The 57,243-nt window shown below is 67.3% G+C and carries 53 protein-coding genes, 2 tRNA genes and 1 pseudogene (1 of these 56 only partly in view); 26 read left to right on the forward strand and 30 right to left on the reverse strand.

The window, feature by feature from the left end; genetic code table 11:
- Positions 1 to 377 (reverse strand): hypothetical protein (locus GOHSU_RS09505; protein ID WP_155821111.1); only part of this gene is annotated, 377 nt, incomplete at its 3' end.
- Positions 378 to 468: 91 nt separating this feature from the next.
- Between GOHSU_RS09505 and pknB the strand changes: the two genes are divergently transcribed.
- Entirely contained in the window at positions 469 to 2,364 is a 1,896-nt protein-coding gene (pknB, locus tag GOHSU_RS09510) for a Stk1 family PASTA domain-containing Ser/Thr kinase (protein WP_005940407.1), read from the forward strand.
- 7 nt (positions 2,365 to 2,371) lie between these two features.
- Here pknB and GOHSU_RS09515 read toward each other — a convergent pair whose 3' ends face one another.
- Positions 2,372 to 3,022: an aminodeoxychorismate/anthranilate synthase component II gene (locus GOHSU_RS09515; RefSeq protein WP_005940410.1), complete on the reverse strand. Its 651-nt coding sequence runs from the start codon at positions 3,020 to 3,022 to the stop codon at positions 2,372 to 2,374.
- A gap of 54 nt (positions 3,023 to 3,076) precedes the next feature.
- On the opposite strand from GOHSU_RS09515, the gene crgA reads away from it, so the two are divergent.
- Both crgA and GOHSU_RS09525 read left to right on the forward strand, forming a co-directional pair.
- Positions 3,077 to 3,373: a cell division protein CrgA gene (gene crgA / locus GOHSU_RS09520; RefSeq protein WP_005940412.1), complete on the forward strand. Its 297-nt coding sequence runs from the start codon at positions 3,077 to 3,079 to the stop codon at positions 3,371 to 3,373.
- A 112-nt stretch (positions 3,374 to 3,485) separates the two neighbouring features.
- Complete coding sequence (locus tag GOHSU_RS09525; RefSeq protein WP_005940414.1) at positions 3,486 to 3,938, forward strand: PH domain-containing protein; 453 nt, start codon at positions 3,486 to 3,488, stop codon at positions 3,936 to 3,938.
- A 36-nt stretch (positions 3,939 to 3,974) separates the two neighbouring features.
- Here GOHSU_RS09525 and GOHSU_RS09530 read toward each other — a convergent pair whose 3' ends face one another.
- Positions 3,975 to 4,709, reverse strand: a complete 735-nt coding sequence (locus GOHSU_RS09530) for a rhomboid family intramembrane serine protease (RefSeq protein ID WP_005940416.1) — start codon at positions 4,707 to 4,709, stop codon at positions 3,975 to 3,977.
- A 125-nt stretch (positions 4,710 to 4,834) separates the two neighbouring features.
- Entirely contained in the window at positions 4,835 to 5,362 is a 528-nt protein-coding gene (locus GOHSU_RS09535; protein WP_024332898.1) for a peptidylprolyl isomerase, read from the reverse strand.
- 49 nt (positions 5,363 to 5,411) lie between these two features.
- Here GOHSU_RS09535 and GOHSU_RS17025 point away from each other — a divergent pair, with 49 nt between their 5' ends.
- From GOHSU_RS17025 to GOHSU_RS09560, 6 genes are all read left to right on the forward strand, one after another.
- Entirely contained in the window at positions 5,412 to 5,552 is a 141-nt protein-coding gene (locus GOHSU_RS17025) for a hypothetical protein (protein WP_169317527.1), read from the forward strand.
- A gap of 1,065 nt (positions 5,553 to 6,617) precedes the next feature.
- Entirely contained in the window at positions 6,618 to 6,911 is a 294-nt protein-coding gene (locus tag GOHSU_RS16290; RefSeq protein WP_155821113.1) for a DUF4190 domain-containing protein, read from the forward strand.
- Entirely contained in the window at positions 6,908 to 7,627 is a 720-nt protein-coding gene (locus GOHSU_RS09545) for a cutinase family protein (RefSeq protein WP_005940423.1), read from the forward strand. Before GOHSU_RS16290 ends, GOHSU_RS09545 begins: the two co-directional genes overlap by 4 nt.
- A gap of 27 nt (positions 7,628 to 7,654) precedes the next feature.
- Positions 7,655 to 8,881 (forward strand): alpha/beta hydrolase, encoded by a 1,227-nt coding sequence (locus GOHSU_RS09550; RefSeq protein WP_024332900.1) that lies wholly within the window; start codon positions 7,655 to 7,657, stop codon positions 8,879 to 8,881.
- On the forward strand, positions 8,878 to 9,582 hold the full coding sequence (locus GOHSU_RS09555; protein WP_005940427.1) for a cutinase family protein: 705 nt from the start codon (positions 8,878 to 8,880) through the stop codon (positions 9,580 to 9,582). The genes GOHSU_RS09550 and GOHSU_RS09555 overlap by 4 nt, the downstream gene beginning before the upstream one ends.
- 128 nt (positions 9,583 to 9,710) lie before the next feature.
- On the forward strand, positions 9,711 to 10,796 hold the full coding sequence (locus GOHSU_RS09560) for a DUF6670 family protein (protein WP_005940429.1): 1,086 nt from the start codon (positions 9,711 to 9,713) through the stop codon (positions 10,794 to 10,796).
- Positions 10,797 to 10,818: 22 nt separating this feature from the next.
- Here the strand turns inward: GOHSU_RS09560 and GOHSU_RS09565 are convergent, their stop codons facing one another.
- From GOHSU_RS09565 to dnaA, 12 genes are all read right to left on the reverse strand, one after another.
- Positions 10,819 to 11,136 carry a hypothetical protein gene (locus GOHSU_RS09565; RefSeq protein ID WP_155821115.1) on the reverse strand — a complete coding sequence of 106 codons (318 nt, stop codon included), beginning with the start codon at positions 11,134 to 11,136 and terminating at the stop codon, positions 10,819 to 10,821.
- 65 nt (positions 11,137 to 11,201) lie between these two features.
- Positions 11,202 to 11,591, reverse strand: a complete 390-nt coding sequence (locus tag GOHSU_RS09570; RefSeq protein ID WP_024332902.1) for a transposase — start codon at positions 11,589 to 11,591, stop codon at positions 11,202 to 11,204.
- Between the two features lie 280 nt (positions 11,592 to 11,871).
- Positions 11,872 to 11,944, reverse strand: a tRNA-Ala gene (locus GOHSU_RS09575).
- Positions 11,945 to 11,970: 26 nt separating this feature from the next.
- Positions 11,971 to 12,047: transfer RNA gene (locus GOHSU_RS09580), tRNA-Ile, on the reverse strand.
- Between the two features lie 68 nt (positions 12,048 to 12,115).
- Positions 12,116 to 12,643, reverse strand: coding sequence for a DUF3566 domain-containing protein (locus GOHSU_RS09585; RefSeq protein WP_005940436.1), 528 nt, complete (start codon positions 12,641 to 12,643; stop codon positions 12,116 to 12,118).
- Positions 12,644 to 13,146: 503 nt separating this feature from the next.
- On the reverse strand, positions 13,147 to 15,678 hold the full coding sequence (gene gyrA, locus GOHSU_RS09590; protein ID WP_005940441.1) for a DNA gyrase subunit A: 2,532 nt from the start codon (positions 15,676 to 15,678) through the stop codon (positions 13,147 to 13,149).
- Between the two features lie 77 nt (positions 15,679 to 15,755).
- On the reverse strand, positions 15,756 to 17,816 hold the full coding sequence (gyrB, locus tag GOHSU_RS09595; RefSeq protein ID WP_005940443.1) for a DNA topoisomerase (ATP-hydrolyzing) subunit B: 2,061 nt from the start codon (positions 17,814 to 17,816) through the stop codon (positions 15,756 to 15,758).
- Between the two features lie 181 nt (positions 17,817 to 17,997).
- Positions 17,998 to 18,537 (reverse strand): DUF721 family protein, encoded by a 540-nt coding sequence (locus GOHSU_RS09600; protein ID WP_005940445.1) that lies wholly within the window; start codon positions 18,535 to 18,537, stop codon positions 17,998 to 18,000.
- Positions 18,534 to 19,751, reverse strand: coding sequence for a DNA replication/repair protein RecF (gene recF, locus GOHSU_RS09605; protein WP_005940448.1), 1,218 nt, complete (start codon positions 19,749 to 19,751; stop codon positions 18,534 to 18,536). The genes GOHSU_RS09600 and recF overlap by 4 nt, the downstream gene beginning before the upstream one ends.
- The gene (gnd, locus tag GOHSU_RS09610; RefSeq protein ID WP_281169725.1) at positions 19,751 to 20,680 is read right to left on the reverse strand and encodes a phosphogluconate dehydrogenase (NAD(+)-dependent, decarboxylating); all 930 of its coding nucleotides are present in this window, start codon (positions 20,678 to 20,680) and stop codon (positions 19,751 to 19,753) included. Before gnd ends, recF begins: the two co-directional genes overlap by 1 nt.
- A 37-nt stretch (positions 20,681 to 20,717) precedes the next feature.
- Entirely contained in the window at positions 20,718 to 21,920 is a 1,203-nt protein-coding gene (gene dnaN, locus GOHSU_RS09615) for a DNA polymerase III subunit beta (protein ID WP_005940454.1), read from the reverse strand.
- A 498-nt stretch (positions 21,921 to 22,418) separates the two neighbouring features.
- Positions 22,419 to 23,891, reverse strand: a complete 1,473-nt coding sequence (dnaA, locus tag GOHSU_RS09620) for a chromosomal replication initiator protein DnaA (protein ID WP_005940456.1) — start codon at positions 23,889 to 23,891, stop codon at positions 22,419 to 22,421.
- 339 nt (positions 23,892 to 24,230) lie between these two features.
- Here dnaA and rpmH point away from each other — a divergent pair, with 339 nt between their 5' ends.
- The 9 genes and pseudogenes from rpmH (at position 24,231) to GOHSU_RS09655 (ending at position 32,387) form a co-directional block, all read left to right on the forward strand.
- The gene (rpmH, locus tag GOHSU_RS16575) at positions 24,231 to 24,374 is read left to right on the forward strand and encodes a 50S ribosomal protein L34 (RefSeq protein WP_005940460.1); all 144 of its coding nucleotides are present in this window, start codon (positions 24,231 to 24,233) and stop codon (positions 24,372 to 24,374) included.
- 25 nt (positions 24,375 to 24,399) lie between these two features.
- A complete protein-coding gene (rnpA, locus tag GOHSU_RS09625; RefSeq protein ID WP_005940462.1) occupies positions 24,400 to 24,822 on the forward strand; it encodes a ribonuclease P protein component in 423 nt (140 codons plus the stop codon).
- Positions 24,823 to 24,896: 74 nt separating this feature from the next.
- The gene (yidD, locus tag GOHSU_RS16580) at positions 24,897 to 25,106 is read left to right on the forward strand and encodes a membrane protein insertion efficiency factor YidD (RefSeq protein WP_245551715.1); all 210 of its coding nucleotides are present in this window, start codon (positions 24,897 to 24,899) and stop codon (positions 25,104 to 25,106) included.
- A gap of 6 nt (positions 25,107 to 25,112) precedes the next feature.
- A pseudogene (gene yidC / locus GOHSU_RS09630) lies at positions 25,113 to 26,045 on the forward strand (membrane protein insertase YidC); the annotation flags it as partial.
- A gap of 1,106 nt (positions 26,046 to 27,151) precedes the next feature.
- The gene (locus GOHSU_RS09635) at positions 27,152 to 27,655 is read left to right on the forward strand and encodes a Jag family protein (RefSeq protein WP_024332903.1); all 504 of its coding nucleotides are present in this window, start codon (positions 27,152 to 27,154) and stop codon (positions 27,653 to 27,655) included.
- Positions 27,656 to 28,805: 1,150 nt separating this feature from the next.
- The gene (rsmG, locus tag GOHSU_RS09640; protein WP_005940470.1) at positions 28,806 to 29,540 is read left to right on the forward strand and encodes a 16S rRNA (guanine(527)-N(7))-methyltransferase RsmG; all 735 of its coding nucleotides are present in this window, start codon (positions 28,806 to 28,808) and stop codon (positions 29,538 to 29,540) included.
- 32 nt (positions 29,541 to 29,572) lie between these two features.
- A complete protein-coding gene (locus GOHSU_RS09645) occupies positions 29,573 to 30,544 on the forward strand; it encodes a ParA family protein (protein ID WP_005940472.1) in 972 nt (323 codons plus the stop codon).
- Positions 30,541 to 31,554 carry a ParB/RepB/Spo0J family partition protein gene (locus GOHSU_RS09650; RefSeq protein WP_005940474.1) on the forward strand — a complete coding sequence of 338 codons (1,014 nt, stop codon included), beginning with the start codon at positions 30,541 to 30,543 and terminating at the stop codon, positions 31,552 to 31,554. Before GOHSU_RS09645 ends, GOHSU_RS09650 begins: the two co-directional genes overlap by 4 nt.
- 134 nt (positions 31,555 to 31,688) lie before the next feature.
- Complete coding sequence (locus GOHSU_RS09655; RefSeq protein WP_005940476.1) at positions 31,689 to 32,387, forward strand: hypothetical protein; 699 nt, start codon at positions 31,689 to 31,691, stop codon at positions 32,385 to 32,387.
- A 146-nt stretch (positions 32,388 to 32,533) separates the two neighbouring features.
- Here the strand turns inward: GOHSU_RS09655 and GOHSU_RS09660 are convergent, their stop codons facing one another.
- From GOHSU_RS09660 to GOHSU_RS09675, 4 genes are all read right to left on the reverse strand, one after another.
- Positions 32,534 to 33,673, reverse strand: a complete 1,140-nt coding sequence (locus GOHSU_RS09660; protein ID WP_024332905.1) for an N-acetylmuramoyl-L-alanine amidase — start codon at positions 33,671 to 33,673, stop codon at positions 32,534 to 32,536.
- Positions 33,674 to 33,764: 91 nt separating this feature from the next.
- A complete protein-coding gene (trxA, locus tag GOHSU_RS09665; protein WP_005940494.1) occupies positions 33,765 to 34,103 on the reverse strand; it encodes a thioredoxin in 339 nt (112 codons plus the stop codon).
- Between the two features lie 64 nt (positions 34,104 to 34,167).
- Positions 34,168 to 35,109 (reverse strand): thioredoxin-disulfide reductase, encoded by a 942-nt coding sequence (gene trxB / locus GOHSU_RS09670; protein WP_005940496.1) that lies wholly within the window; start codon positions 35,107 to 35,109, stop codon positions 34,168 to 34,170.
- Between the two features lie 38 nt (positions 35,110 to 35,147).
- Complete coding sequence (locus GOHSU_RS09675) at positions 35,148 to 35,402, reverse strand: RsmA family anti-sigma factor (RefSeq protein WP_005940498.1); 255 nt, start codon at positions 35,400 to 35,402, stop codon at positions 35,148 to 35,150.
- Between the two features lie 84 nt (positions 35,403 to 35,486).
- On the opposite strand from GOHSU_RS09675, the gene GOHSU_RS09680 reads away from it, so the two are divergent.
- Positions 35,487 to 35,810, forward strand: coding sequence for a hypothetical protein (locus GOHSU_RS09680; RefSeq protein ID WP_024332906.1), 324 nt, complete (start codon positions 35,487 to 35,489; stop codon positions 35,808 to 35,810).
- Positions 35,811 to 35,835: 25 nt separating this feature from the next.
- On the opposite strand, the gene GOHSU_RS09685 is transcribed toward GOHSU_RS09680, so the two are convergent.
- Positions 35,836 to 36,534 (reverse strand): TetR/AcrR family transcriptional regulator, encoded by a 699-nt coding sequence (locus GOHSU_RS09685; protein ID WP_005940502.1) that lies wholly within the window; start codon positions 36,532 to 36,534, stop codon positions 35,836 to 35,838.
- Between the two features lie 67 nt (positions 36,535 to 36,601).
- On the opposite strand from GOHSU_RS09685, the gene GOHSU_RS09690 reads away from it, so the two are divergent.
- On the forward strand, positions 36,602 to 37,510 hold the full coding sequence (locus GOHSU_RS09690; RefSeq protein WP_005940504.1) for a sterol desaturase family protein: 909 nt from the start codon (positions 36,602 to 36,604) through the stop codon (positions 37,508 to 37,510).
- Positions 37,511 to 37,544: 34 nt separating this feature from the next.
- Here the strand turns inward: GOHSU_RS09690 and murJ are convergent, their stop codons facing one another.
- From murJ to GOHSU_RS09705, 3 genes are read right to left on the reverse strand one after another with little or no spacing between them, the layout of a single operon-like run.
- The gene (murJ, locus tag GOHSU_RS09695) at positions 37,545 to 41,267 is read right to left on the reverse strand and encodes a murein biosynthesis integral membrane protein MurJ (RefSeq protein WP_005940506.1); all 3,723 of its coding nucleotides are present in this window, start codon (positions 41,265 to 41,267) and stop codon (positions 37,545 to 37,547) included.
- On the reverse strand, positions 41,264 to 43,735 hold the full coding sequence (locus GOHSU_RS09700; protein WP_005940509.1) for a DUF6049 family protein: 2,472 nt from the start codon (positions 43,733 to 43,735) through the stop codon (positions 41,264 to 41,266). Before GOHSU_RS09700 ends, murJ begins: the two co-directional genes overlap by 4 nt.
- Positions 43,725 to 44,702, reverse strand: a complete 978-nt coding sequence (locus GOHSU_RS09705) for an NUDIX hydrolase (RefSeq protein WP_005940511.1) — start codon at positions 44,700 to 44,702, stop codon at positions 43,725 to 43,727. Before GOHSU_RS09705 ends, GOHSU_RS09700 begins: the two co-directional genes overlap by 11 nt.
- Positions 44,703 to 44,751: 49 nt before the next feature.
- Here GOHSU_RS09705 and GOHSU_RS09710 point away from each other — a divergent pair, with 49 nt between their 5' ends.
- The 3 genes from GOHSU_RS09710 (at position 44,752) to GOHSU_RS09720 (ending at position 47,747) form a co-directional block, all read left to right on the forward strand.
- Positions 44,752 to 46,215, forward strand: a complete 1,464-nt coding sequence (locus GOHSU_RS09710; protein ID WP_005940514.1) for a CCA tRNA nucleotidyltransferase — start codon at positions 44,752 to 44,754, stop codon at positions 46,213 to 46,215.
- Positions 46,216 to 46,224: 9 nt separating this feature from the next.
- Complete coding sequence (locus tag GOHSU_RS09715; protein WP_005940516.1) at positions 46,225 to 47,316, forward strand: aminotransferase class V-fold PLP-dependent enzyme; 1,092 nt, start codon at positions 46,225 to 46,227, stop codon at positions 47,314 to 47,316.
- Positions 47,317 to 47,381: 65 nt separating this feature from the next.
- On the forward strand, positions 47,382 to 47,747 hold the full coding sequence (locus GOHSU_RS09720; RefSeq protein WP_024332908.1) for a hypothetical protein: 366 nt from the start codon (positions 47,382 to 47,384) through the stop codon (positions 47,745 to 47,747).
- On the opposite strand, the gene GOHSU_RS09725 is transcribed toward GOHSU_RS09720, so the two are convergent.
- Complete coding sequence (locus GOHSU_RS09725; RefSeq protein WP_005940522.1) at positions 47,684 to 49,030, reverse strand: MFS transporter; 1,347 nt, start codon at positions 49,028 to 49,030, stop codon at positions 47,684 to 47,686. The two genes, GOHSU_RS09720 and GOHSU_RS09725, sit on opposite strands and share 64 nt — an antisense overlap.
- Before the next feature lie 9 nt (positions 49,031 to 49,039).
- Here GOHSU_RS09725 and GOHSU_RS09730 point away from each other — a divergent pair, with 9 nt between their 5' ends.
- Complete coding sequence (locus GOHSU_RS09730; protein WP_005940525.1) at positions 49,040 to 49,627, forward strand: YqgE/AlgH family protein; 588 nt, start codon at positions 49,040 to 49,042, stop codon at positions 49,625 to 49,627.
- Between the two features lies 1 nt (position 49,628).
- On the forward strand, positions 49,629 to 50,288 hold the full coding sequence (locus tag GOHSU_RS09735; RefSeq protein ID WP_005940528.1) for a DedA family protein: 660 nt from the start codon (positions 49,629 to 49,631) through the stop codon (positions 50,286 to 50,288).
- 37 nt (positions 50,289 to 50,325) lie between these two features.
- Here the strand turns inward: GOHSU_RS09735 and GOHSU_RS09740 are convergent, their stop codons facing one another.
- From GOHSU_RS09740 to GOHSU_RS09750, 3 genes are all read right to left on the reverse strand, one after another.
- Positions 50,326 to 51,150, reverse strand: a complete 825-nt coding sequence (locus GOHSU_RS09740; protein ID WP_005940531.1) for an SDR family oxidoreductase — start codon at positions 51,148 to 51,150, stop codon at positions 50,326 to 50,328.
- Positions 51,151 to 51,221: 71 nt separating this feature from the next.
- Complete coding sequence (locus tag GOHSU_RS09745) at positions 51,222 to 52,220, reverse strand: bile acid:sodium symporter family protein (protein ID WP_005940533.1); 999 nt, start codon at positions 52,218 to 52,220, stop codon at positions 51,222 to 51,224.
- A 15-nt stretch (positions 52,221 to 52,235) separates the two neighbouring features.
- Entirely contained in the window at positions 52,236 to 52,763 is a 528-nt protein-coding gene (locus GOHSU_RS09750) for an SdpI family protein (protein ID WP_024332909.1), read from the reverse strand.
- 62 nt (positions 52,764 to 52,825) lie between these two features.
- Here GOHSU_RS09750 and GOHSU_RS09755 point away from each other — a divergent pair, with 62 nt between their 5' ends.
- On the forward strand, positions 52,826 to 55,720 hold the full coding sequence (locus GOHSU_RS09755; RefSeq protein WP_005940539.1) for a leucine--tRNA ligase: 2,895 nt from the start codon (positions 52,826 to 52,828) through the stop codon (positions 55,718 to 55,720).
- Between the two features lie 39 nt (positions 55,721 to 55,759).
- Here GOHSU_RS09755 and GOHSU_RS09760 read toward each other — a convergent pair whose 3' ends face one another.
- Together GOHSU_RS09760 and GOHSU_RS16295 are read right to left on the reverse strand one after the other, a co-directional pair.
- Complete coding sequence (locus GOHSU_RS09760; protein ID WP_005940542.1) at positions 55,760 to 56,860, reverse strand: DUF2804 family protein; 1,101 nt, start codon at positions 56,858 to 56,860, stop codon at positions 55,760 to 55,762.
- 30 nt (positions 56,861 to 56,890) lie between these two features.
- On the reverse strand, positions 56,891 to 57,243 hold part of the coding region annotated (locus GOHSU_RS16295) for an FUSC family protein (protein WP_005940545.1) (this coding region is incomplete at its 5' end). Its footprint extends 794 nt past the window's final position; 353 of 1,147 annotated nt are visible.

Genomic DNA, 57,243 nt, shown 5'->3' on the forward strand with positions numbered 1-57,243 from the left:
CGGCCGCCCACCCGGGTCTCGACCGCCGCGACCTCGGCACCGGTCAGCCGGCCGCCCACGGCTCCGCAGCGTCGTCCGGCCGCACCCGTGGCCGACGACAGCTGGAGCACCGGCCACAAGGTGCTGGCCACCATTGCGGCACTGCTGCTGCTGGCCGCGATCGCGTTGATCGCCTTCTGGCTGCTGGACCCGTCGACGTCGGCGAACCGGCAGAACACCACACCGTCGATGTCGACCGAGACCACCACGACCACGCCCGACCGCGTCACCATCTCGGTGACCCGGCCGCCCGCGGAGGACAGTCCCTCACCGAGCCGGCCGTCGTCGGAGCCGAGCACGCCGTCCTCGGCGGAGCCCGAACCGACTTCCGAACCCACCGAATCGCCCGAGCCGCCGGAACCGCCGGGCCCCACACGTCCGGAGTGGCTGCCGCAGCTGCCCCAGCTTCCCGGGATCGGCGGGTAGGCCATGGCGCACGACGAACTGCTCGCCGACCGCTACGAGCTCGGTGAGGTGCTGGGTTTCGGCGGGATGTCCGAGGTGCAGTTCGCTCGGGACCTGCTGTTGCACCGGGACGTGGCGATCAAGATCCTGCGGCCCGATCTGGCCCGGGATCCGATGTTCTATCTGCGCTTCCGGCGGGAAGCCCAGAATGCGGCGAAGCTGAACCATCCCACGATCGTGCAGGTCTTCGACACCGGCGAGGCCGACACCGACGAGGGCCCGCTGCCGTTCATCGTGATGGAGTACGTCGACGGGGAGACCCTGCGCGATGTACTGCGGGCCAACGGTCCGATCGCGCCGCGTCAGGCGATGGCGTGGATGGCCGATGTGGCCGCAGCCATGGACTTCTCCCACCGCGCCGGGATCGTGCACCGCGATATGAAGCCGGCCAACGTGATGATCGACCACACCGGTGCGGTCAAGGTGATGGACTTCGGCATCGCCCGCGCGATGGACGACACCTCGGCGACGATGACCCAGACCTCGGCGGTGATGGGCACCGCCCAGTACCTCTCGCCGGAGCAGGCCCGCGGCATCAAGGTCGATCCGCGCAGCGACATCTATTCGATGGGCTGTGTGCTGTTCGAGCTGATCACCGGTGAGCCCCCGTTCACCGGTGACTCGCCCATCGCCGTCGCCCATCAGCATGTGCACGAGGATCCGCGCCGCCCCTCTCAGGTGAATCCGGACATCTCCCCGGAGCTGGACTCGGTCGTCATGAAGGCGATGAGCAAGAATCCGGCGAACCGCTACCAGACCTCGGCGGAGTTCCGTTCGGACCTGATCAAGGTAATCGCCGGCGGGAAGCCGTCGGCGCCGATGCTGCTCGACGACGACGATGAGGACCTGCTCGAGCTGCCCACCCGCGGCCTGGCCCCCACTACCGGGCGGCGCCGCGAAAGCCGGCACGGTCTGCCCGAGGAGGCCGGCGCCGGCCGCCACTCCCGCCGCCGGCGCGCGGCGGTGGCCACCATCGCCCTGGTCTCGATCCTGGCGATGACGCTGGCGCTGCTGGCCTGGTCGCCGTGGAGTGACGGCCAGCGGATCGCCATCCCCGAGGTGACCGGTCTGACCGGCAAGGCCGCCAAGGACAACCTGGAACAGTCCGGCTTCCGGGTCAAACAGCTGGCCGAATCCAGTCTCGATGTGGCCGAGGGTCTGGCCGTGCGTACTGCCCCCGGCAGTGGTGTCCCCACCCCGAAGGACTCCGAGGTCACGCTGTACGTGTCCTCCGGCCCGGAGCGACGACCCCTGCCCAACCTGCGCGGTAAGTCCGCCAAGGACGCCGAGGGGCAGCTGCGCAAACTCGGTTTCACCGAGATCAAGACCGAGAAGACCGAGTCGACCGCCGCCCTGAAGGACAAGGTGGTGCGCACCACCCCGGCGGCCGGCAGCGAGACCGCCGTCAACACGACCGTCGTGATGTTCCTGGGCACCGGCCCGCGCGAGGTGACCGTACCGAACCTGACCGGCCAGACCGAGGCGCAGGCGCGCACCGCCCTGGAACAGCTGGGCCTGGAGATGGCCATGGTGGAGGGCGATTCCGAGCGACCCGCCGGCCGAGTGGTCTCCTCGTCTCCGTCGACCGGTCAGACCGTGCTGGCGGGCAGCGTGGTGCAGGTGACCATCTCCCGCGGCAACATGTTCGTGGTCCCCGACCTGCGCGGTAAGACTCTGCCGCAGGCCCGGGCCGCCCTGACCGCGGCCGGGTGGACCGAGAGCACCATCACCACCACCCAGCGTCCGGTGGGGCTGGCGTCCCCCAACGCCGGGAGGGTGCTCAGTCAGACACCGTCGGCCGGCTCACAGATGCGCAAGGACGGGTCGGTGACCCTGGTGATCGGCCGCGCCGGCCTCTGACCGCGGTTCAGACGGAGCCGGTCAGCGCACCGGCCACCTCGGCCTCCAGGGCGGCGATCCGCGGTTCGGGTGTCTGCCGGCCGCACACGGCCAGCCAGTTCGCCAGCATCCGGTGCCCGCCCTGGGTCAGCACACTTTCGGGATGGAACTGCACGCTGTGGATCGGCAGGTCCCGGTGCCGCATCGCCATCACGATGCCGGACTCCGTGCGCCCGGTCACCTCGAGCTGCTCTGGCACGGTCTCGGGCAGTACCGTCAGGGAGTGGTAGCGCGTGGCCACGAAAGGATCGGGTAGCTCCGCCAGCACCCCGGTGCCGTCGTGGTGCACCAGCGAGGTCTTGCCGTGCAGCAGTTCCGGTGCCCGATCGACGGTGGCTCCGAAGGCCGCTCCGATCGCCTGGTGCCCCAGGCACACGCCCAGCAGCGGGGTGCCCGCGGCGGCGGCGACCGGAATGATCGGCATCGTCGCCCCGGCCCGCTCCGGCACACCCGGTCCCGGGGACAGCAGGATTCCGTCGTACTGTCCGACCACCGCCGGCAGATCCTCCAGCCGCGCATCGTCGTTACGCCAGACCTCGGCGCGCACCCCGAGCTGACCCAGGTACTGGACCAGGTTGTAGACGAAGCTGTCGTAGTTGTCGATGACGAGAATGCGCACGCAGCCAGGTTATCGGTTTGCCGCCGGTGACCGCCGCTGGGTTACCGTAGACACATGCCTAAGTCAAAGGTGCGTAAGAAGACCGACTACACGATCAACCCGGCCTCGCGGACACCGGTGAAGGTCAAGGCCGGCCCGTCCGGTGTCGTGTACCAATCGGTCATGTTCGGTTTCATGCTCGTGGGTCTGGCGTGGCTGCTGGTCTTCTATCTGGCCGCGTCCAACGACAGCCGGCCCGTCGCCCAGGAGGGTGGCTGGCTGCACTGGATGTACAACCTGGGTCAGTGGAACATGCTGATCGGCTTCGGTCTGGGCGTCATCGGTCTGCTGATGACCATGGGCTGGCGCTGACCTGCAGGAAGTCACCGCATCCAGTGTGAATTACATGTGTGTAAGTAATCCACACTGTGGAAACTACATGTGTGTAACTCATCCAGATGTGGACAACTTCTGTGGATAACTTGTGAACAGTTCCGCCTCCGCACCGCAGCGCTGGGCCACACCCGTCCCGGCAGCCCTGGCCCTGCTGGGTTTGGGCGTCGCGCTGGCCGTCGCCTCGGCCGCGTCGTACACCGATCTTCTGGCGGTGGTCTTTCTGGGGATCGCCGCTTTCGGCGTGGTGGTCGCCGGGGTGATCGCACTCGTGCGCCGCCCCCGGCTGATGCTCGGTCCCGGTGCCCAGTTGCGGGTGGGCACCATCCGCGGCCCGCTCACCCTGACTCCGGCCGATGTCGTCTCTATCGAGTTGCTGGGCACCCGGCGCCTGGCCTTCCGGAGCCAGCAATTGCTGATCGAGGACGCCGGCGGCCGCCTGCTGGTCTTCGGCCGATGGGATCTGGGCGAGGATCCTCGGCGCGTGGCCGAGGAACTGGCTGCGGCGGGCTTTCCGCTGCGCGACCGGCTGCCCGGCGGCTGAAGCACCGCCGGGCCGGAACCGGTCAGCTGTCGCCGGTCACAGGCTCAGCGTGGTCATCACGCCGGCGCCGATCGCGACGGAGAGCACCAGCAGCACGATCAGCCCGGCCCAGCCGGTGCGGGAGACGCGGGCGGCCGTCCGCTGATCCGGCGGCAGCACCACGATCGGTAGCCACAACACCGCCAAGGCGCCGAGCGCACCGAAGGCCAGCCCGCCCAGGTGCGCCCACAGAGAGATGCCCGGGATACTGATCGACATCACGATGTTCAGTCCGATCACCACCAGGACCGAGGTCGCCGGCAGTTTCAGGCGCAGCACCACCACCAGGAGCGCACCCATCAGTCCGTAAATGGCACCCGAGGCACCGACGGTGGGGGCCGGCCCCTGCTGGAACAGCAAGACCGCGGCGCTGCCGCCGAATAGGCTCATCAGGTAGATCGTCAGATAGCGCGCCGGGCCGAACAGCCGCTCCAGCTCCCGGCCGACGATGTACAGCGAGATCATGTTGAGCGCGAGGTGCGGCACGCTCGAGTGCAGGAAACCCGAGGTGAGCAGCCGCCAGTATTCGAACACAAGATGACGATTTGAGTAGAGCGCACCGTCGTTCATGATCGACGACGCCTTCGCGTTGCCGACGCTCTGTGCCATCGCGGCAGCGAAGAGCACCAGGTTGACCGCGATCAGCCCGTAGGTGACCACCGGGGCCCGATTGGTGTGCTCGGCGACCTGCGGGGCGGTCCCGACCCGCGCGCCGGCGCTCTCGCGAGCCACGCAATCCCGGCAGTGCTGGCCGACCGGGGCCGGCGTAAGGCAGTCCGGACACGCCGACCGCCCGCACCGCGAACAAGAGAGCGCGGTGGGGCGGTCGGGATGCCAGGAGCAGGTGTTCTGCACCGTCAGTTGATCTCGATGCTCTCGATCACAACGTCGTCGACCGGACGGTCGCCACGGTCGGTGGCCACGGTGCCGATGGCGTCGACCACGGCACGCGAATCGGCGTCGGTCACCTCACCGAAGATGGTGTGCTTGCGGTTCAGGTGCGGGGTCTTGACGGTCGTGATGAAGAACTGCGAGCCGTTGGTGCCCGGTCCGGCATTGGCCATGGCCAGCAGGTACGGGCGATCGAACTGCAGATCCGGGTGGAACTCGTCGTCGAAGCGGTAACCCGGGCCGCCGCGGCCGGTGCCGGTCGGGTCGCCGCCCTGAATCATGAAGTTGTCGATGATGCGGTGGAAGATACTGCCGTCGTAGAACGGTCCGCTGTCGCCGCCTTTCGCGTTCTGGGTCGAGTATTCGCGAGAGCCGTCGGCCAGGCCGACGAAGTTCGCGACGGTCTTGGGCGCCTGGTCTTCGAAGAGATCGATGACGATGTCGCCTCGGTTTGTGTGCAGGGTTGCGGTCTTCTTTTCACTCACGCCGTCCATACAACCACGTCGGCGCGCATGCGATCGGTGGACCTGGCACGCTGTAGACATGTCGAAGAACGCCGCCGCTGTCGCCGCCGTTTCCCTTCTGGCCGTTTTCGCCGCTGCGATCAGTGTGGTGCTGCGCCGGGCCCGGACCGAGCATCCCCCGGTCTCACCGACCGTTCCGCGCCTGGAAGACCTCAGCTGACCTGCACCCACCCGGACACGGACGTCCCCGTATCGGCCCGGCTTGAACTCGCCGCCGGCGGTGAACGGGTAGTTTAGTTCTGTGGCATCCGAAGAATCACGTGCTCCCGCAACGCCTCCGGTCCCGGAGTCTGAGCGTCCGGACACTCCGCCGGACGACGGCGCCGGTGAGGGCAGCGGCCTGATCTCGCCGCCGTGGGAACGAACGTCCAGCGGGCCGCTACCACCGATCACGATTCGCGATCCGCAGACGGCGACGGCACAGACCCCCGCGTCTCCGCTGCAAGGATCGTCGGCTCCGCGGGAATCGTCGCCGAGTCGACCCCAGCCCGGGGCCCCGACGCCGACACCTCCGCAGACCCAGCCGTCCGCACAACCCCGCGGCCGACACAGCGGCCCGATCCCGACCCAGCCGGCCGCAACCGCGGGTCCACAGACACCGGGCGACGCTTCCGGTCCGTCGTCGGGTCCGCAGCCGACCGCTCCGCAGAACCAGCCGGCAGCGCCCTCGGGGCCACCACCCCAAGCGCGAGCGCCGCAGAGCCCGGCCCCGCAGCAACAGGCGCAGCCGCACTCGGCTCCCCCGAACCAGGCCCGACAGAACCAGGCTCCCCAGAACCAGCCGCAGCCCAACCAGCCCAAGCCGAACCAGCCGCAGCCCAACCAGGCGCCCGGTGCCTCGGGAATGCCACCGTCACCGGCCTCCGGGCCGCAGCCGGCGGCCCGTTCGCCCCATGCCGGAACTGCGCCGCAGAACTCGCCCTCGCAGACGGCCCCGCCGCGTCCGCACCAGGGTGCGCCGGAGCAACAGGCGTCCCGGCAACCAGCGGCCCAGCAACAGACCGTGCCGCGTCAGCAGGCCGATGCGGGGCGGGCACCAGCGGACGCCCCTGCCGCCCCGACGCAGGCCCTGCCGAAGACCGGTGAGGGTCCGGCGGTGACTCCGCCGCGGGCGTACTCGCAAATGCCCTCCAGCCCGGAATCCGAGGGCGCACGAACCACCGCCTATTCCGCCGAGCGGCCGGCGCCGGCCGCTGCCCCGACAGCGAAGGGAACCGCAACCACCGTGGCCTCAGGTACCCAGAGCAGACCGCGCTCCGGCCCGATCAAGACCCCAGCCAACGGCACACCGAACAAGCCGTTCAGCCGTACCGCGATCGCCGGCTTCGTCCTATCGGGTCTGGGTTTTCTGCTCCTCACCGCACCCGTTGGGCTGTGGCTGGGCTATCGCGGTTGTGAGGAGACCGCCGACGGCCGAGTCGACGGTCGCCCCTTCGCCAAATGGGCGGTCTACCTGGGCTGGCTCTGGGTCGCCTTCTGGATCCTCGCCCTGATCACCTACCTGTGGATTCTGTTATGAAAATCGTTCGTCTTCCGGCGATCCTGCTGACCGCGCTGCTGGCCGTCACCGGTGTGCTGACCATCGGCGCGGGTCCGTCCTCGGCAGCCCCGGGTTGTCCCGATGTGCAGGTCGTCTTCGCCCGCGGCACCCTGGAAGGCGGTGCTCCGGTGGGCTTCACCGGCCAGTCCTTCGCAGCCGCCCTGGACAACCGGTTGGCTGGAAAGTCGGTTCGCACCAGCGCCGTGCGCTACCCCGCCAGCGGTAACTTCAACAACCGCGTCGCCTTTGTACAGAACGTCGTCACCGGTATCCGGAACGCCCAGGCCCAGATCCTGTCGACCATCCGCCGCTGTCCCGGAACCGACATCGTGCTCGGCGGCTACTCGCAGGGTGCGGCCGTCGTGGCGTACGCGGTCGCCGATCGCTTCGACATCCCCGCCAAGTATGAGCGCTACCGCTCGCAGGCCCCCGATCCGTTGCCGTCCGAGGTCGCCCGGCACATCTCCGCGGTGGTCCTGTTCGGGCCGCCCTCGGCACGCTGGCTGCGCGATATCGGCGCTCCGCCGATCCGGACCGGCGGCGCCTACCGCGGAAAGACGGCGCGGTACTGCAACGGCGGTGACAACGTGTGCGACGGCGCACCGGTGGGTCAGCCGACAGCGGTCCACGTCCTGTATTCCGTCGACGGCACCACCGTGCGGGCGGCGGACTTCTCTGCTCGTCGCATCCGCTGACCTCCCGCTCGGGCTATCGTGAGTGCCATGGTGATGGCAGATCGTCCGGGTGTCGCTACGGCGAGCGGCCCGATTACAGCCCTGGCGATGGTGGGACTCGCCGACAATATGCTCAACGGATTGGCGCGGGTCCCCTTCCAGCGACCGCTGTCCGGCCCCGGAGGCATCCTGGACAACATCGGTCAGTCGGTGACCCGCCAGGCGATCCGCTCGTTCCTGGGCTATTCGGTGAGTCTGCCGATCGACGAGTTCCGGTCGATGGAGAAGATCCTCGACAGACTCAGCGGCGCGGTACTCACCCCGGTCGTCAGCACCTTCGGCGGGGTGGAGATCGTCCCCGACGTGGTCGGCGGTCAGGAAGGCGTGTGGTGCCGGGTCAAACCCGAGGTGGCCTCCCGGGACGACGAGACCCACCACCTCGACCGTTCACGCACCATCCTGTACCTGCACGGCGGCGGCTACTTCGGCACCACGCCGAAGATGTACACCATGTTCGCCGCTGCCCTGGCCCGCCTGACCGGCTGCGAGGCCTTCATCCCCGACTACCGCATGTCGCCGGAGTTTCCGTTCCCGGCGGGCATGCTCGACGCCGCCGATGTCTACCAGGGCCTGCTCGATCGCGGCATCGACGCCGAGAACCTGATCGTGGCCGGCGACTCCGGCGGCGGCGGCCTGGCGACCTCGCTGATGGTGCACCTGCACGAGCAGAACATGCCCAAACCGCACGCGCTGGTGCTGTTCTCCCCGGAAGTGGACCTGGACTTCTCGCAGGAGTCGGTGATGAAGAACGCGCCCTACGATGTGCTGCCGTGGAACATCCCGGTCACCTCGTACCTGCGCGGCATCCAGCCTAACGACCGTCGGGTTTCGGCGGTGTTCAGCAATCCGCAGTCGGAATGGTTCCCGGCGACCTTCGTCTGCTGGGGTGAGGACGAGATGTTCCGTGATTCCATCGAGGAATTCGTGCAGGCGCTGCGCGACGGCGGCGTCGCGGTGCGGGCGATGGAAGAGCCGGGCATGTTCCACGTCTTCCCGATCCTGATGCCCTGGAGTGAGGCCGCCAAACGCGTCCTGCGGGAGATCGCCCGGCTGGCCGCCTCGGACACCCAGGATGCGGCCGACGAAGCGGAGAACGAACGCCGTGCCCAGGCGGCAGCGGCCGAAGATGCTAGCGAGAGCGCTGATACAGCCCGCGGCGTCAACGGCACTGATCTGAACCTGGCCGACATCGAGCTGGAGACCTCAGCCGAATGAGCCGCCGACTTCTCCTGGTGGTGGCCACAGTGCTGCTGACCGCCGGCCTGGCCGCCCCGATGAGCGCCGGTCAGGCCCATGCTGCTCGCTGCGCCGATGTGCACCTGCTGTTCGCCCGCGGCACCGAAGAGGCGGGCGGAAAGATCGGGAACACCGGGCAAGCGATGTACCGGTCCCTGGTCGCACGCTTCCCGAACAAGGACGTCCGCGTGTCCCCGATCCGGTACCGGGCCAGCGGGGACTTCGCCGCGGGCACCCAATTCCTGCGCACCGTCTCGGCCGGAGTACGTAATGCGCAGAATCAGCTGCAGCGGCTGGCTACCAGTTGCCGCAAGACCAAGATCGTTCTGGGCGGCTTCTCCCAGGGCGGTGTGATCGTGACCTATGCGGCCAGCGACCAGATTCTGGGTCCCCAGCTGATCGTCGGCGAGATGCCCAGCATGCTGTCGGCAGACGTGTCCCGGCGCGTGGCCGGCGTCGTCACCTTCGGCGCTCCGGGTGACCGGTGGTTCCGGGAGGTGGGTGTCCCGCCGATGCGGACCGGCGCGGCCTACCGGCACAAGACACGCAAGTACTGCATCCGCGGGGACAACATCTGCGACGGCGGTCCGGTGAACCGGCCAAACACCGTACACGGCAACTACTCGCGCAACGGGATGACCGGCGCGGCCGCCGATTTCGTCGCCCGCTACGTGCGCTGAGTCATCGATCTGCGGGCCGGAGCGGTTGTGATCCAGCCCGCAGACGGACTAAGCGTGCCCACTTGCCGGGACATCCTGTCCACAGGGCGTCGTTGCGTTTATCTGTAACGTCTAGTTACGGTTACGGCATGGCTCAGATCTTCTCGTCAGCGTTGGCTCGGCTGCTCATCGACGGCGCCCTGCCGCTTCTCGATTCGCGGCTGGCCGCATCGACGACGCCCTACACCGGATCCCCCGCCATGATCCCGCACGTCGAGTCACGTGCCCGGTCGATGGTGCATTACGGAATCTTTGTGCCGAAGCTGCCCGAGCCCTACCGGTACCTCAACACCATGACCCTCATCGGCTCGACCGGTACGGAGATCTTCGACAACGACGCCCTGGTGGCCCCCGATGCACGCAATACGACGACGGTCCTGAGCACCACAGCGGCCGACGATCAGTACTTCTATCGTGCCTACGATGCGGCGACCGACTGTGACTTCGCCGCCGACGGCAGCCATCTGCGCTGGGGCGGCGAACTCACCATCGACGTGGCCGAGTCGCGGGCGCACATCCTAGGCCGCTACCCGGATTTCTCTGTGGAACTCACCTCGACGATCACCGATCAGGTGTCGTATTTCATCCGCACACCGATCTACGACCATCTCAGCCTGCTGGCGCCCTTCGAGGGGACCATCACCGACGCCGACGGAACGACCCCCGTTTCCGGGCTCGGCACCTTCGAATACGCCCACGCGATCACGCCTCAAGCGCTGACGGGCCGCCCGTTTCCGGGGCCGCTGAAACTGCCGGCCGACTTCTTCACCTACCAGATCATCGAGCTCGATGAGCGCACCCAGCTGTTGCTGACCTGCGTCAGTGTCCGGGGTGCCGTCGCTTGCCTGCTGGTGCATATCCGCGTCCTCGGCGAGTCGACACGGGTGCTCGATGAGGTGACCTTCGAGGTCGGCGAATACGCCGACGACCTGGTCGACGAATGGGGCCGCCCGATGCGGATGCCGGCACACATGCGCTGGATCGCTCGCCAGGACGGCCGCGAGGTGCTGCGGCTGGATGCGGTCCCGGACAGCACCTGGCGGTTCGGCCACGGCCGGGGCTATGTCGGCGCCTACAGCTATGCCGGCCGGTTCCTCGACGACGACGTCACCGGTAGCGGATACATCGAATGGGTCGACACCCAGCGGAATCCGCGCCGATCTTGGGGCCGGTGAGGGCCAGAAACGAGGAAGGTCGCTACCACCGAAATGGGTAATAGCGATCTTCTCCGGCAAGCTGTAGGTCCCGGATCTCCGGCCGCGGCGCCACACCGGATCGGCAGACGCTGCACCTGACCGACAGCACCTCCGCACCCGGCTCAGAACACACGTAGGTGCCCTCGTCGGGGAGCTGGGCGTAGATCTCCAGCGGCGCCTGGTCGACGAACCGGTCGCAGTTGAGCAGGGTGAGCACGTACTGGCGTTCGGCCACGGTAAGCCTGTTCACCGGCGCCTTGGCCACCACCGGGATCGGTGTCGAGCGTTTCTTGTCCCGGGCAGCGGTCGACCGCGTCACCGACGTCAAAGTCGTTGCGTCCCTGGTGCTCACACCGGCCGCGGTCAGATCGTGATGGGCGCCCTTCAACGCTTCTTGCGCGGCTCGTCGGTGTCCGCGCTCTCGGAGAGTGACTCCAAGAGCGCGTGCGCTTTTCCCATGATGTCCAGGGCGGTCTCGGTCGTCTCGAGTCGCTTGTTCGCGCGGGCGAGCTCGCGTTTGAGGCGGGCGATCTCGGCCTGCTCGGCGGTGAGCTTGCCGATCTTCGCGCCGGCGGGCTTGCCGTCGAGCACCCCGGCATCGCGTTGCTTGCGCCACTCGCTGATCAGCGACGAGTACAAGCCCTCGCGACGCAAGTACGCACCGCCCTCGTTGCTCTTGCAGGCCTGCTCGTACGCGGCCAGATGGGCGAGTTTGGCCGCCGGGGTGAACGTGCGCCGGCGAGGGCCGTCGGCACGAGGATGCAAGGACTCCATGCGGTCATTGTCCCCGGCCGAAGCCAGGCTGGAAATCGTCATCGTCAGGTTGATCGATATCTCGCCCTGCAGGCGTGGTTGCTGTGAACCGTTGGACTCAACTCCCCCTGACACGCAGGGATCGACGAACTGCAGTCCAACAGCTCTCTGGACAACAGCAGTCAGACGCACACGGCAACAACCGGTCGGGATCCGATCTGGGCCTAACTCCAGCGAGGTCACGGCAACCGAAAGGGCATATCCAAACTCATCACTGGGACTTGTCCAAATATGCCTCTTGTGGAGCCTAGGAGATTCGAACTCCTGACATCCGCCTTGCAAAGGCGGCGCTCTACCAACTGAGCTAAGGCCCCTGACCGGTGTGAACCGGAAGGATTCTTGGTGGGCCTAGGAGGACTTGAACCTCCGACCTCTTCGTTATCAGCGAAGCGCTCTAACCGCCTGAGCTATAGGCCCGTGAACCGAGATGGAACATTACCCGACAGTGCAGCAGCAGACAAAACCGCTGGTCAGACGGAACAGGATCAGTCCAGGTCTGCCAGGGTTACTTCGAAGCCACCGACCACATCGGCGCACACGTTGTAGATGTACGCCATGATCGTTGCGAGCGCGGTGAGGATCACCGCAGCGAAGATTCCGAACAGCGCCGAGAAACCGAAGACCTGGCCGGCGGTGAGCAGGTCGCCGCCCTCACTGGTGCCGTCAGCGCTGACGATGGTCGCGAACGAGGAGTTGATCTGATCCCAGACGCCCATTCCGGCCAGGACACCGTAGAGGACCGCGATCGCGATCATCCAGATCAGGAACCCTGCGACGGCCAGCACACCGGTCACCTTGAAGATCGACCAAGGATCGACGCGACGCACCTGAACGGCCGCGCGCAAGGGAGTGCCGATGGTCGACGACGCCGGAATCCTGCGCACAGCCGCCCGTCCGGCCGGATCGGTGCCGGCGCCTACCCGGTGGATGGTGTCCAGATCAGGACGCTCGGTCCCGGCGAGTGCGTCACCGGCACCCGCGGGACCGGTCGGCTCAGCAGAGCGCGACGGCACAGGTCCCCGAACTCCTGGCACTGCGGCCGGCATGGCCGTGGTCGGGGCCGCGGAGGGCGTCTGCTGCTGGGGCTGCGCAGGCTGTTGGGGCTGCTGCGGTGCCGCCGGACGGTTCTGCGGTGCCGCGGGACCCTGCTGCGAGCCGGTCGGCGCCGCGGGAGCACTCGCTGCCTGGGGGGGGCTTCGACCCCGGACCCTTAGCCGGTCCGCCCGGCGCCTCGGGGGCTGCCGGTCGGGTCCGCTTGTTCTGTCCCCCGGCGTCGGCCGGGCCTGTCGGGCCGGCCGACGGCGGTCCGACCGGCGGGAATTCCGCGCCGGCGGCGGCCGCCTTCGCCATCTGACCGGCGGTCATCGCCGTGGTGGGCGTGGCCGAGGTGGTCTCCCCACGCTTCCACGGCGGCGTGACCTTACCGGCTCGGGGCGAGTCGGCCGGCTCGTTCGCTTTGCTCACTGAAGAGTCCTCACTGACGGGTTCCTCACAACCCTAATCGCTGCTCCAGGGTTTACGTGGTTTCCGCGTCGGCCTCGTCATCGACCTCGTCGGCGTTGCGGGCGATCGCCAGCAGACTGTCACCCTCACCCAGATTCATCAGGCGCACGCCCTTGGTCTGCCGACCGGCCTTGCGTACCTGCTTGGCCAGGGTCCGGATCACGCCTCCGCCGGAGGTGATGGCGTAGATCTCGCTGTCCAGATCCACGATGAGGGCACCGACCAGTTCACCACGCTTGGGGTCGTACTGGATCGTCAGCACGCCCTTACCGCCGCGGCCCTGTGCGGTGTATTCGTCGATATCGGTGCGCTTGGCGTAGCCGCCGGAGGTCGCCACCAGCAGGAACGTGTCCGGCTGGACGACGTTGAGCGACAGCAGCTCGTCGTCGGTGTTGAAACGCATCCCCTGCACACCGGAAGTCTGCCGGCCCATCGGCCGCAGGGTCTCGTCGTCGGCATGGAAACGGATCGACTGGCCCTTCTTGGAGACCAGCAGCAGATCGTCGTCGGCGCTGCACAGCTGCGCACCCACCAGCTCGTCGTCGCCCCGCAGATTGATCGCGGCGATGCCGCCGGACCGGTTGGAGTCGAACGCCTCGAGCGCCGACTTCTTGACCAAGCCGTTGCGCGTGGCCAGCACCAGGTACGGCGCGTCCTCGTAACCGCTGATGCGGATGACCTGGGCGATGCGTTCCTCGGGCTGGAAGGCCAGCAGGTTCGCCACGTGCTGGCCGCGCGCGGTCCGGTTGGCCTCGGGCAGCTCGTACGCCTTGGCGCGATAGACCCGGCCCTTGGTGGTGAAGAACAGCAGCCAGTCGTGGGTACTGGTGACAAAGAAGTGGGCGACGATGTCATCCTGCTTGAGGCCGGCACCCTGCACACCCTTCCCGCCGCGCTTCTGGCTGCGGTACAGATCGGTCTTGGTGCGTTTGGCGTATCCGGTCTCGGTGATGGTGACCACCACGTCTTCGCGCGCGATCAGATCCTCGTCGGCTACATCGCCTTCGGCGGCGATGATCTGCGTGCGACGGTCGTCGCCGTACTTGTCGACGACCTCCTGCAGTTCGTCGCGCACGATGGCGCGCTGCCGCTCCGGCCGGGCCAGGATGTCCTTCAGGTCGGCGATCTCGCGCTCGATCTCGGCGAGCTCGTCGATGATCTTCTGCCGCTCCAGAGCCGAGAGGCGGCGCAGCTGCATCGCCAGGATCGCATCGGCCTGGATCTCGTCGATGTCGAGCAGACCCATCAGCCCGGTGCGGGCCTCCTCGGTATTCGCCGAGGCGCGGATCAGGGCGATCACCTCGTCGAGGGCATCGAGTGCCTTGACCAGACCGCGCAGAATGTGGGCGCGCTCCTCGGCCTTGCGCAACCGGTACCGGGTGCGCCGGACGATGACGTCGATCTGGTGGGAGACGTAGAAACGGATCATCTGATCCAGCCGCAGGGTGCGCGGCACACCCTCGACGATGGAGAGCATGTTGGCGCCGAAGTTCGTCTGCAGCTGTGTGTGCTTGTACAGGTTGTTGAGCACCACGCGGGCGACCGCGTCGCGGCGCAGGGTGATCGCGATCTTCAGCCCGGCACGGTCCGAGGACAGGTCGTCGATCTTGCTGATGCCCTTGAGGCGGCCGTCGTTGATCTGCTCACCGATGTTGTGGATCAGGTTGTCGATGTTCACCTGATACGGCAGCTCGGTGACGATGAGTTGGGTGGTGCCCTTGTTCTCTTCGATCTCCACGACGCTGCGCATGCGGATGCTGCCGCGACCGGTGGTGTAGGCATCCCGGATGCCCTGGCTGCCCACGATCAGGCCGGCCGTCGGGAAGTCGGGGCCCTTGACCGCGTCCATGCAGGCGGCCAGGGTGGCTTCCTCGTCGGCTTCCGGGTTCTCGAGCGCCCAGAACACCGCCGCCGCCACTTCCCGCAGGTTGTGCGGCGGGATGTTGGTGGCCATGCCGACGGCGATACCGCCGGAACCGTTGATCAGCAGGTTCGGGATGCGCGACGGCAGGACCGTCGGTTCTTCGGTCTTACCGTCGTAGTTCGGGACGAAGTCGACGGTCTCCTCGGTGATGTCGCGGAGCATCTCCATCGCCAGCGGAGTCAACCGGGCCTCGGTGTACCGCATGGCGGCGGCACCGTCGTTGCCGCGCGAACCGAAGTTGCCCTGGCCGTCGATCAGCGGGTAGCGCAGCGACCACGGCTGGGCCAGTCGCACCAGCGCGTCGTAGATCGAGCTGTCGCCGTGCGGATGGTAGTTACCCATCGTCTCCGAGACCGGGCGCGCCGACTTCACGTGGGCGCGGTCGGGCCGGAAGCCGGCGTCGAAGGAGGCGTACAGGAGACGACGATGCACCGGCTTGAGCCCGTCGCGGACCTCCGGCAGCGCACGACCGACGATCACACTCATCGCGTAGTCGATGTAGCTGTTCTGCATCTCCTGCCCGAGATCGACGGGCAGGATCCGGTCGTGGGTCACGCCGGCATCGTTATGGGTTTCGTCCGCGTCGCCGTCGGCGCCGGGCACGTTGGTTTCATCGCTCATGAGAACACTTTCTGGTTTCGACGGGGCTCAGCCGTTCGGCGGTGAGCTCCGGCGGCGGTGTGGCTTCGCTTCGACGATCAGACGTCGAGGAAGCGGACGTCCTTGGCATTGCGTGCGATGAAGCCACGCCGGGCCGCGACGTCCTCGCCCATCAGGATGGAGAACAGTTCGTCGGCGGCGGCGGCATCGTCGAGGGTGACCTGCTTGAGCACCCGGGTGGCCGGATCCATGGTGGTCTCCCACAGCTCGCTGGCGTTCATCTCGCCCAGACCCTTGTACCGCTGGATGCCGTCGTCGGTGTTGATCTTCTTGCCGGCTGCGCGTCCGGCCTCGAGCAGTACGTCGCGCTCGCGATCGCTGTAGGCGAACTCGGGGGCCGCACCCTTCTGCCACTTGAGCTTGTACAGCGGCGGCTGCGCCAGATACACGTGGCCGTGCTCGATGAGCGGGCGCATGAAGCGGAACAGCAGCGTCAGCAGCAGCGTCGCGATGTGCTGACCGTCGACGTCGGCGTCGGCCATCAGCACGATCTTGTGGTAGCGCAGCTTGGCCAGGTCGAACTCGTCGTGGATGCCGGTGCCGAAGGCGGTGATGATCGACTGGACTTCGACGTTCTTCAGGACGCGGTCGATGCGCGCTTTCTCGACATTGATGATCTTGCCGCGGATCGGCAGGATCGCCTGGTGCATCGAGTCGCGGCCCGATTTGGCGCTGCCGCCGGCCGAGTCGCCCTCCACGATGTAGACCTCGCACTTGCTGGGGTCGTTGCTGCGGCAGTCGGCGAGCTTGCCCGGCAGACCGCCGATGTCGGTGGCGGTCTTACGGCGCACCAGTTCGCGGGCGCGGCGCGCGGCCAGGCGGGCCTGCGCCGAATCGACGGCCTTGCGCACGATGATCTTGGCTTCGGCCGGATTGGCCTCGAACCAGTGGCCCAGATGCTCGTTGCAGGCCTTCTGCACAAAGCTCTTGACCTCGGTGTTGCCGAGCTTGGTCTTGGTCTGGCCCTCGAACTGCGGATCGGCGACCTTGACCGAGATCACCGCGGCCAGACCCTCGCGGATATCGTCACCGGAGAGTTTGCCGTCCTTCTCTTTGACCAGTTTCTTGTCCAGGGCGTACTTGTTGACGGTGCTGGTCAGCGCCGCACGGAAACCCTCTTCGTGGGTGCCGCCTTCGTGGGTGTTGATGGTGTTGGCAAAGGTGTGCACCGATTCGGAATAGCCCGAATTCCATTGCATCGCGATCTCGACCTCGTGGCCGGTGCCCTTGACGTCGAACCCGACCACCGTCTGGTGGATCGGCGTCTTGGTCCGGTTCAGGTGCTTGATGTAGTCGACCAGACCGTCGGGGTAGTGATAGGTCCGGGTGCGGACGGTGACGACCTGCTCGGCCTTCTCCTCCTCGGACTTGATGGTCTCGGCCTGCTCCGGACCGTCCACATCCATCGTCGCTTCGACCACGGCGTCCTCGACGGAAATCCGGTCGTCGGTCAGCGTCATGGTCAGGCCCTTGTTGAGGAAGGCCATCTCCTGCAGGCGCCGGGCAACGGTTTCGGCGTTGAACTCGGTGGTCTCGAAGATCGTCGGGTCTGGCCAGAAACGCACGGTGGTTCCGGTGCCGGTGGTCTCGCCGACCTTGATCAGCGGACCGGGCGTGGCGTCGGTGTACTCCTGGGTCCAGATGTGACCGTCGCGTTTGATCTCCAGCTGCACCTTGGTCGACAGCGCGTTGACCACCGAGATACCGACCCCGTGCAGACCACCGGAGACGGCATAGGAATCGGAGTCGAACTTTCCGCCGGCGTGCAGCTGGGTCATGATGACCTCCACCGCCGGGACGCCGGTGGCGTGCATCCCGACGGGCATACCGCGACCGTCATCGACCACTTCCAGTCCCCCGTCGGCCATCAGGGTGACGTCGACGCGACTGGCATAGCCGGCCATCGCCTCGTCCACCGAGTTGTCGACGACCTCCCAGATCAGATGATGCAGACCGCGCTCACCGGTGGAACCGATGTACATACCGGGACGCTTGCGGACGGCTTCGAGTCCCTCGAGGATGCTGATGGATTCGGCACCGTATTCGGCGGGCTTGGACTTGCTGGGCTTCTTCGACTCGGACTTGCTGGTGTCGGCCACGGGACGCGTCCACTCCTTCTTGTGCAGGACAGTTACCGACAGTGTACTTCGAACTCGTCCGCAACCGTGCTTCGCCACGGCCTAACTGCGCCAGAGGGCGCCGAATCTGCCGAGAACGCCTCCGGATGTATCTGACGCCGGTTCAGGCGCTCATCGGGCCTCCAGGGGTTCTTGCGGGAGATCAACCGTAGGTGTCCCGCGGACCGCGGCCGGAAACGTGCAGGGGACCTTTCCGCCACGACGGTGCTGCCGGACCGGTGATCCGCAGGCTGGTGACCACCCCGTGGCCGACGGCCGCGGCGATCTTGGCCAGGATCTGGGACTGCATATAACGCAGCTGAGTGGCCCACGCCGTCGATTCGGCGCGCACGTGCAGCACACCGTCGGTCAGCGACGTCGGTTCGGCGTGGGCGGCGATATCGGGACCGACGATCGGCTCCCAGGAACCGAAGACGGTGCCCTCACTGATCTTCGACGACCAGCCGCGCGATTTGGCCATCGCGCCCACCAACCGGCCCAGCGGCTGCGGATCCCGGCTGTCGGGACCGGACCCCGACCAGCGGCGTCGTCGACGATCCCGGGACGGCGACCGGTCGCCGACGGGACCGCTGCGTCCCCGGCCGACCGCCTTGCCGCGGGCCTTGGCCTCGGTGCGGGCCTGCTCCAATGCCTTGCGGGCCATCTCGTATCCGGGGGAATGATCGGTGCCTTCGCTGCTCACGATTCCTCCTGCGGTCTGCTCTGCGACGGTTCGGCGACGGTGTGATCATCGAGGATCACCGACCGTCGGACACCATCGTGCTCCTGCACTCCGACAGAGATGCGCCGACCGGCCAGCACCTGCGGGATGTCCTCCCCCACTGCAGCGGTGATGAGCAGCTGCTCGGCCGAAGCGGTGAACTCGGCGAGCTTCTGCCGCCGCGCGGTATCCAGCTCGGCGAAGACGTCGTCGAGCATGATCACCGGTTCCACCCCGTCGGTGCGCAGCAGATCCACGCAGGCCAGGCGCAGGGCCAGCGCGAACGACCACGATTCTCCGTGGCTGGCGAAACCCTTGGCCGGTTCGGTGCCCAGCCCCAGGAACAGATCGTCGCGGTGCGGCCCGATCAGGCACAATCCGCGGTCGATCTCCTTGGACCGGACCTCATGCAGACGCTGCGCCAGGATCTGCCGGATCTCCTCGACCGCCGCCGGACCCCCCGGGCTCGCATCCACCTCGGGACCGGCCGCCGAGCGGTAGGCGATGTGCGCAGGCCGCGAATGCGGGGCGATCGACGCATAGGCCTGCGTCACCAGCGGATCGAGCTGGGCGATGACGGCCAGGCGGTCGGCGGTCACCTCCGCACCGAACTGCGCCAGCTGCTCATCCCAGACGTCCAGGGTGCTCATCACCGAATCGGCGTCGGCCGAGGATCGGCGCATCGCCGCCCCGGCGGTTTTGAGCAGTGCCGACCGCTGCCGCAGCACCCGTTCGTAGTCGGCCCGTGATCCCGCCGCCAGCGGCCGCAGCTGTACGACGATCTCGTCGAGGAACCGGCGCCGCTCCCCCGGGTCCCCGCGCACCAGTGCCAGATCCTCCGGAGCGAACAGCACGGTGCGCAGAATTCCCAGAATCTCCCGGGTGCGGCGGACCGGCGCGGTGTTGATCTGCGCCTTATTGGCGCCCTGCGCGGCGATCGTCAGATCGACCGACAGCTCGCGGCCCTCGTTGTGCACGGTGGTGAACACCCGGGCCGCGGTCGCACCGGTGCGCACCAGGGGGCCGTCCCCGGAGACCCGATGCGAACGCAGGGTCGCCACATAGAACAGGGACTCGAGCAGGTTCGTCTTACCGAAGCCGTTGCGTCCGACGAAGATCGTCGGCCCGGGCTCCAGTTCCAGCTCGACGCGGTCCCACGAGCGAAAATCTGTCAGCGCGAGTTCCCGGACGAACACTATTTGTCATGCGTAGAGGTCTCGCCGACGCTGCGCCCCTGCTGGTCGACCATCGCGTGTCCGCCGAACTGGTTCCGCAGCGCCGAGACCGCCTTGAGCGCCGGCGAACTCTCCTGACGGGAGGAGAAGCGGGCGAACAGTGCCGCCGAGATCACGTGCAGCGGCACCGCGTGGCGGACGCCTTCTTCGACGGTCCACCGGCCCTCGCCGGAGTCGGTCGTGTAATCGGAGATCTGGGCCAGACCCGGATCCTCTTCGAGTGCGCGCACCAGCAGGTCCAGCAGCCAGGACCGCACGACGGTACCTTCGGTCCACGCCTTGAGGGTGCCGGTGACGTCCTCGATGAGCGGCTCGGCCTGCAGCAGTTCGTACCCCTCGGCATAGGCCTGCATCAGGCCGTATTCGATGCCGTTGTGCACCATCTTGGCGTAGTGACCGGCACCGACCGGACCGACATGGACGAAACCGTTCTCCCGTGGGCCGGCCGGCCGCAGCGCATCGAAGATCGGCATCACCTTGGCGACGTCCTCGTCGCTGCCGCCGACCATCAACGCGTAACCGTTCTCCAGACCCCAGACACCGCCGGAGACTCCGCAGTCCAGATAGCCGATGCCACCCTGGGCCAGCAGATCGGCGTGCGGCTGATCATCGGTGAACCGCGAGTTACCGCCGTCGATCACCACATCTCCGGGTGAGAGCAGACCGGCCAGGGCCTCGACGTTCTGATCGGTGATCTCCCCGTGGGGCACCATCAGCCACACCACGCGGGGTGCCTCCAGGCGCTCGACCAGCTCGGCCAGGCTGGCCACATCGCTGACCTCGGGGCGAGGGTCGTAGCCGATCACCTCGTGGCCGGCCGCCTTGATGCGGGTGCGCATATTGGCACCCATCTTTCCCAGACCCACAAGTCCCAGTTGCATTCGATGGATTCCTCTCGGGAGACGGCCGCTGCAGGATCGGTGATCGTCAGCCGGGCAGCCGGACCGGCATCAGCAGATAACTGAACTCGCTGTCGGGCGCCAGATAGGCACCGGACTCGTCGGCGACCGGCTCGTCTTCGGTGGCCGGCCGCAGCACCGCCGGCCGGATGGCCGCCCGGCGTTCACCCGAACCGTCCGGCTCGGGATTGGTGAAACCGAACTGGACCGTCGGCGCACCGATCGCAGCCAGTCCGTCGAGCAGGTACGTGGGATTGAACGCGATCAGGATCGGATCACCGTAGAACGCGGCGTCGAGGGTCTCCTCGGCCTTACCGGCCTCGTCCCCGCCGGCGGTCAGAACGACGGCATCGCCGGTGAAATCCATCCGGATCTGCGCACCGCGCTCGGCGACCAGCGAGACACGCTTAATCGCCTCGATCAGGGCTGCGCTCTCGACTGCGGCCACCGAGGTGTGGCTGGCCGGGAAGAGCTGCCGGAACTTGGGGAACTCCGCGTCGAGCAGACGGGTGGTGGTCTTCTTGGCACCGGAGGTGATGCCGAGGATGCCGTCGGCACCGATGGCTTGACCGGAGCCGAAGGCCAACTCGACCGTGCCGGTGTGATCAGCACCGGCGGACTTGGCCGCGTCCGAGAGCGTCTTGGCCGGCACCAGAGCCGCACCGATGGCGCCGGCGTCGTTGGGCGACCAGGCCAGCTCGCGCACAGCCAGGCGGAAGCGGTCGGTGGCGGCCAGCACGATGCGGTCGCCGTCGATCTCCACCCGCACACCGGTCAGCATCGGCAGCGTGTCATCGCGCCCGGCAGCCACCGCCACCTGCGAAACCGCCTCGGCGAACAGCTCACCGGGGATGCTGCCGGTGTTCTCCGGGACGTCCGGGAGTTCGGGGTAGTCCTCGACCGGCATGGTGGGCAGCGAGAACTTGGACGAGCCGCAGGCGATCGCCACGCGGGCGCCGTCGATGCTCACATCGACCGGCTTGTTGGGCAGCGCCTTGGTGATGTCGGCCAGCAGACGGCCCGAGACCAGGACCTTGCCGGTTTCTACGACCTCGGCGGAGATGGTCTCGGTGGCCGAGACCTCGTAGTCGAAACCGGCGACCATCAGGCCGTCGTCGTTGGCGGTGAGGACCACGCAACCCAGGACCGGCACCGGTGGCCGTGTCGGAAGGCTTCGAGCGACCCAGGCGACGGCATCGGCGAACTCGTCGCGCACGACACGAAACTTCATCTGCTGTGATTGCCCTTCTTCGCGTATCGGCCGGAAACGGAACCGGCCAGGCGACCGCTCGTCGCCGAGTCCACTGTAGTTCGCCGCGATCCGATGATGTGACTCAAGTCCGCAAAGCACCGACCGGACCGGAGCGGCACGGCGACGGGCCGTGCATCCCCAGCCCTGTTTTAGAAGAAAGATCTTCTAGAGAAAAATCTTAGTAGTAATAAGTCCTGTGAATTCTGGGGACAACCCTCGTCGGCGCTGGTCGGCACTTGCCCGAGGGTGTGGAAACTGCCGGGACCGCTCCTGTGGATAGAGATGACCGATTGTGGATAACCCTGTGTATCCACAATCGTCCAACGGCTGTCCACACCGTTACCGGCAGTTGTCCGCAGGTAGTCCACAACGATTCGGAGTCCAGTGACCTGGGGTTTTACCTTGCCGCTGGGAAGGCGATCGTTGGCCGAACAGAGGAACACCTGCTGGGGAAAACTCTTGGGTACGGGTTGAGGGTCAACCGCGAGCGCGCTGTTTGATGCGGGCGGTGAGCTGCTGGACATCGTTGTAGACGTCAGGATTCTTCGGCAGCGCCTCGCGGATCTTGCGTTCGGCGTGCATCACGGTGGTGTGATCGCGGTTGAACGCCTCTCCGATCTGCGGAAGCGACTGGTCGGTGAGTTCGCGGCACAGGTACATCGCGATCTGGCGGTAGCCCACCAGCGGCTGCTTGCGTCCGGGTCCGCGCAGATCGTCGACGGAGATGCTGTAGTAGTCCGCGGCGATATCCATGATTCCGGTGGCTCCGATATCGGCGACGCCGGCGGCCGGTGACAGTGATTTGAGCACCTCTTCGGCCAGCGCCAGATCCAGTTCCTTGTTCTGCAGCGAGGCGAACGCGGTCACCCGGATCAGCGCACCCTCGAGTTCGCGGATGTTGCGCTCGATCCGCGAGGCGATCGATTCCAGGACGTTGTCGGGGACGTCGAGCTGCTCCTGTTGCGCCTTCTTACGGAGGATCGCGATGCGAGTCTCCAGATCCGGCGGCTGCACATCGGTGATCAGGCCCCACTCGAAGCGAGTGCGCAGCCGGTCCTCCAGGGTGGTGAGTTTGCTGGGCGGACGGTCCGAGGAGATGATGATCTGCTTGTTGGCGTTGTGCAGGGTGTTGAAGGTGTGGAAGAACTCCTCCTGGATACCCTCGCGGCCCTCGAGGAACTGGATGTCGTCGACCAGCAGCATGTCGACGCCGCGGTAGCGGTTCTTGAACGCCATCTGACGGTCGTCGCGCAGCGAGTTGATGAAGTCGTTGGTGAATTCTTCGGTCGAGACGTACTTGACACGCATCCCGGGAAACAGCCGCTGAGCGTAGTGACCGGCGGCGTGCAGCAGGTGGGTCTTCCCCAATCCGGACTCCCCCCAGATGAACAGTGGGTTGTAGGCGCGGGCCGGCGCCTCGGCGACGGCCACGGCCGACGCATGGGCGAACCGGTTGGACGTTCCAATCACAAAAGTGTCGAACGTGTATTTCGGATGCAGGGTGGTGGTGCTGTCTTCGGGTGCGGTCACCGTGGTCCGGTCGTCGAAGTAAGCGGCCCAGTCGCGCGTGCCACCGGTGCGCGGTGCACCCGGACGGTCGACCGGGACCGGCTGCTCGGGGCGCGGCGGCGCCGCCGGCGCAGCGGGTTCGGCGACGGGCGGTTCCTCATCGTGCTCGGCGATCCGCACTGCCACCTCGACCGGCTGGCCCAGGTGCCGGCTGAGTGCTTCACCGATGGTGTCGCGCAGATTCCTCTCGATCTGTTCTTGGACCAGGGCGTTGGGTGCGGTGAGCAGCGCGAATCCGGCAGTGATGGTGAGCGGGCGCGCCAGAGACAGCCAGGCCTTCTGTTGCTGGGTCAGCGGTGGGGCGTCTTCGGTGACCGAGTTCTTGAGTTCGTCGACGACGAGGTTCCAGACCTGGCTGAACGACTCATGATCGTCGGTCACGACACACTCCTCTTCCCCGCCCGGTGCGGCTTCTCCACAGCAGACATCCACAATGCTCGCGGCTCCAGGGTGTCACAAACCGCAACGTCCGCGGACCTGTCCACAATGTTATCCACACTTGTGGAGAGAATGGCGCGGGTAAATTCACAGCCCCCGGCGGATGGTGCAGGGTAGTAGAACCGCATCCCTCGTTTGATTTGGACACGCGTGCTGAGTAGTCTCGACAAGTCGCCCGAGCATGGCTTTTGCCGAATGCGGTGGATCCGTATTCAGACCGGTCACCCACGACCGGAACCATGCGGGCCGTAGACCTGCCAGCAAGTATTGAGGAGTGTTCCCATGGCCAAGGGGAAGCGTACTTTCCAACCCAATAACCGTCGTCGCGCCCGCGTGCACGGTTTCCGTCTGCGTATGCGGACCCGCGCCGGCCGTTCGATTGTGACCAGCCGTCGTCGCAAGGGCCGCGCCAAGCTCACTGCCTGACGTGTGAGTCCGGTCGGCCACCGGCGTGTCCGCTGACTCCACGCGCCTGCAGCGCAGTTCCGATTTCACCCGCACGCTCGATCAGGGCGTGCGGGTTTCGGCGCATGATCTGCTGATCAACGTCGCACCGCTTCCGTCCTGCTGGCCCGATCCCAGTGGGATGCGCGGTGACGTCGCTGTCTTCGGCGGTCCGCGGCTGGGATTGATCGTGTCCAAGAAGGTCGGCAATGCGGTGGTTCGCCACGCCGTTGCGCGCCGTCTTCGGCATGCTTTCGTCGCCGCACGGTCCAGCCTCCCCTCCCCCGAGGTCTATGTGGTCGTCCGGGCCCGACCGAGTGCGGCTGGGCGGTCGTCGACCGAACTGGCCGATCAACTCATCCGGGCGTTCACCGGTGCCAAGGTCGAGCGGGCCTGCACGGCCGCTGCCGTCACCCCGGTGCCGGCATGAAAGCGTGGCTGTATCTGTTCCCCCGGCGGGCATTGATCTTTGTGATCGAGCTGTATCGGACATGGATCTCTCCCATGCGCCTGCCCACCTGCCGCTTCGAGCCGACCTGCAGTAGCTATGCGGTCGAAGCGCTCGACAAACGAGGCTTCGTCGTCGGATCGCTTTTATCGATCTGGCGGCTCCTGAAATGTGGACCGTGGCACAAGCCCGGTTACGACCCGGTCCCCGAGCGGCGCGAGCGTCGTTCTGAGACCCCAACCCGATCAGAATCAGATAGGGGTTAGTCAGCAGTGCTGAACGTCATCTACTACCCGGTGTCCTGGATCATGTGGGTCTGGCACTGGCTGTTCGACAAGATCATGCCGAACACGCCCGGCTGGAACGGCCTCGCCTGGGCGCTGTCGGTGGTGTTCCTGGTCTTCACCCTGCGCGCGATCCTGTACAAACCCTTCGTCAAGCAGATCCGCACGACGAAGAAGATGCAGGAAATCAACCCGCAGATGCAGGCGATCCGTAAGAAGTACAAGAACGATCGCGTGAAGATGACCGAGGAGATGCAGAAGCTGCAGAAGGAGCACAGCTTCAATCCCCTCCTGGGCTGTCTGCCGATGCTGCTGCAGATTCCGGTCTTCATCGGTCTGTTCCATGTGCTGCGCTCGTTCAACCGCATGGGTCGCGGTACCGCGATGCCGGTCGGCGGGACCGCCGAACCGATGACTGCCGAGATGACCCGGTCCACGGGCAACTACGCCTTCAGCCCGGAACTGGTCGAGAACTTCCTGGATGCCCGCCTGTTCGGCGTACCGCTGTCGTCCTACATCACCGAGCCCACCGAGCAGTTCAAGGCCTTCGTTCAGCCTGGTGCAGCTATCGACTTCACCCGCTGGCAGATCGCGGCGGTGGTGATTCCGCTGATGATCGTGGCGTCCTTCGCCACCCACATGAACTCGCGTGCGGCGGTCGCCCGCCAGAGCGCGGATGCGGCAAACAATCCGCAGACCCGCATCATGAACCGCCTGTCGCTGTACATCTTCCCGCTGGGCATCCTGGCGACCGGTCCGTTCTTCCCGGTCGCCATCCTGCTCTACTGGGTGAGCAATAACCTGTGGACCTACGTGCAGCAGCACGTCGTCTTCGGCCGTATCGCCCAGGAAGAGGATCACGCTGCAGCCATCAAGGAAGAGCAGCGCCGTGCGTCTGCTCCGCGTCCGGGTGAAAAGCCCCTGCCGGGCAACTTCGATCCCCGCAAGACGATGAACCGTGGGTTCGCGGCGCTGGCCGAGGGCCGCAACGGTGAGGCACTGACCGCCTTCCGCCAGGTCACCCAGTTCGGGCAGCGCAATGCCGAATGGCAGTACAAGGGCCGCAACGGTCTGGTGCAGGCCGCCGACGAGCTGGTGCGCCTGTCCGCCGATCCGGAACAGCGTGCCAACGCGGCGTTCCAGTGGACCGAAACCGCACGCAAGGATGCACAGGCCGACGATGCCGGTCTGCCGGCCCTCGATGCCTACCTGACTCTGCGTCGCCAGCAGCTCGCGTCGTGGCTGCGCGACGGGCACGACGCCCGGTTCAACACCGTCATGACCGAAGACAATGGAATCCTGGCGGCCTACGAGGATGCCTGGCTGGAGGAGAACGCTGAGGCGCCGGTTCCGGCACTGGCGCGCGACCGGAAGGCCGACTGGGCGCGGATGGTCGCCACGGCGATGTTCCGCTCCGGCAAGTTCGACGATGCACGGGTCTACGCCCGGCAGGCGTCGACGATCTACGAGTCCATCCTGGAGCAGGCTGAGGAGAGCGGTGAGGCGGACGTCGACACGGCCGGCTACCGAAGCGAACTCGCGGCACTGAAGCTGGTCGCCGCCGCCCCCTCGGAGAAGAAGCTGCGCGGTGTCAGTGCCGAGGAGAAGCAGCTGCGGGAGAGCGAAGGCCGTCGCGGTATCGCCCTGCTGTCCGAGAGCGCGGACGCCGAGAAAAGCCGGATCACGGCTGCAAAGAACTGGCATGAGGCCGCTATGGCCGCGCACGCAAAGAAGGTCGCTCTCAACGCCGGTGTGCACGAGGCGGCCAAGGACCTGTCCGAGGCGGTGCTGACCCAGACCGGTGATGGTCCCGCCTCGCGCCTGGCCGCAGAGCGACGAGATCCGACGACAATCGTCGTCGCCGCCAAGAGCACCCCGGAGCCGGGCCAGAAGGCTGCCCCCAAGGGTAAGCACGGTCGCCCGTCGAAGAAGTCGCGTGGTGGCGGCAAGTCCGGGAAGGGCCGCGGCGGACGCTGAGAGCGCCGCCCACAGACATGAACGTTGACCAGACAAGTGAGGTTTCGGATATGACAGAGCAGACAACTCCCCCGCAGGCGGAAGAGACTGCAGAGGATCGTCTCGTCGAGGAAGGCGAGATCGCGGGTGACTACCTGGAACAGTTCCTCGATGTGCTCGACTTCGACGGCGATATCGATCTTGACGTCGACGGCGATCGGGCCATCGTCAGCATCGACGGCGGGAACGACCTGGGTCAGCTCGTCGGCCGCAAGGGTGAGGTCCTCGACGCACTGCAGGAGCTGACCCGGCTGGCGGTTCAGCAGGAGACCGGCGATCGCAGCCGGCTGATGCTCGACGTCGCCCGCTGGCGAGCCGGGCGTCGCGAGCGGCTGGCGGCACTGGGGACCGAGGTGGCCGAGCGGGTGCGAGACAGCGGTGAACGCGAAGAGCTGGATCCGATGACACCCTTCGAGCGCAAGATCGTCCATGATGCAGTGGCGGCCGTCGACGGTGTCTACAGCGAGAGCGAAGGCGCCGAGCCTAAGCGGCGCGTCGTGGTGATCAAGGAGTGAACTGCCCTCCCCCGGTCAACGGGTGAAGACCTCGGAACAGTCCCGGCTTCGGCCGGGACTGTTTTGTTTTTGCGCCGGGTGACTCTCGAGGGCGAGTCCGGCGTGACGTCCTCCCCGACTGTCCGGCATGGACTGTTCCGGCATCCGACTTTCCGACCGGTCGATGGTCCGCTGCAGAATTCGCCGGCGCCGATCGTGTGGTGATCGGGATGTCGTGGTCCGTGTTCGATACGGATGGTCACCCTGGCGCAGAGGGAAGGTCGGGGCCGCAAGGTGGGTGGCGCGGTCTGGATCGGACCGGTCGGCAGGGCGCGGCAGATTCCAGGAGGTGGGAGCTGAGGCGAACAGCCGGGACTGGCTATGACTGCGTATCCGTCCAGGCGCGTCCGCCGATTCCGCAGCGCGGTGACGCACGGTTCGACACCGGGGTTCGGGGGTGGGTGGCGTCGACGTGCTGCTCGAGGAGATCCGGGATCGAGTGCCGGTGCCGGTGAGGTTGGGTCTGCTGGCGACCGGGGTAGACCCGTCGGCGGCACCGGTGAGGCCGACGGTCCTCGGCTGCCTGTCGAGCCGAGCGCCGGAATCCGGGGCGGCTGCCTTCCCGGGCAGCGCAGCGGCTTGGGGCGTCAGCCGGGTTTGTCTTCGATGATGGTGGCTACGTCATCGGAGTCGAGCGCTGTCGAGAAGTCGTCCGCAGCAAAGGGGATTCCCGGTGTGCGTGGTCGAATCGGCGCTGTCATCGATGTCGACGGGTGGCGACGAGGTCTCGCACGCAGTGCCGACGCCGCTCTGCGTGTCCGATGCTTCGCGGCGATGCGATCCCCTGGGGCCGTCGCGATCGCGTAGTCGAGTCCTCATCTGGCGGGCGGCGCCGCGACGCGATCGAGGGGTCAGCGGGTCACGTCGTGCGGACGCTGCAAACCGACGACACGGGTGCGGAGGAGCCGGCTCGACTCGGAGTTACATGGATGTGGTTCGCCGGGCAGCTCGTCGATGAGAGACAATGTTTCCCGTGAAACGCGTTCGGGGGACGCGTGGCTGTTTCCCGTGAAACAGCGGTGAGCAATCGACATGTTTCCCGTGAAACAAGACGGCGTGAGTGCGGGTGTGTTTCCCGTGAAACATGGGTCGACGAGAAGAGGAGAGTCAGATGACGGGCAAGGACGAGCCGGGGCGAACATCCATCGATGTCGAATGCGAGCGGCGTCCCGAAGTGGCGACCCAGGTCTTCGGCTCGCATGTCGGCACCGCGGACGAGTTCGCGGAAATACTGAGTCAAGAGGGTGTGTTGCGGGGTCTGATCGGTCCCAGTGAACCGGCACGGCTGTGGTCCCGGCACATTCTGAACAGTGCGGTGATCGGCGAAGCCATCCCGCAGGATGTTCGTGTCGTGGACATCGGAAGTGGGGCCGGGTTCCCGGGGATCCCGCTCGCCATCGCTCGTCCGGATCTGCAGGTCGTGTTGGTGGAACCGTTGCTGCGGCGCACGACCTTCCTTGACGAAGCCGTCCGGCGGCTGGGCTTGGAGAACGTCTCCGTCGTTCGTGGTCGCGCCGAGGAGAAAGAAGTCATCGCCGCGGCCGGTGAGGCGGACGTGGTGACCTCTCGTGCGGTGGCGCCGCTGGATCGACTGGCGCGATGGTCGGTCCCGCTGATGCGGATCGGTGGGCAGTTGGTGGCGCTGAAGGGTCGAACCGCACAAGAGGAGATCGACGAGCACGCCGAGAAGGTCGCCGGTCTGGGTCTGATCGATCTGCATGTCCGGGAAGTCGGATCCGGCGTGATCGAGCCTGTCACGAGCGCTCTGATCGGTACTCGGATAGAGACCGAGGCGGACCGGCGGGCGAGAACCCGGGCGGATCGTCGACGAAGCAGGAAGCGCTGAGACTGGTGTCCTTCATCCGTAGGAAGCACAATATGAAGAACGACGGAAAGGGTGCCGGGGTGCCGAAGCATGACAAGGGTGAGACTGTTCCACGTGAAACAGATGATCCCGTAGACGAAGTATTCGCCGATACACCGATCGCCGCTGCGGCAGAACGTGCGACCCAGATCCTGACACCGGGGGCTGCCGGAAGCCTCCCCCGCCCGGCCCAGCCGCGCATCATGACCGTCGCCAACCAGAAGGGCGGCGTCGGTAAGACGACCTCGGCGGTGAACCTGGCCGCGGGGATGGCGCTGCACGGTCTGGGAGTGCTGGTGATCGACCTTGACCCTCAGGGCAACGCCAGTACCGCTCTGGGTATCGATCATCGCAAGCCGGGGATCGCATCGGTCTACGAGATGCTCCTCGATGATGTGCCGTTGCGGGAGGCTATCCAGCGCTCCCCCGCTAATGAGAACCTCTACTGTGTCCCGTCGACGCTGGACCTGGCCGGTGCAGAGATCGAACTGGTTTCGGTGGTCGCCCGGGAGAGCCGCCTGCGCAACGCGCTGGATCCGGAGGCGCTGGCCGAGTTCGGCATCGATTACGTACTGATCGATTGCCCGCCGTCGCTGGGCCTGCTGACCGTCAATGCCATGGTTGCCGCCAAGGAGGTTCTGATCCCGATTCAGTGCGAGTACTACGCACTCGAGGGCGTCGGCCAGCTGCTGCGCAATATCGAACTCGTTCAGGCGCATCTGAACAAGGATCTGCACGTCTCGACGATCCTGCTGACGATGTACGACGGACGGACCAAACTCGCCGATCAGGTTGCGGCAGAGGTTCGGTCGCACTTCGGCGACAAGGTTCTGCAGACGATCATTCCGCGCAGCGTGAAGGTCTCCGAGGCACCCGGCTACGGAATGACGATCATCGAATACGATCCGGGTTCCCGAGGTGCGATGAGCTACTTGGACGCAGCTCGGGAGCTGGCGCAAAAGGGTGCGAAGGAGAACGGACTATGACGAAGCGGGAGAAGCGGGGCGGGTTGGGTCGCGGACTGGCGGCGCTCATTCCGACCGAACCGGTGCAGACCAACGATGGGCCCGAGCCGCGCAGCAGCGGGCACGGGGTCAACACGACAGGGATGGGGACTGCGGCCGCCGATGTTCTCCTCGGTGGCGGCGCTGCTGCTGCCGGCAGTGACAGCGACATCGGGGCGGTCTATCGGGAGATTCCGCCGGCACAGATCGAGCCCAACCCACAGCAGCCGCGAACCGTCTTCGACGAAGAGGCGCTGGCCGAACTGGAACACTCGATTCGTGAGTTCGGCCTCATGCAGCCCATCGTCGTCAGGGAACTCCCCCAGGTCAAGGACGACGGCATCCGGTACCAGCTCATCATGGGTGAGCGCCGCTGGCGGGCCAGCACGGCTGTCGGACTCGAAAAGATCCCAGCCATCGTGCGGGAGACCAGCGACAGCGATCTGCTGCGGGATGCCTTGCTGGAGAACATTCACCGGGCGCAGCTGAATCCGCTGGAAGAAGCGGCGGCCTACCAGCAATTGCTTGATGAATTCGACGTGACACATGAGGAGCTGGCGAACCGGCTGGGGCGTTCGCGCCCGGTGATTACCAACACGATCCGGCTGTTGAAGCTGCCGATTCCGGTGCAGCGACGCGTGGCGGCCGGCGTGCTGTCGGCCGGTCATGCACGGGCATTGCTGTCCCTGGAAGCCGGGGTCGAAGCACAGGAAGCGCTCGCCGCCCGCATCGTCGCCGAAGGAATGTCGGTGCGTGCCACCGAAGAAGCGGTGACCATTGCTAACCATGATGGCGTCACCGACTCCCCCGCTGCACCGAAACGACGACCGCCGATGCAGATGCCGGGTCTGCAGAATGTCGCCGATCGACTGTCCGATCGACTGGATACCAAGGTGACGGTGAGCCTGTCGAAGCGGAAAGGCAAGGTTGTCATCGAATTCGGCTCGGTCGAAGATCTCGAACGGATTGTGGACGTGATCGCGACGAAGTAGCGTTTCCGACGTTGTGCACGGGGTATAGGCAGGTATGGCGGTAGAAACGTCACAGTGACAGGAGATTCGTACCGCCGGCTCGACGCTGTGGACCGGCAACGAGTCCGCTTCCGGGAGAGGAGAACCAGATCGCGATGAGTGTCACGATCACGTCGTTGGATCTGAGTGGCTTCGACCGGCTGCCACTCCACACCCGGCGTTGTGTCTTCTGGGAGGTCGACCCCGACGCGATCTCCGACACTCTCGACGATGCCTTGCGGGGTGCACTCAGCGGTTTCGAGAGCGAGTTCGACAAGGAAGCATGGATCTCGGGTCTGATGCTCGAGTGGGGCACGTGTTGTCAGATCGCCGTGGAGCCGCGAACCGGGCGAGTCGTGGGCTCGGCCTTCTATGCTCCGCCCGGCCGTGTCCCGCGGGGTAAACGATTCCCCACCGCACCGGTGAGCGCCGACGCGGTACTGCTGACCAAGATCACCACCGAGCCTGGCTTCGACGATGCCGCTCCCCTGCTTCTGGACGCTGTTGTCACCGATGTGGTCGGTCGCGGAGTCCGGGCGATCGAATCGTTCGGTTACACCTCCTCGGGTGAGGAACTCGCCCAGGATCTGGTGGCTCTGCTGCTCGGTGGCGGCGTCGCGGGGAACGTGTGCGAAGACTGCATCATGGCGACGGAGTTCCTCACCGACTCGGGCTTCGAGGTGGTGGCCCCGGACCGGTACCTGCCGCGGCTTCGGTTGGACCTGGACACCGGACTGGGCTGGAAGAGTCAGGTGGAGCGTGCCCTGGAGAAGCTGGTGATCGCGGAAACCGTTGCTCTGCAAGGTACTTGCTGACAGACAAGAAGAAGCGCGGTGAGTAGCTGGCTTCTCCAGCGACCGGTCCACACGTGTTCCACATGAAACATCACGACTTGGTCAGGTGCCGGAGCGGCGAGAAGATCTGTTGTGCGGTGCCCGTCGAGGCCGGTCCCTGGGCAGGCTCAATAGTTGAGCTGCTCGGCCTCGAGTAGATCGGCGAAGGTATAGGTTCCGGTCGGTCGATCGTCCCGGCCTTGCAGATAGAGGCGCTTGACCGCCACCAGCACGGCTTCGGCGATGGTGTCCCGGGACTCGGGAGCCATCAGAAGCTCGCGGTCGTGCTGGTTGCTGAAGTACCCGGCCTCGAGGACGACGGTCGGCATACGTGTCAGACGCAGCAGATTCCAGGTCCGTTCGTGTACCCGACAATCGAGCAACGGTGTCCGGGCGACCACTTCTCGCTGGATGTAACCGGCCAGGTTCCGCCCGATCGTCGAGTAGGAGCCGTGATGGTTGCCGAAATAGAATGTGGCGACGCCGTTAGCCTGAGGATTGGGGTAATTGCCCAGGCGCAGAGCGATCATCAGATCGGCGTCGATCACGTTGGCCGTGAACGCCTTCTCCTCATCGGTGCGAGAGGTGTGCCGATCATGCGACAGTGATGTGATCATGCCGGCGGCGGCCATGCGGCCTTCGAGCCGAGCGGCCACGTCCCACAGCAGCGACTTCTCCTCCTCGCCCGCATCACCGGGGAAGGGGTCGATCAGGATGCGCTTCCCGGTCAGCTGGGGTCCGGAGCGGCGGACGTGCTCCTCCTCGCGGATGGCGTGCGGGGAGCCGCCGGTGACTCGTGAACCCAGGCGCTCCAAGGCCCGCAACGTGGCCGGTCCGCAGATGCCATCGGGCGTCAGATCCGATTCGGACTGATAGCGGCAGACGGCCTGATGGGTCACGTCGCCGAAGACACCGTCGACGAGCCCGTGGTAAAAGCCCAGGTTCTGCAGTCGACCCTGCAGGGTGGCGACGTCGTCCCCGGTCATCGGGGCCGCGACCATGTAGGTCAGCATGCGCTTACCGAGGTAGTACGAGGCTTCCCGCAGCGCCGAATAGGTTGCGCGTCCGACGATGCCGTCGACCATCAGGCCCCGTTCCTGCTGAAAAGCCAGAACCGCGGCTTCACAGTCGGCGTCGAAGACATCACCGATACTCACACCAGCGTGCGTGGCCGAGGCGGCCGGAGTATTCAGCAGTCCCAAACGGACGAGGATCTCACGGATCTCGGCGACCCCGGAACCGTGGTCCCCCCGACGCAGCGTTGCCATATAGTCCCAGCCCTTCACCACTTGGTACGCGCTCATTGTCTCAGGACGCAGGTCCGGCGACAAATGAACCGGACGAATCGCCGGAGGACTGTTACCCGTCTGAGTTCAGGACCGGGGCCAGCTCACGCAGAATCGCGGCCTTTGATTTGGCTCCGCGCATCGTCGTGACCGGTTTGCCGCCGGAGAAGACCATCAGTGTCGGGACTGCCATGATCTGCAGGTCGCGCGCCACCATCGGGTTGGCGTCCACGTCGACTTTGGCGACGGTCAGCGTGCCGGCGTGGTCGCGGGCGATCTCCTCGACCACCGGGGCGACCATCTTGCACGGACCGCAGCGCGGCCCCCAGAAGTCCACCAGGACAGGCTTATCGGATTCCAGGACGGTCGATGCGAAGGTGGCATCGGTGACGTCGATCGCATGGTTTCCCATGAGGCTCCTTCTCACTGTGGGGGTGCCGGCCGGCGGAGGAGGATCCGGTGCCGACGGGGATGGGTCAGGATTCGCGGGCGGCCAGCCAGCGCTCGGCATCGATTGCGGCGCTGCAGCCGCTGCCGGCTGCGGTGATCGCCTGCCGGTAGGTGCTGTCGACCAGATCGCCGCAGGCGAAGACGCCCTCGACGTCGGTGTAGGTCGAACGGCCCTCCACCTGGACGTAGCCCTCATCGTCGAGGCCGACCTGGCCGCGTACCAGTTCGCTGCGCGGATCATGACCGATGGCCACGAACAGTCCGGTGACCGGCATCACGGTGGTGTCCCCGGTGGCGGTGTCGGTGACGATCAACTCGTCCACACCGTTACTGCCGCGCACCTGCGACACGGTCGCATTGGTGAGGAACTCGATCTTCTCGTTCTCGCGGGCACGCTCCAGCATGATCTTGGAGGCGCGGAACTCATCGCGGCGATGAATCAGGGTCACCTTGCGGGCGAACTTGGTCAGGAAGGTCGCCTCCTCCATCGCCGAGTCGCCACCGCCGACCACGACGATGTCCTGGTCGCGGAAGAAGAATCCGTCGCAGGTGGCGCAGGAGGAGACTCCGCGGCCCAGGAAGTCCTGTTCGCCCGGAATATCCAGATAGCGTGCAGCCGCGCCCATCGCCAGAATCACCGCGCGGGCGCGATGGACCTCACCGCCGACCTCGACCTCTTTGATCTCGCCGGTCAGCCGCATGGCGTCGACCTCTTCGCTGCGCAGCTCGGCCCCGAAACGGATCGCCTGTTCACGCATCTCGTCCATCAGGTCCGGACCCTGGATGCCGTTGCGGAATCCAGGGAAGTTCTCCACGTCCGTGGTGGTCATCAGAGCGCCGCCGAAGGCGACGCCTTCGAAGACCAGTGGCTTCAGGTCGGCGCGCGCAGCATAGATCGCGGCGGTGTAGCCGGCGGGGCCGGAGCCCACGATGATCAGATCATGGATCGTACTGGTGGTCTCGGTCATCGGGTCCCTTTCACGTTGCTGCACCGTTCAACAACACCCTAGGCGCTGGTGTTCCCGAGGCCCTCGACCAGGTGCTGCAGACGCTCGGCGACAGCCGCGGGTACCTCTTGCAGCGGTGGTGGTGTGGACGCGAGTTCGGCGCGGGTGGCCGCCAGCGCGGCCAGGATGCGTTGAGCGCGGGCGTCGTCGTTCAGGTGCGATCGGAGATGCGCGGAGACTTCGGGGCTGAGCACACCGGCGTCGTAGTCGGCGAGCAGGTCGGCGCTGTACGGGGGCTCGGGCAGAGGATTCATCGTTGGACAGCACACCTAACCGGACCGGGATTCGTTTTGTTCCACCTTAATTAGACGCACAGCAGGCGCGGTAGGTTCCTTCGCGTGGAAGAAGAAACGGTGCACATCTGGAAGGCGCGGCGCCCGGTCGGGCGTGGATTGGCGCGCGGAGAACTGCAACTGACCAAGACCCATCTGGTCTTCGAACCGAAGGGTCTGGCGGCCCGCGTGGACGGGATCCGATTTTCGGTGGCACTGCGGTACGTCGCAGCGATCGGCGCCGTCCCCGGCAGCGGTGGGCGTTGGGCGCGCCGGATCGAGCGGCTGTGTGTGACCGGCGGCGACGGGGCGCAATACGAGTTCGTCGTCGATGACCTCGATGAGGTCGTAGCGATCCTGCAGGAACGACTGCGCGCCCGAGGTCAGTAGCCGGCCCGCGGCATCTACGCGCGGGCTACCGGCCGCGGAAGACGTGCTCGTACGTTCCCACCAGCATCTCGGTGATGACGTCTTTGATCGCCTCGACGGTGAACAGCCCCGGACCGGAGCGTTCCGAGACCGGATCGGCCGCGGCCATCTGCCAGTCGACCAGCAACTGGGTGAACGCACCCACCAGACCGATCGCCGCGAGCCGGTGGTGCGGTGAGGGTTCGACCTGTCCGGAAGCGAAGACCAGGATCAGATCCGCCCAGTCGTGGATGGCACCCAGCCGCAACTGCTCGAGGGCGGGGCTGACCCCGACCACCTCGATCAGAATGATGCGGGCCCGTCGCGGGTCGACGGTCAAGGTGTCGAGGAAACCGCTGAAAGCCGCTCGGGCCAGACCAGGCACGTGTTCGGGTGCGACCGCTCCCCCGTCGACGGCATCGGGAACTCCGGCCAGGTAGTCCGCGGCGGCGGTAGCGGTGGCGGTCCGCAGGGCCTCCACGCACGAGCGATAGACCGCGTCGAGCAGCGCTTCACGGTCGCTGAACGACTCGTAGAAATACCGCTGGGTGAGTCCGGCCTCGTCACAGATGCGTTTGACCGGGACATTCGGGTATCCGAGGGTGCCGAACAACTCCAGCCCGGCTTCGATCAGACTGGCGCGCCGCTGCTCGCGCCGCTCAGACGCGCTGACCCCGCCGTAGACCCGTTCCTTTGCCTTAGCCATCGGCGCCCATCCTATCGATCGCCGGCGAAGCCTGGACCCGACATATCTGACACGCTACGGTGTCAATATGTTGGATTTCCTGCCCGAAGCGATGCGCGAGCCCACCGTCCTGGCGGTCCCCTACTTCCTGGTGATGCTGGGGCTGGAGTTCTTCGCTGCGGCGAAACTGAATGACGTCGACGAGCAGGGTCGCGCGCCCAAGGGCGCCTACTTCGGCAAGGACACCCGGGCGTCCCTGTGGATGGGGGTGGTCTCCATCGGGACGTCCGCGCTGAGCAAATTCGTGGCCCTGTTCGCCTACACGGCGATCTTCGCCTATGTGGCGCCGTGGCATCTGCCGATGACTGCGTGGTACACGTGGGTCATCGGTTTTGTGGGTCTGGACTTCCTGTTCTATTGGGAACATCGCATCGCCCATCGGGTCCGGCTGGTGTGGGCCACCCACCAGGCCCACCACTCCAGCGAGTACTTCAACTTCGCCACGGCCCTGCGCCAGAAGTGGAACAACTCGATGAGCATGATCATGTGGGCGCCGCTGGTCCTCCTGGGTGTACCGCCGGCGGTGGTCTTCGCGGTGTACTCGCTGAACCTGATCTACCAGTTCTGGGTGCATACCGAGCGCGTCGACAAGCTGTGGCGCCCGATCGAATTCGTGATGAACACACCCTCGCACCACCGCGTTCATCACGGCAACGACGCCGAATACCTGGACCGCAACTACGGGGGCGTGTTCATCATCTGGGACCGGCTGTTCGGCAGTTTCCAGCGCGAGATTTTCCGTCCCCACTACGGGCTGACGACGCAGGTGGACACCTACAACATCTGGAAGCTGCAGACGCACGAATACGTGAGCCTGGCGCGCGATGTGGCCGCCGCACCGCGCTGGCGCGACAAGCTCGGGTACATCTTCGGCCCGCCCGGCTGGGCACCGGAGGCGGCGCGTACCGAGCCGCTGCCCCAGCGCAGCGCCACCTGATCACGCCGCCTGATCGCGCCGCCGGGAGGGCCGCTCAGCTGCCCGACAAGACGATGCGATCGATGATCGTCTGGTAGCGGTCCGGTTCGACCCGGCCCAGCTCGGTGATCCAGATCAGCAGGTAGCGGCTGGTGGCCGGGGCGTCCAGGGCGAAGGTGGAGACCTTCTTGCCGGCCGTGCCACCGCCGACCACAGAGGTCGCCGCCAGGTTCGGATCAGCCTGATCAGTGGTGCGGAACTCGACGGTGAAACCCGGTGTCGGGGTGACGATGCGCACCTGATCGACCGAGGCACCCTTGTCCAGCTCCACCAGGAGTCCGATCCCGTCCTTGAGGCCGCCGAACTCTCCGGTGCCGCGGTACTGGGAGGTCTGCCACGGCGGTTTGCCGCCGCTGAGCACGTTCTCGACGTTCTCGGCCGCGGACCGATCCGACTCGCCCTCCGGATCGAAGATGCTGACGCCGACGGGCACCACGGGCGTGGCCTGTTTCGGCGCGGACGGGGGCGCCGAGGCGCTGGTGGTGTCTTGACCCAGGAAGGCATCGACGTCGTGGGCATCGTCGCCGCCGAACGGATCGGCCAGCCACAGGATCAGTGCCAGCACCAGGAAGACCAGGAACAAGGCGGTGGCGACCAGCAGTGCACCGTTGCGTTTTCCCGCATCGCCTTCCCCGAGGAGACGTTCTTTTCGGGTGCGTGAGAGGGGGGCCACCGACACCGGTGCGCGCGTCTCCCCGACCCGTGGGATCACATCGGTGGCCAGGTCCACCACCGTGGCCTGATCCAGGATGTGCTGCACGGTGCCCGCGGTCCGGATCGCCTGGGCACCGGCCAGGGCCCGGACCGCCACCGCAGAGATCTCGAACGGAATCTGCGGCTTCACCGCCGCCGGAGCGATCGGCTGGGCGGGGTTCTTCGGATCCGGGGCGGCCGGGGTGAATCCGCCGACCGGTCCCTGCTGCGCCTGAGCGGTGACCACCGTCTGTCCCGTGCGCCCGTCCAGCGGCCAGCGATCGAGCAGCAGTGCGTACAGCACCGCACCCAGGCCGCGGACGTCGCTGGCCCGGTCGGCCTCGGCCAGCACCGCCGGGAACGCCAGCACCGCGTCGCCGTCGGTGCTGATGCGGATCCGATCCGGGTGGTCGATCGACAGTGCGGCGCCCGCGCGGTGAGCCGCTTCGGCACCGGCGGCCAGTGCCCGCACGGCCCGGGCGGCACCGGCGGCCGACGGACCGTCGGCGGCGACCTCGGCCAGCGAGGAGCCGGCGATCCACTCGGTCACGACCACGCCGCCGGAGGCACTGCGGACCACATCGAGGATGCGTGCCACCCCGGCACTGTGCAGCTGACCCAGCCGGCGCGTGCGGTTCAAGATCGCCTGCGGAGCGTCGGGCCACTGGTCGCGGTCCTCCGGCCGGTAGGGCGGTGCCTGCTGGTCCGGGTCGACGAAGGTCAAGCCGACCTCGCGGTTGAGCTGGGTGTCCTGGGCACGCCAGAACGCCATCGTCGCGGTACCGCCGTGAGATTCGAGCAGCCGGTACCGGCCGCCGGCGATGGCGGCTCCGGGCATCAGACGTGGCCCGCGCGGTGGCGTCGGCGCCGGAGGCTGCTGCGTCATCGGGGGGAGTCCTGTTCGGGGCGGAACCTGGGCGGTCGAGCGGGTCGTCGGGTCGGGTGGGGTCTGGGCGGACGCGTCCTGGGCGGGGACAGCGCGTGTGCGCTGCCGGGACGGCGGGAGATCGGCCACGGCGCCGATCAGCGGGATCACGGTGGTCTCCCCCGCGGCGCCACCGCTGGTCACGCCGTACTCCTGCCAGCTCGCCGAGCCGCGGTCGAAGCGTCGTCGTACCTCTACCTGACCAGAGTACGGGAGCGCCTCGTCGGTGCTGATCCGCGGGAACTGCACGGTCAACGTCGTGGCATCGACGGCGCTGCGGTCGGTCGCGGCGCTCTGGCGGGCGGCCACGGCGGGGATGAAGCGACCCACCAGCCGCAGGATGGAACCGGAGATGGTCACCATGTCGGGGATCCGCAGGGCGACCAGGATCAGATAGATCACCGCCAGAACGACCACCCCGGTGATACCCAGGTAGACCAGCGAACCGATCTTCCCGGCGTGCGTCGACATCTGCGAGAAGCCGGTGAGATGAGCTACCAGCCACACCGCGGCGGCGACGCCGATCGATACGCCGAGGGTCAGCAGGGTGGTCCGGGTGACGTGGCGCATCTTGGCCCTGCCGAGCGTGCGGTAGAGCAGGAAGTGCCCGACGACGGCGCCGACCAGGTAGCCGAGCCCGTTCGACAGCGCCAGCCAGCGCACCACCAGTTCCTGGTCGGTGAACAGCACCGGCCCCACGTACGACGACGCCACCTTCACCACCGTGATGCCCAAGACCATGACCGTCGGCGTCCAGGCGTCTTCGCGGGCGTAGAACACGCGCAGCTGCACCAGGGTCATCGCATACGGGATCAGGGTGAACGCACCCCAGGCCAGTACCGAGCCGAGCTGCTCGGCGTCGGTGGCGTCGAAGTGCCCGAAGTTGAAGATCGCCACGCCCAGCGCAGGACCGAACAGGGTCATGTAGGCGACCGTCGGCAGTAGTGCCAGCATGGTCAGCCGGGTGGCCAGCGACATGTCGTCGACCACCGCATCGGTGTCTTCGGCGGCGGCATTGCGCGACAGCCGGGGCATGATCGCAGTCAGGATCGTCACACCCAGCACTCCGTAGGGCAGCTGCAGCAGCTGCCAGGAGGTGGCGTAGACGGCGATGCCCGAGTCGGTGGCGGCGGCCGCGATCCGGTAGGTGACCACCAGACCGATCTGCAGGATCAGCACGTAGAAGACGATCGCCACGGCCATGTTGCCGAAGCGGCGCAGCCGGGCGTCGATCCCCCACTGAATCCGGAGCCGGATCCCGGCGCGTTTGAGATACGGCAGCAGGATCGCGGCCTGCACCACCACACCGAGAGTGGTGCCCACACCCAGGACCAGCAGCTTCGGACTGCTCATCGCCAGTGGATTGATGGTGATGTCGCCGGGCATCAGGAAGTACAGGACCAGAGTGACGATCTGCACGATGTTGTTCAGCACCGGTGCCCAGGCCCCGGGTTTGAACACGTTCTTCATGTTCAGGATGGCCATGAACAGCGCCGAGAGGCCGTAGAACAGGATCTCCGGCAGCAGCAGATAGGCCAGGGCCGTGGTCAGCGGCCGGTCCACCTTGCCGTCGCCCACGTTCAGGGCGGTCAGCACGGGGGCGGCGATCAGGGCGGCGATCGTGGCCACGGTCAGAATCGCCAGTGTCAGGGTGAAGATCCGGTTGATGAAGCCGGCGCCACCGTCGGGGTCTTCGGTCTCGGCCCGCACGAGCACCGGAATGACGATCGCGGTGAGCACCGCACCCAGCACGACCTCGGCGATCATATTGGGCAGCACATAGGCGGCCTGGAAGGCCGACGACACCGCGGGCCCGAGCATCGCCAGCACCAGGACGGTACGGATGAATCCGGTGATACGGCTGGTCAGAGTGGCGATCGCGATGGATCCGCCGGTGCGCATCACCGAGGCGTCGGAATCGTCCACCGCACTGCGGGCGGCGGCATTCTCCTCGTCGATCGCGGTTTCGGCGAGCAGATGCGGCTCGGCTCCGTCGGCCAACGGACGAGCCCCGCCGGCCTCGTGTCTGCCCGGGGACGGTGGGGTGCGGCGCGGACCATGCGCAGCCGGCTGCTCGGGGCGTTCACGGCGTGAGTTCACGAATCCTCCGGGTGCGCTGCTTCGACGTGTTCGTGCCGGGCCCTGTCGAGGCGTTCTTCGTAGGGGGTCGATGCTTGCCGAAGCTCTTCGGCATCCGGTTCGGGACGATCCTCGTCGGCCGGATCGGACTGACCGCGGAAACGATGCCAGAGACGCCGGGCGGTCAGCAGCACCAGCACCGTCGCCGCGGCCACGGTGATCCAGAACAGCGGTTTGCCGTAGGCATTGGTGTAGATCTCCAGCGTCACCGGGTCGCTGAGCGGAACCCCGGTGGAGGTCACCATCGCGATCTGCACGGTGGCGCTCTCGGAACTGGATGCATGCGTGCCGATCTGAATCTGGCGGGTACCGATCGGGGGGATCTCCTGCACGCCCACGTCGCCGACGTTGAGCGCGGCCGGAGCCTGGATGTCCATGCGGACCCGGATCGGCAGCGCCAGATCGTTGCGGACGATCAGCAGCAGCGGACTGCGCTCGGAGGCCAGCGTGTATCGCCCGCCGGGGTCGAGCAGGGCCACCGCCTCGACCATGCGCCTGAGCGTCGCGGTGGTCCCGGCGACCCGCATCTCCCGCAGCTCCCGGGCCGTGGCGACGGTCTGCGACTGCGGGGTGGTCACCGCCCGCAGCATGTCCTCCTGCAACGGCGCCACATAGGTCTGCGGGCTGGTGACGGTATCGCGCGAGCCGACCAGGGCGCCCTGCAACTGCGCGGTGAGAGCCAGATCGGCCCGGATCTCCTGGGCGCCGGCGCTGCTCACCGGGAAACCGCCGGCCACCAGGGGATCGACGTCACCGGGGGTCACCAGGGCGGTGGGCTCGGTGGCCTCGGGCAGATATTCGATCATCTCGGCGAGCCCGACCGGACGGGCGGTACCCGAGGCGATCAGCAGATCAGCCATGCCCAGCAGGGTCGCCGCATCGTCGGGGGTCGGGGCCCAATAGGTCGGCGGCATGATCATCGCGCTGCGGCCGATGATCGGTGCCGGAGCGCCCTCGTCGGGAACGGTCAGCGCGGGAAAGGCCAGGGCCGCGGCCGCGCTCTGCCGCCGGCTGAGCGGTGATTCCCCGCGCAGGCTCGGCTGCTGCCAGCCGGGGATGATCGACGGAACCACCGGACCGGTCCCGGCCGCACCGATGGCGGCCGAGATCGGCACCGCATAGGTCTGCAGGGCGATCGGCCCGGACTGGTAGCGGCCCTGCTCGTCGCGCCCGGCCGGTGCCACCGCCGAGGAGGCGACCGCCGCCATCAGCCGGTCCTGGCCCACGAGCACCTCGCGGCCGGCCTGCGACAGGGTGCCCACCGCCGGGATGGTGATCCCGCGCAGCGAGGTGACCCCGAGCAGGGCGTCGACGATGTCGGCGACGCCGTTCACCGCGGTCGCGGTCAGCTGGTCGTCCCCGATGACCGCCAGCGAATCCAGCCCGGCCTGCGCGAACGGCAGGGCGGTCACACACAGTTCCTGGGCCAGTTTGCGCAGCTTACCGAGCCAGGCGCGGGCGGCCTCCTGGCCGGCGCCCGGGCTGGTGGCGGCCCGAGGATCGACCGGATCATCGCTGACCAGATAACCCAGCGTCATCCCGTGCACGGTGACCAGCAGATCGGGATCGATCGCCAGGCACAGACCGCTGCGGACCCGTTCGTCGAACCGGTCGCCGGTGGTCAGCTCGCTCAGCGACTCGAGCTGGGAACCGAGCCGGCCCTCCGGACGCAGCGAGGCGGCCAGATCGTCGCTGATCAGCCGGACCGGTTCGGTGCGGCCGCCCAGGCCGCCGGGTGCCAGTTGGGGCGGAGCGGCCAGCGGCCAGATCATCGTCAGGGCGGCCGGTGCCGAGGTGTCCGGCGCCAGGGAGCCGTCCCGGCCCAGCCGGGGATCGGCGCCCTCATAGACCGGGTCGACGAAGCCGCTCGCCCGGCCGGGATCGGCGGGCAATGACAGCACCGGCAGCAGTGTGCGCGAGTCGGCCACCGAGACCACCCCTACCGACTCGGGTGTGCCGATCACATTGACCAGCAGCGGGTACACACCGGTATCGGTGATCTGCAGGCCGCCGGGACCGGCGATGGGTACTTCGATGTCGACGTCGGTGCTCTGCCCCGGATCGAGGGTGCCCGATACGGTGCGCAGTGCCGTGATCGCCGGGAAGCCGGCCGAGGAGGCCATCAGCCCGGTGCGCAGCTGGACGGCATCGGTCAGTGCCGAGCCGGCCTGCAGCCGCACTCGCACCTCGCTGATGGGCCGGTCGAAGGTGTTGGTCAGGCGGCCCCGTACCCGCACGGTGTCACCGTCGGCGCTGGTCACTGTGGAGGGGGTGATCTCGGTGAGGCTCAACCGGGCGTATTCGGGTTCGACGGCGCGGGCGGTGCCGGCGCCCAGCAGCGGGGCGATGCCGAGGCCGAGGACCAGCAGCAGAGTCCCGAGGAGGGTGGACAGGACAGCGGCCGAGCGCCGCGCCGATTCAGCTGCCACCGTCGGCACGGGTGCCGGCATTGGGTCGCCGAGACCGGCGTCGACGGCGCCGCGACTTGGCCGGTGGTGGCTCGTTGCGGCGCTGGTTGCGGGCGGCGGCGGCTTTCTCATAGTCGTTCGGCTCGGTGCGGCTGGCCTCGGCCTGGTTCCGGGCCAGCCGGTCGGGATCGCTGCGGAGATCGGCGATCACCGCCTCGGCCGTCCGGGCGAGTCGTCGCTCGTCAGAGTACGTCAGCCTGCGCGGCAATTCGGTGAGCGGCACCCAGGCGACCGCGGCGACCTCGTAATCGGTGTCCGAGAGCACCCCGTCGACGTACTTGAGCAGATAGTGGTGCACGGTCTTGTGGATCCGCCGGCCCTCGCTGACGAACCAGTAGTCGATCTTCCCCAGCGGTGCGACCACAGCGCCGGTGATCCCGGTCTCCTCAGAGATCTCCCGGATCGCGGTCTGCTCGGTGGTCTCACCGGTTTCGATGTGTCCCTTGGGCAACGACCACATCATCCGGCCGCGCCGATCGATGCGGGCGATCAGCACCGCCTGCAGCTGATCGAAGGGCTCGTCCAGGTTCGACAGCACCAGACCGCCGGCGGAGGTCTCCCGAACGGTGCGCAGCCGCTGCCCGCCCCCGGCCTGGGGACGGTTCTGTTGCGCAGGCCGGGGTTTTCCGTGCGGACGGCGGCTGGTGGGAGGCATCGCCGCCGGTGTCCCGGGTTTGGGTTCGGCAGTCCGCCGGGGCGGGGCCGGCGTCGTCTCGGCCGGGCCGCCGGAGCGAGTCGCTGCAGCGTTGCCAGTGGTCTTGGCCTGCGACGATTGCTGCTGCCCGCCGGCAGCGGCACCGCCTTTACCGCGGCGACGGCCGCGGCGCCGTCCCCGGCGGTTGCGGCGCGGACCCGGTGTCTGCGGGTCGCCGGATGCCGGACCGTCGTTCACGACGTCCGGTCGGCTCACCGGTGACTCAGCAGACACACCCTGACTCTATCTGCTCTTAACTCGGCGTTCGTTAGGCTGGGATCTCATGACCGACCGTGATTCCGCCGCCATCGCCGTCGATCGAACGCAGCGGCGAGCCCGGTTGCTCGCCGCCGCGGCGATCACACTGCGGGACTTGAGCGATGTCTTCACCCCGCTGGCCGAGCGTTTCGCCCGCCACGGGCACGAGCTGTACCTTGTCGGCGGCAGTGTGCGCGATGCCGTGCTCGGCCGGCTCGGCAACGACCTGGACTTCACCACCGATGCACGGCCGGAGACGATCGCCGAGATCCTCGGGGAGTGGGCCGAAGCGGTGTGGACCACCGGTATCGAATTCGGCACCGTCAGCGGGGTCAAGGACGGCAACACCGTCGAGATCACCACCTACCGCTCCGATGTCTACGACCGCATCGGACGCAACCCGGCCGTCACCTTCGGCGACACCCTCGAAGACGACCTGATCCGCCGGGACTTCCGCGTCAACGCGATGGCGGTCAAGCTGAATCCGGACGGCACCCAGGAGTTCTGCGATCCGCTCGACGGGATGGACGATCTGCTGGCCGGGGTCATCGACACCCCCGCGGCCCCGGAGGACTCGTTCAACGACGACCCGCTCCGGATGCTGCGCGGTCTGCGCTTCGTCTCCCAGCTGGGCTTCACCCTGTCGGACCGGACCCTGGCGGCGATCACAGCGATGGCCGCGCAGATCGACCGCATCACCGCCGAACGCATCCAGGTGGAACTGGACAAGCTGATCTGCGGGGAACATCCGATCGAAGCCATCGATCTGCTGGTGAGCACCGGGCTGGCCGATCGGCTGCTGCCGGAGATCCCGGGGATGCAGTTGACCATCGACGAGCACCATCAGCACAAGGACGTCTACCAGCATTCGCTGACCGTGCTCCAACAGGCGATCGCGCTGGAGGACGGTGGCCCCGACCCGGTGCTGCGCTGGGCGGCTCTGCTGCACGACATCGGAAAGCCGGCGACCCGGCGGCACGAGCCGGGCGGCGGTGTCAGCTTCCACCATCACGAGGTGGTCGGCGCCAAGATGGTCCGCAAGCGTATGCGGGCACTGAAATACTCCAAGGCGATGGTCGACGACGTCTCCCAGCTGGTCTTCCTGCATCTGCGGTTCCACGGCTACGGCGAGGGCCGCTGGACCGATTCGGCGGTGCGCCGGTATGTGACCGACGCCGGTCCCCTGCTGGACCGGCTGCACAAGCTGGTGCGGGCCGACTGCACCACGCGCAACCGGCGGCGCGCACGGCGGCTCCAGGAGACCTACGACGGTCTGGAGGAGCGGATCACGCAGCTGCAGGCCGCCGAGGATCTGGAGCGTGTCCGACCCGATCTGGACGGCAACGCGATCATGGAACTGCTCGGGATCCCCGCCGGTCCACAGGTCGGCGAGGCCTGGCGGTATCTGAAGGAGTTGCGGCTGGACTCGGGGCCGCTGTCGCGGGACGAGGCCGAGGCGGCTCTTCTGCAGTGGTGGGAGCAGCGGTAGATTACCGGTATGTACTGCAGCGATCTGGGTGAACAGTGGCACGCGGCCCGTATCGAACCGACGATCGCGCACCTGGACTCGGCGGCGGCCGGCCGCTCGTCGTCGGCGGTGATCGACACCATCACCGACCACCTGTGGCGCGAGGCCGAACACGGTTCGCAAGTGGCCGCGCAGGAGCAGGAGCAGGCACTGGCCCGAGGTCGTCGTGCCCTGGCCTCGCTCATCGGGCACACCCCCGATGAGCTCAGCTACCGCGACAGCGCTCGCTCGTGCCTGCGTGTCCTGCTGCACTACTGGAACCTGCCGATCGCCTCGACGGTGTGGGTTGCGGCCAACGAGTTCGGGCCGAACCTGGACCAGTTCGAGCAGCGCGGCATCGCCGTACGCGCCATGCCCTCGCGCGACGTGTACGGGCATGTCGACGTCGATGCGCTGGAGAACATGCTGCAGTTCGAGCAGCCCGACTTCATCCACGTCTGCCAGATCGGCGCTGCTGGCGGTGTGGTGCAGCCCGTGCACGAGATCGTCGAGGTCGCCCACCACGCCGAGGTCCCGGTGGTGGTCGATATGGCCCAGTCGGTCGGCCACGTCCCCACCGTCACCGGCGCCGACATCGTCTACGGCACCGCACGCAAATGGCTCACCGGTCCGCGAGCGATCGGTTTCATCGCGGTGCGCGCCGACGCGATCCGGCCGGTGACCATCGAGTCGTCGGAACGCTACGTCGCCGGGGCCCTGGGTCTGGGACAGGCGGTGGCCGAACTGCAGGACATCGGCCAGCAGGTGGTTTACCGCGAACTGGCCCACATCGGCCGCACCGTGCGGGAGCGGCTCACCGGAATCGCATCCTGGGAGGTCCTCGAACCGGTCGAGGAGCCGTCGGCGCTGGTGACGTTGCTGCCGCCACCTGGGTGGCAGCCCAGCGACGTGGCCGCCGCCCAGCGGCGCCTGCAGGAGTCGGGAATCCTGGTGACCTGCGCCGACTCCTGGCGCGCACCGCTCGCCGGCGAGCAGTCCGTGCTGCGGATCTCCCCGCATCTGGATCTGCGCCGCTCGGAGCTCGATGCGCTGGCCGGTCAGCTCCGGACCATGGGCTACTGACCGTCCCCGACACACCGGCGGCGCTCGCGGGGGAACCCGACCGGCCCCCGGTGCGTCTAACCGATATGGACCCCCTCGAGTACTTCTTCGGTGTCGGCGACGGTGAACTCTCGGTCTGGCACTCCCCCGCCGACCTGGATCTGGACGGCGACGGGATACCCGATGCGGTGGCCCTGGACTTCGACGGCGACGGGCTGATCGACGATGCGATGTGGGATTCCGACGGCGACGGCGTAGCCGACCGGGTGCTGCTGGACGTCGCCGCCGACGGCACCGCCGCGGCGGTCTTCGCCGACAGCGGCCTGGGCCTGTGGGATCAGCCGATCGTCCGGCTGCCCGTCGACGTGGACGGGGACGGGCGGCCCGATCATTTCCTGGAAGACACCGACGGTGACGGGATCGCCGATCGTGTGGTCGACGGACCGGGGTAGCCGCCGCGGCGCGGATGCCGCAGCCACACCACTGCGGCGCCGAGCAGGTAGAGACAGGAGGCGAAGACCACCGGTCCGGGGGCGAAGCCGTCGGCCGGCAGCACGACGGCACCCAGGAACATCGCCGCGACGAAGGCGACGTTGAAGATCGCGTCCTGGACGGCGAAGACCTGCCCGCGGTAGGTATCGGAGATATCGGCCTGCATGGCCAGATCACCGCAGAGTTTCACCGTCTGCCCGGCCAGCCCCAGCAGCAGGGCACCCCCGCAGATCGTCGTCCAGCTCAGATACAGCAGACCCAGTTCGGCACCGGCGGCCACCAGCAGCGCCCCCGCGATGGTCCAGCGCCGACCGATCCGATGCACCAGCACCGGGGTGGTGAAGGCGGCCGCCAGTGCGCCGACCGCGACACCGGCTCCCAGCACCACGATCGCGCCGACGTCGTGCCCGCGGATCGGCCCCAGGTCGCTGGTGCGCACCAGCAACAGCATCATCAGCGAGTTGATCCCGAAGACGAAGCGGTGCACCCCGATCGCGGCCAGCACGGTGGCCACGGTGGTGGTGGTCGCGGCTGCCCGCACACCGTGACCCAGCCCGTGCGCCACCGCGAACAGGGCCGAACGGCCGGCGTCGTCGGGCTGATCGGGTCCCAGGAACCGGCGGGGGAAGCCGGCGGCCAGCAGCCCGGAGACCAGAGTGATCACCGCGCCGGCCAGCAGGGTGGCCGCCGACCCGGCATCGTCGGCCCCGAAGATCGCGCGCAGCATGCTCGACAGACCGAAACCGGCGGCCAGGAGTCCAGCACCCAGGGTGGTGAAGAAGGCGTTCATCTCGATCAGCACGTCCCGGGAGGCGACGTGCGGCAGGGACGCCGACAGCCCCGAGGCGATGAACCGGCTGGCCCCGGTCACCGTCAGGGCCGCGAGCAGCACCACCGCATCCGGCGCGCCGGTGCCCATCGCCAGGGCCACCGAGGCGATGGCGGCGGCCCGGAAGACGTTGACCCAGAGCAGCACCCGCCGCCGGTCCCAGTGGTCCAGGAGGGCGCCGGCGAACGGGCCGATCACCGAGTACGGCAGCAGCAGGACCGCGAAGCCCGCGGCGATCGCCAGCGCGTCGGAGTGCCGGTCGGGATTGAACAGGATCGACAACGCCAGCGCGGCCTGGAACGCGCCCTCGCTGAGCTGGCTGGTCAGCCGCACCAGCAGCAAGCGCCACAGGCCCGGCGAATGACCCAGCGATCGGAGGAATCCCACCGGTCGACAGTAGCCCGGATATGCCATGATGGATCGGTGGCTGGCGATGAGTACCGCGACCCGGCGCAGGTCCGCCCGGGTTCTGTGCTGATCGCATCGACATCGCTGATCGGCCCCACGTTCGTGCGCACCGTCATCTACGTGATTGAGCACGACGAATACGGCACCCTCGGGGTGGTGCTCAACCGGATGAGCCAGGCCGCCGTCTTCAACGTGCTGCCCCAGTGGTCGGAGCTGGCCGCCTCCCCGCGCGCGGTGTTCATCGGCGGACCGGTGCAGACCGAGTCGGCGGTCTGTCTGGGCGTGGTCAAGACCGGCACCGACCTGGAGACACAGCCGAGACTGCACCAGGTTCGCGGCCCGGTGTGCATGGTCGACCTGGACGCCGATCCCGACGACCTAGAAACGGTCCTCACCGGGGTCCGGATCTTCGCCGGGTATGCCGGCTGGGGTGCCGGTCAGCTCGACGACGAGATCACCGAAGGCAGTTGGCTGGTCACCACCGGTCTGCCGTCGGATCTGCTGGCACCGGCCACCGTCGACGTCTGGAACGAGGTGCTGCGCCGCCAGGAGTGGCCGCTACCGCTGCTGGCCACCTACCCCGCCGACACCCTGACCAACTGAAATGCACGCACTGTCCGAATTGCTCACCGAGGTCATCAATCTGGCCCCGGCGTGGGCGGTCTACCTGGTGGTCGCGCTGGTCCTGTTCTCCGAGACCGCGATCTTGATCTGCGGGATGATCGTCCCCAGCGAGGCGACGCTCATCGCCGCAGGGGTGGCGGCGGCGATCGGTAAACCCAATATCGTCGTTCTGATCGCGATCGCCGTCGGTGCGGCCCTGGCCGGTGACCTGATCGGCTACTGGGTCGGGACCCGGTCGGGCCCGCGGATCCAGGAGTCGTGGGCGGGCCGCAAATTCGGTGAAGACCACTGGCGGCACGCCGAGACACGGGTGCGCGAGAACGTCTTCGTGACCGTGCCGATCGGCCGGTGGCTCGGCTACGTCCGGACGCTGGTGCCGATCACGGCCGGGATGTCGGCGGTCTCACTGCGCCGGTACGCGGTGGCGACGTTCTTCGGCGGGGCGACATGGGCCACATCGGTGCTGCTGCTGGCCTATCTGCTCGGTGCGACGGCCGGTGCCCGGCTGATCGGCATCATGGTGGTGGCTCTGGTGGCCGCCGGGGTGCTGATCGTGGTGGTGCGCTGGGTGTGTCACCGGATCGTGATGCGCCGGCGCGGACCCGCCCCGAACGCCCTGCCGGCAACCGAATCGGTCTGACCGGCCGGTGGCTGAGGCGAGCCGATCGACCGGTGGCCTAGGAGCCCAGCGCGCGCTTCTGATAGTCGCGGCGCTCGGCCGCCGAGGCCGATTCGACCTGGTCGGGCACCATCTTGCGCATCAGGAAATCACGCAGCCCCTGCGGCAGTAGACCGGCGACCGCGACCAGCGGCCCCACGTACGACGGAATCGTGGTCACGAAGCGGGGTTTGGCGATCACCGCCAGCACCGCATCGGCGACGTCGTCGGGACTGAGGAGTTTGGCGGCGCCGGTCGCGGTGCCCTTGGCCAGTTCGGTGTCGACCACCCCGGGCAGGATCGCCGAGATCACCACCCCGCTCCCCCGCAGCTCCTCGCGCACCCCGGTCAGATAGCCCAGGACCGCGTGCTTGCTGGCGGCATAACTGGACTCCCCGGGCGGGGCCACCTTGGACGCCGCCGAGGCGATGGTGATGATCTGGCCGCCGCCGCGCTCACGCATGCGGGGGGCCACCAAGCGGATCCCGCGGATCACTCCGAGCACGTTCACTGCGAACATGGCTTCGGTCGCCTTCTCCGGCTCCTCGTCGAACGGGCCGACCCACATCACCCCGGCGTTGTTCACCAGCACGTCGATGGGGCCCAGGTCGGCGGTCACCGACTCCAGAAAGGCCTGGTAGGACTCCTCATCGGTGACATCTAGCGAATACCCGCGCATACCCCCGCCCAGTTCGTCGGCGGTGGCGCGGGCACCGGCCGCATCGCGGTCACCGATCGCAACCCGGGCGCCGGACCAGGCCGCCTGTTCGGCGATCTGCCGCCCGATGCCGGCCGCACCGCCGGTCACCGCGATTACCAGTCCTTCGAGCTGTGGATTCGCCATACCTTCAGCCTGACACATCCGGTGCCCGGTGGACAGGATGATCGCCTCGGACGGGTCTTAGGAACCGGTCGTCAGACCAGGGCTGCGTCCTCCTGCTGTCCGGCCTGGCGGCCGTACCGGGTGGCCAGCCATGAGCAGAGGATCAGCTGTACCTGATGGAAGATCATCAGCGGCAGGATGATCAGGCCGACCTGCGAACCGGCGAACAGGACGGTGGCCATCGGCAGACCGGTCGCCAGGGACTTCTTGGTGCCGCAGAACTGGATGGCGATGGTGTCGCCGCGATCGAAGCCGAGCCGGCGGGGCAGCCACCCCGAGAGCATCAGCATCACGATGACCAGGGCGGTGGCGATCAACGTCATCCAGACCACCTCCCAGGCCGTGATCAACGACCACAGCCCCTGCTGCACCCCTTCACTGAAGGCGACGTAGACCACCAGCACGATCGAGCCCCGGTCTACGTACTTGGTGGGTTCGGCATAGCGGTTGAGTACCGGGGCCACCCACGGTCGCAGCAACTGGCCGAGGATGAACGGCAAGAGGATCTGCAGCATGATCTTGGTGATCGAGGAGGCGTCCACGTGCACCCCGGCGTCGGTGCTCATCAGCCACACCACCAGCAGCGGGGTCAGGAACACCCCCAGCAGGTTCGACACCGAGGCGCTGACGATCGCCCCGGGGACATTGCCCTTGGCGATCGAGGTGAACGCGATCGACGACTGCACCGTGGAGGGCACCAACGTCAGATACAACAGACCCGCCGACAGATCCTTGCCGATCACATGACTCAGCAGCGGTGCCAGCACCACTCCGACGATCGGGAACAGCACAAAGGTGAAGACCAGAATGGTCAGGTGCAGCCGCCAGTGGGTCAGACCGGCCAGCGCCTCACGCGGATGCAGCCGGGTGCCGTAGAGGAAGAACAGCAGGGCGATCGCGGCGATCACCACGTAGTCGAGGATCTCGGCGAAGATGCCGCCGGCCGGGGCGAATGCGGCGACCACCACGGCCAGCATGATCGTCATCACGAAGCCGTCGATCGGCGATCGCGCCATCCACTTGGCGAACATCGACGTGGATACTCCCTAGGGCTGGTGTGAGTCGCTGGCCTGCGATTCCGGCAGGCACATGCCGCTCAGCGCGCACGACCCGCAACTGGACTCCCCGCAATCGGCAGCCGGATCGGCCGAGCCGGTCTGGCTGTGGTCGGCACCGTCGGTCTGCTCGCCACCGGAGCAACACCCGCTGCTGCAGCCGCCGCTTTGTTCCTGCGGCGGGACCAGCGCCTGTGCCGCACGGACGGCCACCCCGCTGACCATCGACACCGCCAGCAGACCGATCAGCAGTCCGCCCAGCGCGTAAACGAAGCCCCACCGATTCGCCAGAGACAGCAGTCCGCCCAGCACCGCGACCACGGCGCCGCCGAGGAAACCGGGAGCGGCGACGCGGTGCGCCAGGACCCAGGCCTCCTGTGAGGAGACGGTCTCGGCGGTCCGGACACCGGCCCAGCGGTTCCCGGGGAAACGGCCGGCCAGACCCGCCAGACCGATCACGGCCCACAGGGCCGCGAAAGCGAAGGCCACGACGGCGGCGATCAGGGACGCGAGGTGCACGCCTTCGATGGTATCGCCGAGGCGGCTCCCGGTGCGCATCGGTGACGATTTACCCTGGTCGGGTGAGCATCGCCGAGAACACCCCGGGTCACCGTTACACCGCGCAGACCGCCGGTGACATCGAATCCCGCTGGCAGGAGTACTGGACCACGAATCAGACCTTCGCCGCACCGAACCCGGTCGGACCGCTCGCCGGCGACTTCTCGGCGTTCTCCGGTTCCGGCCCGCAGGCGCCGGACAAGCTGTTCGTGCAGGACATGTTCCCCTACCCTTCCGGTGCCGGACTGCATGTGGGTCACCCGCTGGGATTCATCGCCTCGGACGTCTACGCCCGCTACCAGCGGATGGCCGGATACAACGTCCTGCACACCATGGGCTTCGACTCCTTCGGTCTGCCCGCCGAGCAGTACGCGGTGCAGACCGGCACCCACCCGCGGACCACCACCGAAGCCAATATCGAGCGGTATCTGCAGCAGATCCGCCGGCTGGGTCTGGGCCATGACGAACGACGGCGCGTGGCCACCACCGATGTGGACTTCTACCGGTGGACGCAGTGGATCTTCCTGCAGATCTACAACGCCTGGTTCGACGACGACCGGCAGCAGGCGCGGCACATCAGCGAGCTGATCGCCGATTTCGACTCCGGCGCCAGGACCCCCGACGACGGACGGGTCTGGGCCGAACTCGACGAGGCCGGCCGCCGCGAGGTCCTGGACTCCTACCGGCTGGTGTATCTGAGCGATTCGCTGGTCAACTGGTGCCCCGGCTTGGGCACGGTGCTGGCCAACGAGGAGGTCACCGCCGAAGGCCGCAGTGAACGCGGCAACTTCCCGGTCTTCCGCAAGAATCTGCGGCAGTGGATGATGCGGATCACCGCCTACTCCGACCGGCTGCTGGACGATCTGGACCTGCTGGACTGGCCGGAGAAGGTCAAGACGATGCAGCGCAACTGGATCGGCCGCTCCCTGGGCGCCCGGGTGCAGTTCCCGGTCCCCGGCGTGTCGGGCGAGGTCGCGCCCATCGAAGTGTTCACCACCCGCCCCGACACCCTGTTCGGTGCCAGTTACATGGTGCTGGCCCCCGAGCACGAGCTGGTCGATCAGATCGTCGCCGAGGCCTGGCCCGAGGGCACCGATGAGCGCTGGACCGGTGTGGCCGGCAGTGAGGCGGCCGGCACCGGCGGCTACCGCGCCGCTGACCCGCGCACCGCGGTGGTGGCCTATCGCGCCCTGATCGCGGCCAAGAGCGATCTGGAGCGGCAGGAGAACAAGGACAAGACCGGCGTCTTCACTGGTGCCTACGCCACCAACCCGGTCAACGGGGAACAGCTGCCGGTCTTCATCGCCGACTATGTGCTGATCGGCTACGGCACCGGTGCCATCATGGCGGTGCCCGGCCACGACGAACGCGACTTCGAGTTCGCCAGCGCCTTCGGGCTGCCGATCCGCGAGGTGATCGGCAGCGAGCAAGGCATCGCCGAGGGCGCGTACACCGGTGACGGTCCGCTGATCAACAGTGGTTTTCTCGACGGACTGGCGGTCGACGAGGCCAAGGCCGCGATCATCGAACGCCTCGAGGCCGACGGCACCGGGGTGGGCACCACGGCGTTCAAGCTGCGCGACTGGCTCTTCGCCCGGCAGCGGTACTGGGGCGAACCCTTCCCCATCGTCTACGGTCCCGACGGTGCACCGGTGGCGTTGCCGGAGACCATGCTGCCGGTCGAGCTGCCCGAGGTGGCCGACTACGCGCCGGTGGCCTTCGATCCCGAGGACGCCGACAGCCGGCCCTCTCCCCCGCTGGCCAAGGCCACCGAGTGGGTCGCCGTCGACCTGGATCTGGGCGACGGGCTCAGGCGCTACACCCGCGACACGAACGTGATGCCGCAGTGGGCCGGCAGCTCCTGGTACCAGTTGCGCTACATCGATCCGACCAACGAGCAGACCCTGTGCGCCAAGGAGAACGAGGCCTACTGGATGGGCCCGCGGCCGCAGTTGCACGGCTCCGATGATCCGGGCGGACTGGATCTGTACATCGGTGGCGTCGAGCATGCGGTGCTGCACCTGCTCTACTCGCGGTTCTGGCACAAGGTGCTCTACGACCTGGGCTATGTGACCAGCAGCGAGCCGTACCGCAAGCTGTTCAACCAGGGCATGATCCAGGCCTACGCTTACACCGATTCCCGCGGCGTCTACGTGCCGGCCGAAGACGTCGTCGAACGCGACGGAACGTTCTTCTACCAGGACCAGGAGGTGACGCAGGAGTACGGGAAGATGGGCAAATCGCTCAAGAACTCGGTCACCCCTGACGATATCTGCGCCGAGTACGGTGCCGACACCCTGCGTGTCTACGAGATGGCGATGGGTCCGCTGGACCAGTCGCGGCCGTGGGCCACCAAGGACGTCGTGGGCGCCCAGCGTTTCCTGCAGCGTGTGTGGCGGCTGGTGGTCGACGAAGAGACCGGCGGACTGCGGGTCACCGACGCGCCGGCCTCCGAGGAGACCCGCCGCGCCGTGCACAAGACGATCGCCGGGGTGCGCGAGGACTTCGCCGGGCTGCGGATGAACACCGCGGGCGCCAAACTGATCGAACTGGTCAATCACCTCACCAAGACCTACCGCGACGGTGCGCCGCGCGAGGCGGTCGAGGCGCTGGTCCTGATGCTGGCACCGCTGGCCCCGCACCTGTCCGAAGAACTGTGGAACCGCTTGGGGCACAACGCTTCTCTGGCTCGCGGACCGTTTCCGGAGGTCGACGAGAGCTACCTCGTCGAAGACACCGTCGAGGTGCCGGTTCAGGTCAAGGGCAAGGTCCGCAGCCGGATCCAGGTGGCCGCCGATGCCGACGAGGCGACCGTGGTCGCCGCGGCCCTGGCCGATGAGAAGATCGCTCCCCTGCTCGACGGTGAACCGCGCAAGGTGATCTACGTTCCCGGCCGGATGGTCAACGTGGTGCCGTAGGACGGCACCGGATCGGCGGATGTGCGGTGCGCAGGTGCCTCAGAGCGTGATGCGCTTCTGCTCGCCGACCCCGAACATGCCGTCGACGTTGAGTGTGGCCCCCTGAGCCTCGATGGCGCCTTCGTACCATCCGTACGGTGCATAGTAGGCCGCCAGCGCCTTACGCGGGCCGACGTGCATCGTCGAACGGACGGTCGGGGTGAAGGTGACATCCACGGCGCCGGAGGCATCGCGGATCAGCCATTTGCCCCACGGTCCCTGCGGTCGTTCGACGGTGACCGGCGGAAGCCGGTGCAGGGTGTTGCCGATCCAGAGTGCGTTCTCGTTGAAGACCGCAGGGTCGAGGATCTGGTTGGCGGTCAGGTTGAAGCCCTCGACTCTGCCCGGATCGCCACCGTTGCCTGGGGCGCGGCGGGCGGCGGTGACCCAGTCGTACCGCATCGGGCGCGGGTAGTCGCCGTGATGGTCGTCCAGGATCAGGAAACCGCGGTCGGCGGCGATGCCGACCCGTTCGCCGCCGATCACCAGGGAGCCGTCCATCGGCATCATGACCTTATGGCTGTAGAGGGCCCGGTCGACGCTGAACGGATGCACCGTGACCAGGTGTGCAGCCTCCTCCGGTCCGCAGCTGCCGACCACGTGCAGGCCCATCGACGGCAGGTCGCCGCGACCGGGATGGTGCGCGTCGACGGCGATGCGGTCGCGCTCGAGATGGTTGCCGATCTCCACCCGGAAATCGGCGACCCGGCCCCGCGAGGAGGAGGCCAGCAGGCCCCGGGCCACCGATAGCGTCGGGGCCGGCATCTTGGTCTCCCAGCGCAGGATGGAGTCGTCGTTCTTGTTCACCGCCAGGATCTGGATCAGGCCGATGGTCTTGGCGTTGTAGACGGCACCGAGGACGAACCAGTCGTCGTCGCCGAGCTGGAAGGCCTCCCACTCCTTGAGCCGCAGGTTGCGGTTCATCCGCCGCAGCGAGCGGAAGCGGCCGTGGGGGGTGCCTTCGGCGTCGAGCCGGGTACCGGCATCGAGCGGGTTGATCAGGGGAATGGGGCCGTCGTAGGTGCCGAAGGCGTAGCGTCCGTCCTCGACGAGGGCGGGCGGGGGCGGAGTGGGCGCCGGAGGAAATATCGGAGTGGACATAGCGCCTACGACGGTAGCCGACCGGCCCGGTCACCCGGTGCGGCGGATCTGGACCACTCGCTGCAGCGCCCAATCGAGCCGGGACAGCATCCGCGCCGCGGTGCCCTGGTCGGACCGGTCGTCGTCGGGAACCGCCTGCAGCAGGCCGGGTACCGTGGTGTCTGTGGTGCTCGCGGGGCCGGGATCACCGGTGAGCAGGGCATCCCGGGCCTGTACCGCGCCGGTGCGGACCTCGTCGACGGACGCGGCCAGCGCGGGGCGCAGCGCCGGATCGGCGGGGATCGCCGAGGTTCCGGTGGTCAGGGAGATCGCCACATCGGCCAAGCGTCCGGCGAGCCGGGTGATCATGTCCTTGAGCCCGTCCAGTTCGGCGGCCTGCGCCC

This window comes from Gordonia hirsuta DSM 44140 = NBRC 16056 (genome assembly GCF_000333015.1).
Lineage (GTDB): Bacteria > Actinomycetota > Actinomycetes > Mycobacteriales > Mycobacteriaceae > Gordonia > Gordonia hirsuta.

What these genes read in the sequence shown, in the direction of transcription:
- GOHSU_RS09555 (WP_005940427.1), top strand. Translation starts at nt 8,878, where the DNA reads ATGAGCCGCCGACTTCTCCTGGTGGTGGCCACAGTGCTGCTGACCGCC.
- crgA (WP_005940412.1), top strand. Translation starts at nt 3,077, where the DNA reads ATGCCTAAGTCAAAGGTGCGTAAGAAGACCGACTACACGATCAACCCG.
- GOHSU_RS09675 (WP_005940498.1), bottom strand. Translation starts at nt 35,402, where the DNA reads ATGAATCCTCTGCCCGAGCCCCCGTACAGCGCCGACCTGCTCGCCGAC.
- rpmH (WP_005940460.1), top strand. Translation starts at nt 24,231, where the DNA reads ATGGCCAAGGGGAAGCGTACTTTCCAACCCAATAACCGTCGTCGCGCC.
- GOHSU_RS17025 (WP_169317527.1), top strand. Translation starts at nt 5,412, where the DNA reads ATGTCGAAGAACGCCGCCGCTGTCGCCGCCGTTTCCCTTCTGGCCGTT.
- GOHSU_RS09645 (WP_005940472.1), top strand. Translation starts at nt 29,573, where the DNA reads ATGAAGAACGACGGAAAGGGTGCCGGGGTGCCGAAGCATGACAAGGGT.
- GOHSU_RS09635 (WP_024332903.1), top strand. Translation starts at nt 27,152, where the DNA reads ATGACAGAGCAGACAACTCCCCCGCAGGCGGAAGAGACTGCAGAGGAT.
- GOHSU_RS09715 (WP_005940516.1), top strand. Translation starts at nt 46,225, where the DNA reads ATGTACTGCAGCGATCTGGGTGAACAGTGGCACGCGGCCCGTATCGAA.
- GOHSU_RS09550 (WP_024332900.1), top strand. Translation starts at nt 7,655, where the DNA reads ATGGTGATGGCAGATCGTCCGGGTGTCGCTACGGCGAGCGGCCCGATT.
- GOHSU_RS09735 (WP_005940528.1), top strand. Translation starts at nt 49,629, where the DNA reads ATGCACGCACTGTCCGAATTGCTCACCGAGGTCATCAATCTGGCCCCG.
- GOHSU_RS09535 (WP_024332898.1), bottom strand. Translation starts at nt 5,362, where the DNA reads ATGGACGGCGTGAGTGAAAAGAAGACCGCAACCCTGCACACAAACCGA.
- gyrA (WP_005940441.1), bottom strand. Translation starts at nt 15,678, where the DNA reads ATGAGCGATGAAACCAACGTGCCCGGCGCCGACGGCGACGCGGACGAA.
- GOHSU_RS09545 (WP_005940423.1), top strand. Translation starts at nt 6,908, where the DNA reads ATGAAAATCGTTCGTCTTCCGGCGATCCTGCTGACCGCGCTGCTGGCC.
- rsmG (WP_005940470.1), top strand. Translation starts at nt 28,806, where the DNA reads ATGACGGGCAAGGACGAGCCGGGGCGAACATCCATCGATGTCGAATGC.
- GOHSU_RS09725 (WP_005940522.1), bottom strand. Translation starts at nt 49,030, where the DNA reads ATGGCATATCCGGGCTACTGTCGACCGGTGGGATTCCTCCGATCGCTG.
- GOHSU_RS09570 (WP_024332902.1), bottom strand. Translation starts at nt 11,591, where the DNA reads ATGGAGTCCTTGCATCCTCGTGCCGACGGCCCTCGCCGGCGCACGTTC.
- GOHSU_RS09660 (WP_024332905.1), bottom strand. Translation starts at nt 33,673, where the DNA reads ATGGCAACGCTGCGTCGGGGGGACCACGGTTCCGGGGTCGCCGAGATC.
- yidD (WP_245551715.1), top strand. Translation starts at nt 24,897, where the DNA reads ATGCGCCTGCCCACCTGCCGCTTCGAGCCGACCTGCAGTAGCTATGCG.
- GOHSU_RS09650 (WP_005940474.1), top strand. Translation starts at nt 30,541, where the DNA reads ATGACGAAGCGGGAGAAGCGGGGCGGGTTGGGTCGCGGACTGGCGGCG.
- GOHSU_RS09720 (WP_024332908.1), top strand. Translation starts at nt 47,382, where the DNA reads ATGGACCCCCTCGAGTACTTCTTCGGTGTCGGCGACGGTGAACTCTCG.
- GOHSU_RS09745 (WP_005940533.1), bottom strand. Translation starts at nt 52,220, where the DNA reads ATGTTCGCCAAGTGGATGGCGCGATCGCCGATCGACGGCTTCGTGATG.
- GOHSU_RS09655 (WP_005940476.1), top strand. Translation starts at nt 31,689, where the DNA reads ATGAGTGTCACGATCACGTCGTTGGATCTGAGTGGCTTCGACCGGCTG.
- trxA (WP_005940494.1), bottom strand. Translation starts at nt 34,103, where the DNA reads ATGGGAAACCATGCGATCGACGTCACCGATGCCACCTTCGCATCGACC.
- GOHSU_RS09690 (WP_005940504.1), top strand. Translation starts at nt 36,602, where the DNA reads ATGTTGGATTTCCTGCCCGAAGCGATGCGCGAGCCCACCGTCCTGGCG.
- GOHSU_RS09710 (WP_005940514.1), top strand. Translation starts at nt 44,752, where the DNA reads ATGACCGACCGTGATTCCGCCGCCATCGCCGTCGATCGAACGCAGCGG.
- GOHSU_RS09760 (WP_005940542.1), bottom strand. Translation starts at nt 56,860, where the DNA reads ATGTCCACTCCGATATTTCCTCCGGCGCCCACTCCGCCCCCGCCCGCC.
- GOHSU_RS09740 (WP_005940531.1), bottom strand. Translation starts at nt 51,150, where the DNA reads ATGGCGAATCCACAGCTCGAAGGACTGGTAATCGCGGTGACCGGCGGT.
- GOHSU_RS09560 (WP_005940429.1), top strand. Translation starts at nt 9,711, where the DNA reads ATGGCTCAGATCTTCTCGTCAGCGTTGGCTCGGCTGCTCATCGACGGC.
- GOHSU_RS09685 (WP_005940502.1), bottom strand. Translation starts at nt 36,534, where the DNA reads ATGGCTAAGGCAAAGGAACGGGTCTACGGCGGGGTCAGCGCGTCTGAG.
- trxB (WP_005940496.1), bottom strand. Translation starts at nt 35,109, where the DNA reads ATGACCGAGACCACCAGTACGATCCATGATCTGATCATCGTGGGCTCC.
- pknB (WP_005940407.1), top strand. Translation starts at nt 469, where the DNA reads ATGGCGCACGACGAACTGCTCGCCGACCGCTACGAGCTCGGTGAGGTG.
- dnaN (WP_005940454.1), bottom strand. Translation starts at nt 21,920, where the DNA reads ATGAAGTTTCGTGTCGTGCGCGACGAGTTCGCCGATGCCGTCGCCTGG.